The 54,463-nt window shown below is 61.1% G+C and carries 58 protein-coding genes and 1 pseudogene (1 of these 59 cut by a window edge); 24 read left to right on the top strand and 35 right to left on the bottom strand.

The genetic code is table 11. The annotated features are described in order from the left end of the window. A protein-coding gene (locus E3Z29_RS19615; RefSeq protein WP_007966907.1) for a hypothetical protein crosses the window boundary here: on the top strand, positions 1-83 show its end. The gene continues 118 nt to the left of window position 1, outside the view; the window shows 83 of its 201 coding nt (coding positions 119-201); its start codon lies off the left edge, out of view; its stop codon occupies positions 81-83. Between the two features lie 6 nt (positions 84-89). Here the strand turns inward: E3Z29_RS19615 and E3Z29_RS19610 are convergent, their stop codons facing one another. After that, positions 90-326 carry a DUF2789 family protein gene (locus E3Z29_RS19610; RefSeq protein WP_098964389.1) on the bottom strand — a complete coding sequence of 79 codons (237 nt, stop codon included), beginning with the start codon at positions 324-326 and terminating at the stop codon, positions 90-92. Between the two features lie 46 nt (positions 327-372). Next, positions 373-648 carry a hypothetical protein gene (locus E3Z29_RS19605; protein WP_098964388.1) on the bottom strand — a complete coding sequence of 92 codons (276 nt, stop codon included), beginning with the start codon at positions 646-648 and terminating at the stop codon, positions 373-375. Between the two features lie 401 nt (positions 649-1,049). Here E3Z29_RS19605 and E3Z29_RS19600 point away from each other — a divergent pair, with 401 nt between their 5' ends. The 3 genes from E3Z29_RS19600 (at position 1,050) to E3Z29_RS19590 (ending at position 2,870) form a co-directional block, all read left to right on the top strand. Next, positions 1,050-1,520: a hypothetical protein gene (locus E3Z29_RS19600; protein WP_007966910.1), complete on the top strand. Its 471-nt coding sequence runs from the start codon at positions 1,050-1,052 to the stop codon at positions 1,518-1,520. An 8-nt stretch (positions 1,521-1,528) separates the two neighbouring features. Next, complete coding sequence (locus tag E3Z29_RS19595) at positions 1,529-1,726, top strand: hypothetical protein (protein WP_098968428.1); 198 nt, start codon at positions 1,529-1,531, stop codon at positions 1,724-1,726. A gap of 127 nt (positions 1,727-1,853) precedes the next feature. Then, entirely contained in the window at positions 1,854-2,870 is a 1,017-nt protein-coding gene (locus E3Z29_RS19590) for an ABC transporter substrate-binding protein (RefSeq protein WP_097090304.1), read from the top strand. A 139-nt stretch (positions 2,871-3,009) separates the two neighbouring features. On the opposite strand, the gene E3Z29_RS19585 is transcribed toward E3Z29_RS19590, so the two are convergent. Together E3Z29_RS19585 and E3Z29_RS19580 are read right to left on the bottom strand one after the other, a co-directional pair. After that, positions 3,010-5,142 (bottom strand): TonB-dependent siderophore receptor, encoded by a 2,133-nt coding sequence (locus E3Z29_RS19585; RefSeq protein ID WP_134786679.1) that lies wholly within the window; start codon positions 5,140-5,142, stop codon positions 3,010-3,012. A gap of 92 nt (positions 5,143-5,234) precedes the next feature. After that, entirely contained in the window at positions 5,235-5,624 is a 390-nt protein-coding gene (locus E3Z29_RS19580; RefSeq protein ID WP_097090306.1) for a DUF2946 domain-containing protein, read from the bottom strand. A gap of 94 nt (positions 5,625-5,718) precedes the next feature. Here E3Z29_RS19580 and E3Z29_RS19575 point away from each other — a divergent pair, with 94 nt between their 5' ends. After that, positions 5,719-6,159: a DUF3995 domain-containing protein gene (locus E3Z29_RS19575; RefSeq protein ID WP_098964385.1), complete on the top strand. Its 441-nt coding sequence runs from the start codon at positions 5,719-5,721 to the stop codon at positions 6,157-6,159. A gap of 127 nt (positions 6,160-6,286) precedes the next feature. Here E3Z29_RS19575 and E3Z29_RS19570 read toward each other — a convergent pair whose 3' ends face one another. The 7 genes from E3Z29_RS19570 to E3Z29_RS19540 form a co-directional block, all read right to left on the bottom strand. Further along, positions 6,287-6,649 (bottom strand): Na+/H+ antiporter subunit G, encoded by a 363-nt coding sequence (locus E3Z29_RS19570; RefSeq protein ID WP_027612967.1) that lies wholly within the window; start codon positions 6,647-6,649, stop codon positions 6,287-6,289. Then, on the bottom strand, positions 6,646-6,924 hold the full coding sequence (locus E3Z29_RS19565) for a K+/H+ antiporter subunit F (protein WP_003225959.1): 279 nt from the start codon (positions 6,922-6,924) through the stop codon (positions 6,646-6,648). Before E3Z29_RS19565 ends, E3Z29_RS19570 begins: the two co-directional genes overlap by 4 nt. After that, positions 6,921-7,409, bottom strand: a complete 489-nt coding sequence (locus E3Z29_RS19560; RefSeq protein ID WP_134786678.1) for a Na+/H+ antiporter subunit E — start codon at positions 7,407-7,409, stop codon at positions 6,921-6,923. The genes E3Z29_RS19565 and E3Z29_RS19560 overlap by 4 nt, the downstream gene beginning before the upstream one ends. Continuing rightward, entirely contained in the window at positions 7,406-9,085 is a 1,680-nt protein-coding gene (locus E3Z29_RS19555) for a monovalent cation/H+ antiporter subunit D (RefSeq protein WP_098964383.1), read from the bottom strand. The genes E3Z29_RS19560 and E3Z29_RS19555 overlap by 4 nt, the downstream gene beginning before the upstream one ends. After that, the gene (locus E3Z29_RS19550) at positions 9,082-9,426 is read right to left on the bottom strand and encodes a Na+/H+ antiporter subunit C (RefSeq protein WP_003225953.1); all 345 of its coding nucleotides are present in this window, start codon (positions 9,424-9,426) and stop codon (positions 9,082-9,084) included. The genes E3Z29_RS19555 and E3Z29_RS19550 overlap by 4 nt, the downstream gene beginning before the upstream one ends. Then, entirely contained in the window at positions 9,426-12,344 is a 2,919-nt protein-coding gene (locus E3Z29_RS19545; protein ID WP_134786677.1) for a monovalent cation/H+ antiporter subunit A, read from the bottom strand. The genes E3Z29_RS19550 and E3Z29_RS19545 overlap by 1 nt, the downstream gene beginning before the upstream one ends. A gap of 246 nt (positions 12,345-12,590) precedes the next feature. Continuing rightward, positions 12,591-13,526, bottom strand: coding sequence for a DMT family transporter (locus E3Z29_RS19540; protein ID WP_134786676.1), 936 nt, complete (start codon positions 13,524-13,526; stop codon positions 12,591-12,593). Between the two features lie 85 nt (positions 13,527-13,611). Between E3Z29_RS19540 and E3Z29_RS19535 the strand changes: the two genes are divergently transcribed. Beyond that, a complete protein-coding gene (locus E3Z29_RS19535; RefSeq protein WP_003225948.1) occupies positions 13,612-14,175 on the top strand; it encodes a helix-turn-helix domain-containing protein in 564 nt (187 codons plus the stop codon). A 1-nt stretch (position 14,176) separates the two neighbouring features. Beyond that, positions 14,177-15,571: an FAD/NAD(P)-binding protein gene (locus E3Z29_RS19530; protein ID WP_134786675.1), complete on the top strand. Its 1,395-nt coding sequence runs from the start codon at positions 14,177-14,179 to the stop codon at positions 15,569-15,571. 133 nt (positions 15,572-15,704) lie between these two features. Here E3Z29_RS19530 and E3Z29_RS19525 read toward each other — a convergent pair whose 3' ends face one another. Next, positions 15,705-16,439: an ABC transporter substrate-binding protein gene (locus E3Z29_RS19525; RefSeq protein WP_134786674.1), complete on the bottom strand. Its 735-nt coding sequence runs from the start codon at positions 16,437-16,439 to the stop codon at positions 15,705-15,707. A gap of 308 nt (positions 16,440-16,747) precedes the next feature. Continuing rightward, entirely contained in the window at positions 16,748-18,121 is a 1,374-nt protein-coding gene (ppnN, locus tag E3Z29_RS19515; protein ID WP_027612974.1) for a nucleotide 5'-monophosphate nucleosidase PpnN, read from the bottom strand. A gap of 223 nt (positions 18,122-18,344) precedes the next feature. Between ppnN and E3Z29_RS19510 the strand changes: the two genes are divergently transcribed. Beyond that, positions 18,345-18,872: a DUF3087 domain-containing protein gene (locus E3Z29_RS19510; protein WP_134786673.1), complete on the top strand. Its 528-nt coding sequence runs from the start codon at positions 18,345-18,347 to the stop codon at positions 18,870-18,872. Here E3Z29_RS19510 and E3Z29_RS19505 read toward each other — a convergent pair. Next, positions 18,869-19,255 carry a DUF2784 domain-containing protein gene (locus E3Z29_RS19505; protein ID WP_027612976.1) on the bottom strand — a complete coding sequence of 129 codons (387 nt, stop codon included), beginning with the start codon at positions 19,253-19,255 and terminating at the stop codon, positions 18,869-18,871. The genes E3Z29_RS19510 and E3Z29_RS19505 overlap by 4 nt on opposite strands. Positions 19,256-19,407: 152 nt before the next feature. On the opposite strand from E3Z29_RS19505, the gene E3Z29_RS19500 reads away from it, so the two are divergent. The 3 genes from E3Z29_RS19500 to E3Z29_RS29475 all read left to right on the top strand — a co-directional run bounded on the left by E3Z29_RS19500 (position 19,408) and on the right by E3Z29_RS29475 (position 20,636). Then, a complete protein-coding gene (locus tag E3Z29_RS19500; RefSeq protein ID WP_098964376.1) occupies positions 19,408-20,106 on the top strand; it encodes an AzlC family ABC transporter permease in 699 nt (232 codons plus the stop codon). After that, positions 20,106-20,417 carry an AzlD domain-containing protein gene (locus tag E3Z29_RS19495; RefSeq protein WP_166497451.1) on the top strand — a complete coding sequence of 104 codons (312 nt, stop codon included), beginning with the start codon at positions 20,106-20,108 and terminating at the stop codon, positions 20,415-20,417. Before E3Z29_RS19500 ends, E3Z29_RS19495 begins: the two co-directional genes overlap by 1 nt. A gap of 63 nt (positions 20,418-20,480) precedes the next feature. After that, positions 20,481-20,636 carry a hypothetical protein gene (locus E3Z29_RS29475; protein WP_167734154.1) on the top strand — a complete coding sequence of 52 codons (156 nt, stop codon included), beginning with the start codon at positions 20,481-20,483 and terminating at the stop codon, positions 20,634-20,636. 40 nt (positions 20,637-20,676) lie between these two features. Here the strand turns inward: E3Z29_RS29475 and E3Z29_RS19490 are convergent, their stop codons facing one another. The 4 genes from E3Z29_RS19490 to E3Z29_RS19475 all read right to left on the bottom strand — a co-directional run bounded on the left by E3Z29_RS19490 (position 20,677) and on the right by E3Z29_RS19475 (position 23,849). After that, on the bottom strand, positions 20,677-20,949 hold the full coding sequence (locus E3Z29_RS19490) for a hypothetical protein (protein ID WP_097090314.1): 273 nt from the start codon (positions 20,947-20,949) through the stop codon (positions 20,677-20,679). Positions 20,950-21,227: 278 nt separating this feature from the next. After that, the gene (locus E3Z29_RS19485) at positions 21,228-21,908 is read right to left on the bottom strand and encodes an SOS response-associated peptidase (RefSeq protein ID WP_134786672.1); all 681 of its coding nucleotides are present in this window, start codon (positions 21,906-21,908) and stop codon (positions 21,228-21,230) included. A gap of 48 nt (positions 21,909-21,956) precedes the next feature. Beyond that, positions 21,957-22,802: an ABC transporter permease gene (locus tag E3Z29_RS19480; protein WP_134786671.1), complete on the bottom strand. Its 846-nt coding sequence runs from the start codon at positions 22,800-22,802 to the stop codon at positions 21,957-21,959. Positions 22,803-22,862: 60 nt separating this feature from the next. Next, complete coding sequence (locus E3Z29_RS19475) at positions 22,863-23,849, bottom strand: aliphatic sulfonate ABC transporter substrate-binding protein (protein WP_098964372.1); 987 nt, start codon at positions 23,847-23,849, stop codon at positions 22,863-22,865. Positions 23,850-24,141: 292 nt separating this feature from the next. On the opposite strand from E3Z29_RS19475, the gene E3Z29_RS19470 reads away from it, so the two are divergent. The 3 genes from E3Z29_RS19470 to E3Z29_RS19460 all read left to right on the top strand — a co-directional run bounded on the left by E3Z29_RS19470 (position 24,142) and on the right by E3Z29_RS19460 (position 26,472). Next, positions 24,142-25,089 (top strand): ABC transporter substrate-binding protein, encoded by a 948-nt coding sequence (locus E3Z29_RS19470; protein WP_098964371.1) that lies wholly within the window; start codon positions 24,142-24,144, stop codon positions 25,087-25,089. A gap of 131 nt (positions 25,090-25,220) precedes the next feature. Beyond that, entirely contained in the window at positions 25,221-26,120 is a 900-nt protein-coding gene (locus E3Z29_RS19465) for a polysaccharide deacetylase family protein (RefSeq protein ID WP_098964370.1), read from the top strand. Positions 26,121-26,229: 109 nt separating this feature from the next. Next, entirely contained in the window at positions 26,230-26,472 is a 243-nt protein-coding gene (locus E3Z29_RS19460; protein WP_003225919.1) for a DUF1652 domain-containing protein, read from the top strand. Between the two features lie 4 nt (positions 26,473-26,476). Here the strand turns inward: E3Z29_RS19460 and E3Z29_RS19455 are convergent, their stop codons facing one another. Beyond that, positions 26,477-26,839 (bottom strand): NUDIX hydrolase, encoded by a 363-nt coding sequence (locus E3Z29_RS19455; protein WP_098964369.1) that lies wholly within the window; start codon positions 26,837-26,839, stop codon positions 26,477-26,479. 222 nt (positions 26,840-27,061) lie between these two features. Between E3Z29_RS19455 and E3Z29_RS19450 the strand changes: the two genes are divergently transcribed. Beyond that, on the top strand, positions 27,062-27,259 hold the full coding sequence (locus E3Z29_RS19450) for a DUF2188 domain-containing protein (protein ID WP_096796397.1): 198 nt from the start codon (positions 27,062-27,064) through the stop codon (positions 27,257-27,259). A gap of 61 nt (positions 27,260-27,320) precedes the next feature. On the opposite strand, the gene E3Z29_RS19445 is transcribed toward E3Z29_RS19450, so the two are convergent. Continuing rightward, the gene (locus tag E3Z29_RS19445) at positions 27,321-27,560 is read right to left on the bottom strand and encodes a hypothetical protein (RefSeq protein WP_098964368.1); all 240 of its coding nucleotides are present in this window, start codon (positions 27,558-27,560) and stop codon (positions 27,321-27,323) included. A 186-nt stretch (positions 27,561-27,746) separates the two neighbouring features. On the opposite strand from E3Z29_RS19445, the gene E3Z29_RS19440 reads away from it, so the two are divergent. Then, entirely contained in the window at positions 27,747-28,082 is a 336-nt protein-coding gene (locus E3Z29_RS19440) for a hypothetical protein (protein WP_003225912.1), read from the top strand. A gap of 183 nt (positions 28,083-28,265) precedes the next feature. Then, a complete protein-coding gene (locus tag E3Z29_RS19435; protein ID WP_134786670.1) occupies positions 28,266-28,865 on the top strand; it encodes a DUF6338 family protein in 600 nt (199 codons plus the stop codon). Positions 28,866-29,002: 137 nt separating this feature from the next. Here E3Z29_RS19435 and E3Z29_RS19430 read toward each other — a convergent pair whose 3' ends face one another. Continuing rightward, positions 29,003-29,887, bottom strand: coding sequence for a LysR substrate-binding domain-containing protein (locus E3Z29_RS19430; RefSeq protein WP_098964366.1), 885 nt, complete (start codon positions 29,885-29,887; stop codon positions 29,003-29,005). Positions 29,888-30,046: 159 nt separating this feature from the next. Here E3Z29_RS19430 and E3Z29_RS19425 point away from each other — a divergent pair, with 159 nt between their 5' ends. Beyond that, a complete protein-coding gene (locus E3Z29_RS19425) occupies positions 30,047-33,073 on the top strand; it encodes an FAD-binding and (Fe-S)-binding domain-containing protein (RefSeq protein WP_134786669.1) in 3,027 nt (1,008 codons plus the stop codon). Here E3Z29_RS19425 and E3Z29_RS19420 read toward each other — a convergent pair. Further along, on the bottom strand, positions 33,006-33,695 hold the full coding sequence (locus E3Z29_RS19420) for a paraquat-inducible protein A (protein ID WP_027612991.1): 690 nt from the start codon (positions 33,693-33,695) through the stop codon (positions 33,006-33,008). The two genes, E3Z29_RS19425 and E3Z29_RS19420, sit on opposite strands and share 68 nt — an antisense overlap. Beyond that, on the bottom strand, positions 33,692-34,288 hold the full coding sequence (locus tag E3Z29_RS19415; protein WP_003225887.1) for a paraquat-inducible protein A: 597 nt from the start codon (positions 34,286-34,288) through the stop codon (positions 33,692-33,694). Before E3Z29_RS19415 ends, E3Z29_RS19420 begins: the two co-directional genes overlap by 4 nt. A 182-nt stretch (positions 34,289-34,470) precedes the next feature. Between E3Z29_RS19415 and E3Z29_RS19410 the strand changes: the two genes are divergently transcribed. Beyond that, positions 34,471-35,640, top strand: coding sequence for a DUF1624 domain-containing protein (locus E3Z29_RS19410; RefSeq protein WP_134786668.1), 1,170 nt, complete (start codon positions 34,471-34,473; stop codon positions 35,638-35,640). Between the two features lie 3 nt (positions 35,641-35,643). Here E3Z29_RS19410 and E3Z29_RS19405 read toward each other — a convergent pair whose 3' ends face one another. Then, positions 35,644-36,540, bottom strand: a complete 897-nt coding sequence (locus E3Z29_RS19405) for a LysR family transcriptional regulator (RefSeq protein ID WP_134786667.1) — start codon at positions 36,538-36,540, stop codon at positions 35,644-35,646. A gap of 102 nt (positions 36,541-36,642) precedes the next feature. Here E3Z29_RS19405 and E3Z29_RS19400 point away from each other — a divergent pair, with 102 nt between their 5' ends. Beyond that, entirely contained in the window at positions 36,643-38,187 is a 1,545-nt protein-coding gene (locus tag E3Z29_RS19400; RefSeq protein ID WP_134786666.1) for an MFS transporter, read from the top strand. A 132-nt stretch (positions 38,188-38,319) separates the two neighbouring features. Here the strand turns inward: E3Z29_RS19400 and E3Z29_RS19395 are convergent, their stop codons facing one another. Next, on the bottom strand, positions 38,320-39,711 hold the full coding sequence (locus E3Z29_RS19395; RefSeq protein WP_134786665.1) for an aldehyde dehydrogenase family protein: 1,392 nt from the start codon (positions 39,709-39,711) through the stop codon (positions 38,320-38,322). A 103-nt stretch (positions 39,712-39,814) separates the two neighbouring features. On the opposite strand from E3Z29_RS19395, the gene E3Z29_RS19390 reads away from it, so the two are divergent. Next, positions 39,815-40,693 (top strand): LysR family transcriptional regulator, encoded by an 879-nt coding sequence (locus tag E3Z29_RS19390; protein WP_134787600.1) that lies wholly within the window; start codon positions 39,815-39,817, stop codon positions 40,691-40,693. A gap of 83 nt (positions 40,694-40,776) precedes the next feature. Continuing rightward, positions 40,777-41,439, top strand: a complete 663-nt coding sequence (locus E3Z29_RS19385; protein ID WP_115989532.1) for a M24 family metallopeptidase — start codon at positions 40,777-40,779, stop codon at positions 41,437-41,439. Positions 41,440-41,442: 3 nt separating this feature from the next. On the opposite strand, the gene E3Z29_RS19380 is transcribed toward E3Z29_RS19385, so the two are convergent. Together E3Z29_RS19380 and E3Z29_RS19375 are read right to left on the bottom strand one after the other, a co-directional pair. Beyond that, on the bottom strand, positions 41,443-42,066 hold the full coding sequence (locus E3Z29_RS19380; RefSeq protein ID WP_098964358.1) for a glutathione S-transferase family protein: 624 nt from the start codon (positions 42,064-42,066) through the stop codon (positions 41,443-41,445). 104 nt (positions 42,067-42,170) lie between these two features. Further along, positions 42,171-43,586 (bottom strand): cytosine permease, encoded by a 1,416-nt coding sequence (locus E3Z29_RS19375; protein WP_096796404.1) that lies wholly within the window; start codon positions 43,584-43,586, stop codon positions 42,171-42,173. Positions 43,587-44,003: 417 nt separating this feature from the next. On the opposite strand from E3Z29_RS19375, the gene E3Z29_RS19370 reads away from it, so the two are divergent. Then, positions 44,004-44,915, top strand: a complete 912-nt coding sequence (locus E3Z29_RS19370; protein ID WP_134786664.1) for a LysR family transcriptional regulator — start codon at positions 44,004-44,006, stop codon at positions 44,913-44,915. Between the two features lie 24 nt (positions 44,916-44,939). Here E3Z29_RS19370 and argE read toward each other — a convergent pair whose 3' ends face one another. The 5 genes and pseudogenes from argE to E3Z29_RS19345 form a co-directional block, all read right to left on the bottom strand. Further along, the gene (argE, locus tag E3Z29_RS19365; RefSeq protein ID WP_134786663.1) at positions 44,940-46,088 is read right to left on the bottom strand and encodes an acetylornithine deacetylase; all 1,149 of its coding nucleotides are present in this window, start codon (positions 46,086-46,088) and stop codon (positions 44,940-44,942) included. Continuing rightward, a complete protein-coding gene (locus tag E3Z29_RS19360; protein WP_134786662.1) occupies positions 46,085-46,762 on the bottom strand; it encodes a DUF1028 domain-containing protein in 678 nt (225 codons plus the stop codon). Before E3Z29_RS19360 ends, argE begins: the two co-directional genes overlap by 4 nt. Positions 46,763-46,880: 118 nt before the next feature. Further along, entirely contained in the window at positions 46,881-47,297 is a 417-nt protein-coding gene (locus E3Z29_RS19355; protein ID WP_003225869.1) for a RidA family protein, read from the bottom strand. A gap of 58 nt (positions 47,298-47,355) precedes the next feature. Next, positions 47,356-48,678: pseudogene (locus tag E3Z29_RS19350) on the bottom strand (flavin-containing monooxygenase). Between the two features lie 250 nt (positions 48,679-48,928). Next, complete coding sequence (locus E3Z29_RS19345; RefSeq protein ID WP_096796409.1) at positions 48,929-49,159, bottom strand: hypothetical protein; 231 nt, start codon at positions 49,157-49,159, stop codon at positions 48,929-48,931. A gap of 41 nt (positions 49,160-49,200) precedes the next feature. On the opposite strand from E3Z29_RS19345, the gene E3Z29_RS19340 reads away from it, so the two are divergent. Beyond that, positions 49,201-49,569, top strand: coding sequence for a lysozyme inhibitor LprI family protein (locus E3Z29_RS19340; RefSeq protein WP_134786661.1), 369 nt, complete (start codon positions 49,201-49,203; stop codon positions 49,567-49,569). 31 nt (positions 49,570-49,600) lie between these two features. On the opposite strand, the gene E3Z29_RS19335 is transcribed toward E3Z29_RS19340, so the two are convergent. The 3 genes from E3Z29_RS19335 to E3Z29_RS19325 all read right to left on the bottom strand — a co-directional run bounded on the left by E3Z29_RS19335 (position 49,601) and on the right by E3Z29_RS19325 (position 54,436). Continuing rightward, positions 49,601-51,730: a TonB-dependent receptor domain-containing protein gene (locus tag E3Z29_RS19335; RefSeq protein WP_134786660.1), complete on the bottom strand. Its 2,130-nt coding sequence runs from the start codon at positions 51,728-51,730 to the stop codon at positions 49,601-49,603. 203 nt (positions 51,731-51,933) lie between these two features. Beyond that, positions 51,934-53,478, bottom strand: a complete 1,545-nt coding sequence (locus E3Z29_RS19330; RefSeq protein ID WP_134786659.1) for a class I SAM-dependent methyltransferase — start codon at positions 53,476-53,478, stop codon at positions 51,934-51,936. A gap of 85 nt (positions 53,479-53,563) precedes the next feature. Then, a complete protein-coding gene (locus E3Z29_RS19325) occupies positions 53,564-54,436 on the bottom strand; it encodes a GyrI-like domain-containing protein (RefSeq protein ID WP_134786658.1) in 873 nt (290 codons plus the stop codon). Positions 54,437-54,463: the final 27 nt, after the last annotated feature.

The following is a 54,463-nucleotide window of genomic DNA, read 5'->3' as shown; positions in this document are numbered from 1 at the left end:
TCGCCAGTCGCGACGAGGCGGAGGAGTGCAAGGCTGCCTGGCTCGCGCAACTGATGGCCGAGCCTGGCGACAGCCTGCACTGACATTTATTAACGTCCGTCGTGCAGGCGTACGTTCAATTCATCGACCATCACCGCTTCTTCGCCGTCGGCGCGCAGCCACTCCTTCAGCAGTTGCGCCTGTTGCGCTGTCCAGAACTCGGCATCGATCAACTTGGTTTTGGCATCCAGCGGATGCGCTTCGATGAAATCGTCGATTGCCCCGTTTTCCGATGGCAGGCCCAGTTGGTCGAACAGGGTTTTCAGATCATATGCAGGCAGTTCCATCGTGTACTCCTTTTGCGTGTGCCGAAATGGCGCTGTCGCTCGCTCTTTATCTGAGGCAGCCGTTGGGCAAGAGTTCGATCCGTGATTCAAGCAAGCGGGCGAGGGCGCACGCTTCGTTATGGTCTTCGCGGAAACCTCTTACACGGCCGGTGGAAGATTCCTTGATATGAAAGAACGCATTACCTGCCGGGACCACCTGAAATCGCGGGGTCTGGACGCTTTGTGCGTATTGCGCAAGTTCCGGCAAATCAGTGCCGTGCAGCACGAAAGGCGTATCCATGACTGGTTTGGAGGGCTGGGCAAAGTGAGTCAGAGTGCACATATGAAGTCCTTTTCATGAGATAGCCGACGGTTACAGGTCGGTTCGGGTAGTCGGAAGCAGCATCGCTGCTCTAGAATCGCCAGTGTCTGCTGGCGACAGGTGCCTATCTAAAGCAATTTTTTACCGGCGATATGTCGGAAAAGGGCTTTTTTTCGTCAGTTTTTTCCCTAAAGTTTGTAGTCCGTCTTCGTTGCGCTTCAATGAAGATTTTTCCTTCAAGGCCTGGCGAACATCGAGGCAAGTTTCTCGCCTGACTTTCCAGTAGTCTTGCGAACTTGTGATGTATGGGCGCTCCGCTTGTTTCAGGTGTACTGAAGTCATTCGGTAACAGCATCGGCCTGGCCGTTTTTTTGCCGTGCGCGTTTTGGCGCGGGTACTTTTCCAGATGTGGGGATGTTTCTTTGGCAGTCAGTAACCTCGATATGCATGCTTTGTTCGTGTTGGGTGATTTGCGTGCAAAGCTGGTCAAGCTGTTCCAGTCGCGTTTTGTTTACATCACCGAACAGAACGCCGAAGGCATTTACGTGGCCGAGATCGACACCGAAAGTGCGTTGGTGGTTGATGACAAACCGGGGCTCAAGCTCAAGGTCGGCGATCATTTCAGCGCGGCCGTGCTGCCCAGCCGTGAAGGCGGCAAGATGGACATTCGCTTTCGCGAAATCAAGCTGACGGTCTACGGCCTGGGCGATTACGCCTTTGTCGATACAGCGGACGGCCACGCGATCCTGTTCAAGGAAGGCCACAGCGTGGTGACGGTGTTTGCCGCACACCAGCAACTGCAGGAAGGCCTGACCAAGACCCTGAAAGCCGTTACCGGTAAAGCGGCGAAGTGGCGCAAGGGCGAACTGATCACGTTCAAGGCCAGCGAGTGATCGGTGGTGTGAGTCGCGCCGACTTCCATTCGCAGAACCTCGACCGCGCACGTGAAGAGGCATTGCGCCTGTTCAACGCCAAAGCCGAATTGCAGGGCGCGTGGCTGAGCTGGGTGGCAGCGCAGATCTACACCTTGCGGCCTGCGGAATACGCCAGCATGGTCAGACGCGAGCTGCAAAGCTTGCAGGAAAAGTCTGAAACATAACCTCGCCGGGATTGGCCCCGGAAAAAGCAGGAACCTCGGCTACAGTCAGTTGACTGAGTATTCAGAGGCTTGCGGTCTTCTGCCAGGCCATCCTGCTATTGCTGTGAACAGCACGAGGTGCAAAAGCATGAAAGGAATTCGACGGCTATTGGCCGCCAGCGTGGTTTCGTTCGGTGTACTGACGGCCGCGCAGCCGGCAGCGGCGGCACAGGCACCGATTCATTTTGCCGACCTGAACTGGGAAAGCGGCAGCCTGATCACCGATGTCCTGCGGATCATCGTCGAGAAGGGCTATGGCCTGCCGACCGATACGCTGCCGGGCACCACCATCACCCTGGAAACCGCGCTGGCCAATAATGACATTCAGGTCATTGGCGAAGAGTGGGCCGGGCGCAGTCCGGTGTGGGTCAAGGCGGAGGCGGAGGGCAAAGTCGTCAGTCTTGGCGATACGGTCAAAGGCGCCACTGAAGGCTGGTGGGTGCCGGAATATGTGATCAAGGGTGACCCGGCCAAGGGCATCAAGCCGCTGGCACCGGACCTGCGCAGTGTCAGTGATCTGAAGAAATACAAGGACGTGTTCAAGGACCCGGAAAATCCGAGCAAGGGTCGGTTCCTCAACAGCCCGATCGGCTGGACCTCGGAAGTGGTGAACAAGCAGAAGCTGACCGCTTACGGCCTGCAGGACGATTACACCAATTTCCGCAGTGGATCGGGCGCGGCGCTGGATGCCGAGATCAGCTCTTCGATCCGTCGGGGCAAACCGGTGCTGTTCTATTACTGGTCGCCGACGCCATTGCTGGGCAAATTCAAACTGGTGCAGTTGGAAGAGCCACCGTTCGATGCCGAGGCGTGGAAGACCCTGACCGATGCCGATAACCCCAATCCGAAACCGACCCGTTCGCTGGCATCGAAGCTGTCGATTGGCGTGTCTACGCCGTTCCAGAAGCAGTATCCGCAGATCGCGGATTTCTTCAGCAAGGTGGATTTCCCGATCGAGCCGCTGAACAAGGCGTTGGCCGAGATGAGCGAGAAACACACCGCACCACGGCAGGCGGCTGAGGCCTTCATGAAGGCGCATCCGGAGGTGTGGCAGGCTTGGGTGCCGAAGGATGTGGCGGAGAAGGTGGCGGCTGATCTGAAATAGATAGTTGAGACTGCTGGCCTCTTCGCGAGCAAGCCCGCTCCCACAATTGGAGCGCTCTGTCCTGTGGGAGCAGTCTCACTCCCACAATTGGAACGCGTTCTCCTGTGGGAGCGGGCTTGCTCGCGAAGCTTTCATGCTTTTAGAACTTCGTTTGCACCGCCAATTCAAAGGTACGCGGCGTACCCAGATAGTAAGCCGGCGATACATGCGCAAACTCGGCATACACCTCGTTGGTCAGGTTACGCACTCGCCCGGTAACGGTGGTGTGCGAGTCGACCTTGTAGCTGAGGAAGCTGCCGAACAGTGTGTACGACGGCACGGTCATGGTGTTCGCCGTGTCCGCATATACTGACGCCACATACCGCGCATCGACCCCACCTTGCCATTGCGGCGAAAAATCATAAGTCAGCCATAGATTGCCGACCCGATCCGGGACGTTGGTCGGTGTGTTGCCCTTGCGCGACACCACTACGCCGGCGGCATTCTTTTCGGTGAAGTCGTCGTATTGCGCATCGACCCAGGCGAAGTTGCCTTCGGCCAACAGCTTGTCGGTAATCCGCAGGGAGCTGGCAATCTCGATGCCTGTCGAAGTTTGCTGTCCTACCGGGATGCTGCTGGTAGGGTCCAGCGGGTCAGTCACAGCAAAGTCTTTGCGCTCGATGGTGTAGGCGGCAACCGTCGCCGAGCCACGGCCGCTGAGGTAGTCGAACTTGCTGCCGATTTCCCACTGCTTGCCGGTGGAAACATCGAAGTCCTGCGTGCCGTTCGGTTGCTCGGCGGCGGTGCTGTATTGCACGTAGACGTTGGCGGATGGAATGAACTGGTAGGTAAGGCCGACACGCCCGGTGACCGGCTCCCAGCTGCGTTTGAGATGCTTCGGATTGGCGGCCGTCACGGTGCGATGGTTGGTCACGTCGAGGTCGATGTCGTCGTAACGCAGGCCGGTGAGCAACGCCAGTTTGTCGGTCAGTGCCAGGCGGTTTTCCACGAACAGCGCCTTGGTGGTGACCTCGTTGGTCTTGTCGCTGATCAGTGTCGGGTTGGTGCCGGGAATATCGTAGAAATGCCCCGGACGGTAGTTGTTCGGATCGACCGTGCTTGGGCCTTTGATATTCAGCGGCGAGTTGGTGGTCTGGTTGACCTTGTACTCGAAACCACCGGACCAAGTGGTGTCGAGGCCGAGCAGGGTATTGTCGTGGCGCAGTTCGAACTGGTTGCCGTTCTGCTCACCCTGATGCCGCACTTGATAGGCGGTGGAGCGATTCACCGCCGTGTTGTCAGCGTTGTACTGATAGGTCTCGAGGTTGCGGTAGTCTCGCTGGCTGTCGAGGTGATACAGCGTATTGCGCAGAGTGGTGCTGTCGTTGATCCGGTAGTCGATGATCGAGCGCACCCAGATCGTGCGCTGTTCGTAGCGCCCGTCCTCGACGTTGTAGTTGTTGAAGCGATTGTGTTTGTCGATCTTCAACTCGCCGGCTTTGGGGTTGAGCACCGGCGTGCCCCAGTACGGGCTGTCTTCGTGTTCGTCCTGATATTCCAGGGCCAGGGTGTGCGACAGATTCGGCGTGAGGTCGCTGAGCAACGAGAACGCCACGCTCCAGGCATCGCGCTCCTGACGGTCGATGTAGCCGTTGCTGGTGTTGTGGCTGACATCGAGCCGCGCGTAGTGCTGCACGTCGGCGCTCGGGTCGGTCAGCGCGTGGTTGAGGCCGAACGCGGTTTCGGTGGTGTCGTAACTGCCGTAGCTGACGCGACCTTCAGCGGCTTGTTCGTCGCGAGTTGCCAGTTTGGTCACGTAGTTCAGCGACCCCCCCACCGAGCCTGCGCCGTTGATCAGTGACGAAGGCCCGCCCACCAGCTCGACCCGATCATAGATCCATGAATCCACCGGTCGGGCGAGGCCGCCGGAGACGGTGACGCCGTTGAACATCTGAGTGATCTGGCTACTGGTGAAACCGCGATAGGAGACGAATCCGCCAAAGCCCGGTGGTGCGCTGGCATTGACCCCGGTCAGGGTGTTGGCGGCGTCTTGAAAGTTCTGTGCGCCGTGGCGTTCGATGTCGTTGCGGTTGGCGACGGCCACTGACGCAGGTGTGTCGCGCACGCTGAGACCGAGGCGCGAGGCCATGCCGCTGGATTGATCGAGGCTCAGGCCTGGTTCGCTGGTGGATTCGCCGTCGATGGTGATCGGCGCCAGGTCTACAGTGGATTGCGCCCAGGCGTTAAGGGACAGGCAGCCGCACAGGCTCGCCAGCAGAGGAATATGTTTCATCGTTGAATCCTGAATGCTTGTCTAGGAATCAGCGCACAGGCGAACGCCGCGCGTTGGCGCAGTGGGCTGAAAAATCAAAAAGGCAAAGACACTCAGGCGAGCGGTGGGGCGCGAGGATTGGCCGAGGGCCAGGTGAAGCGGGCAGGGAGGTCAGCACTGACGATGGGCGCCAGCGGCGGGCTGTGCTGTTCGGGCAGCACCGCGAGGGTCAGGCTGGAGTTGAACGCCGGGCCCATGCCGCCGCCGACCGAGCACAGCGGACAGCCGAACGCCTTCGACAGGGTCGGCAATTGTTCTTCGCCGGGATTGCTGGTCAGTGGCGCTTGGGTGGCCGGGTCGACCGTACAGAACTGCCCGCCGATGCCGTTGAGCTGCATCCCGACCATTTGCCCGTGACCGATGCTGCAGGCGAACACGTTGAACAGGACGCAGCAATAAAGCATCCAGGCCAGCAGTGAGCGATCGGAACGGGTGAATTTCATGGTGCGGCACTTTACCGTACCGCTGATCGGTCGTGCACTTCAAAAAATGCCGACTAGGATGTTTTGTTCAAATCCCTTGAAAGGATTCTCGACCATGACCTTTGTGTTGGCTCAATGGCTGGTGACGATATTTGCAGCAATCGCCCTGGTACACGTGTATTGGGCGCTGGGTGGGCAATGGGCGGCGGTGGCGGCGGTACCGCAAGTGCCGGTGCGAGGACTGGTGGCGACGGTGCGACCGGCGTTCAAACCGTCAGGCTGGATTACCTTGCTGGTAGCGGCAGCATTGTTGGTGATTGCCGCACTGGTGTGCATGCGCGTCGGCTGGGGCATGCCGGCGGTGCATCACAAAGCGTTGCAATGGGTGATCAGTGCGATTGCGTTATTGATGTTCGCCCGGGCGATCGGCGATTCGAATCTGGTGGGGTTTTTCAAGGAAGTGAAGGGGTCGCGGTTTGCGCGGCTGGATACCTGGGTGTATTCGCCGCTGTGTCTGGTGTTGGGGGCGGGGTTGTTGGCGGTGGCTTGGGTCTGACCCGGTTCATGTGTTGGCAATACCGGCCTCTTCGCGAGCAAGCCCGCTCCCACAGGGGAAATGCATTCCAAATGTGGGAGCGGGCTTGCTCGCGAAGAGGCCAGTTCAGACACCCTAGATGTAGAAACTAACTACCACTCTCGGTGCGGCGACTACTCACCTCAGCCGGCACATCATCCCCGGCCATGCGCTTGCGGAACAAAGCCGCCCGCGCCAGCAGCAACGTAGTCACCGGCACGGTAATCGCCAGCAGAATCGGAATCAGCCAGGCATGCATCACCGGCCCGGACTTGAGTGCAGAAAAACAGATGATCGAAGCCAGCGCCACGCACCACGCGCCCAGTGTCGAGGCCAGCGCCGGCGGGTGCATGCGCTGAAAATAATCCTTCATGCGCAGCAATCCGGTCGCGCCAATCAGTGCAAACACCCCGCTGAGCACCAGCAGGATCGCCACCGGAATCTCCACCCACAATGACAATTCAGCATTCATTCGATCACCTCGCCACGCAGCAGGAATTTCGCCAGGGCAAACGAGCCGACGAAGCCGAACAGCGCGATCAGCAGCGCCGCCTCGAAATAAGTGTCACTGGAATAACGAATGCCCAGGGTCAGCATCATCAGCATGGCGACGATGTACAGGTAATCCAGCGCGAGTACCCGATCCTGTGCCGACGGCCCCTTGAACAGGCGAATCAAGGTCAGGACCATTGCCAGCGAGAACAGGAACAGCGTCAGCAGAATCGCGTTCGACAGCAGCGGGCTCATTCGAAAATCTCCATCAACGGCTGCTCGTAGGCAGTCTTGAAGTGGTGGATGAAGTGCGCCTCGTCATCCAGATCCCAAACATGCAGCAGCAGAATGCTGCGATCCAGCGCCAGCTCCGACCACACGGTGCCGGGCACCACGGTGCAAATCATCGCCAGAGCGGCCAGACCGTGGGCGTCGCGCAGGTCCAGCGGGACTTTGACGAAGCGCGATCGCGGCGGGCGGCGACCGGCGTTGATCACGCCCCAGGCGACGATCAGGTTGGAGAGGATCACGTCACGACCGACCATCACGAACAGGCGCAAAATCGTCAGCGGACGGCGGATGCGCACCTGTTTCGGGCGCAGCTTGCGCATCATCAACGGTGCGGCGAACCCGAGGATTGCACCGAGCAGCAGGTTGCCCTGGCTGACGGAGAGGTTCAGCGTCAACCACAAAACCCACAACGCCAGTGACAGCAACGGTGCCGGAAATACGCGCTTCATGGCTGCACCTCCAGCATCGCCGCTTTGGCTTCAGGGCTGGGAACGGCGCGGGTGCCGAGCACCGCCATCACGTATTGCTGCGGGTTGTTCAGCGCGTCGGCGGTGGCCTGGGTGTAACGCAGCAGCGGTTCGGCCTTGAAGGTCAGCGCGATGCTCAGCCCCAGCAACAGGAAGATCGGTGCGCATTCAAGCTTGCGCAGCAGCGGCGAAGGGCGCTCCTCGGGCGTCCAGAAACGCTGGATGCCCATGCGCGCGAATGCCATCAACGAGGCCAGTCCGGAGAGGATCAGCAGCGCCAGCAACGCCCATGCAGCGTTCGAGATCGGTGCCTCGCCGCCCAGCCCCAGCGGATTGAGCAGCGCACCGATCAGGTTGAGCTTGCCGATGAATCCGGACAGCGGCGGCATGCCGATGATCAGCAGCGCGCAGGCAATGAAACTCAAGCCGAGAAACGCCATGGTCCACGGGATGACCTGACCGACCACGGCTTTCTGCTCGTCATCGAGGTTGATGCCCTTGGGCGGTTGCAGCGATTCCTGCGGACGCGGCAGCAACTCGCTTTCATCCTCCAGCGGGATTTCGTTGGCCGAACGCGAACGCTCGATCAACTCCGCCAGCAGGAACAGCGCACTCAGTGCCAGGGTCGAGCTGACCAGATAGAACAGCGCCGCGCCGATCAGGTTTGGCTGGGCGAAACCCACCGCCGACAACAGAATCCCGGCCGACACCAGAATGCTCAGGCTGGCCATGCGCTCCAGACGTTGCGCGGCGAGAATCGCCAGCGCTGCGCAGGCGATGGTCGCCATGCCGCCGTAGATCAGCCAGTCGCCACCGAAGAAGGCCGAGGCCCCGGCCTGACTGGAAAACAGCAGCGTCCACAGGCGCAGCAGGGTGTAGACGCCGACCTTGGTCATGATCGCGAACATCGCCGCCACCGGCGCGCTGGCCGAGGAGTAGGCCGGCACCAGCCAGAAGTTCAGCGGCCACATGCCGGCCTTCGCCAGAAACGCCACCGCAAGAATCCCCGCGCCAGCATGCAGCAAGCCACGGTCGGCTTCCGGCACCAGCGGAATCTTCAGCGCCAGATCGGCCATGTTCAGCGTACCGGTGACGCCATAGATCAGCGCCGCGCCAATCAGAAACAGCGACGAGGCCAGCAGGTTGATCGAGATGTAATGTAGGCCCGACGACACCCGCGCCCGACCCGAGCCGTGCAGCAACAGGCCATACGAGGCGGCGAGCAGCACCTCGAAGAACACGAACAGGTTGAACAGGTCGGCGGTGAGGAAGGCCCCATACAGGCCCATCAGCTGAATCTGGAACAAAGCGTGGAAGCTCGATCCCGCGCCGTCCCAACGCGCCATGGCGAACAACAGGGCGCTGACGCCGATGATCCCGGTCAACACCAGCATCAAGGCCGAGAGGCGATCAACCACCAGCACGATGCCGAACGGCGCCTGCCAGTTGCCCGGCAGGTACACGCCGATGGAACCGGGCACGCCGGTGGTTTGCGTCCACTGCAGCAGCATCACCGAAATGAACAAGCCGACGAGGCTGGAGAACAGATTGATTTTCGCCTTCAGCGGCCGATGCTTCTCGCCGAGCATCAACATGATGGCGGCGGTCAGCAGCGGCAGCAGGATCGGTGCGGCGATCAGGTGAGTCATCGCCATCATTCCTTGGGCTCCCGGCCGTCGACGTGGTCGGTGCCGGTCAGGCCCCGCGACGCCAGCAGCACCACCAGGAACAGCGCGGTCATGGCGAAGCTGATGACGATCGCGGTCAGCACCAGGGCCTGTGGCAGCGGATCGGTGTAGTGCAGCAGGTCCTGGGTCACGCCGTCCTTGATCACCGGCTCTTTACCGATGAACAGGCTGCCCATGCTGAAGATGAACAGGTTGACCGCGTAGGACAACAGGCACAGGCCCATGACCACCTGAAATGTCCGTGGCCGCAGCACCAGCCAGACCCCGGAGGCGGCGAGCACGCCGATGGCGATTGCGATGACTTCTTCCATCAGACGGCTCCTTTGCTGGCGACGGACTTGGGCAGCGACGCGGTTTTGTGACCACGCACCGATTGGTGGGCGAGGGCGGTGAGGATCAGCAGCGTCGAGCCCACGACCACGGCGTACACGCCGATATCGAAGAACAGCGCGCTGGCGATATGGATCTCACCCAGCAGCGGCAAGGCGAAATGCCAGGTGTGGGTGGTCAGGAACGGATAACCGACCGCCATGGCGCCGAGGCCGGTGGCGGTGGCGAACAGCAGCCCGGTGCCCATCCAGCGCAGCGGTCGCAGGCTCATTTGCGCTTCGACCCACTGCGTCCCGGCGACCATGTATTGCAGGATGAACGCCACCGACATCACCAGTCCGGCGACGAAACCACCGCCCGGCTGGTTGTGGCCGCGCATGAACAGGTAGCACGACACCACCAGCGCAATCGGCAGCAACAGGCGCACCAGCACCGCCGGCACCATCATGAAGCCGAGCGCGGTGTCGCTGGCGCTGCGCGGGTTGACCAGATCGGTGACCACGTCCGGCGCGAGCAGGCGTTGCTGGGCTGGCAGTTGCAGGCTTTCTTTCGGCGGGCGGAAGCGTCGCAGCAGGGCGAACACGGTGAGCGCCACGGCCACCAGCACGGTGATTTCACCGAGGGTGTCGAAGCCGCGGAAGTCCACCAGCATCACGTTGACCACGTTGCTGCCACCGCCCTCGGGCATGGCCCGGCTGAGGTAGAACGAGGAAATGTCGTTGGGCGTCTGCCGGGTCAGCATCGCGTAGGACAACAGCGCCATGCCGGCGCCGACGGCAATCGACAGCAGCAAGTCGCGCAAGCGCCGCACGCGGGCCTTGCGCAGGCTCGAAGGCAGTGGCGAGACTTCTTCAATCCGCCGGGGCAGCCAGCGCAGGCCGAGCAGGATCAGCACCGTGGTCACCACTTCCACCGCCAGTTGCGTCAGGGCCAGATCCGGCGCCGAGAACCAGACGAAGGTCACGCAGGTCATCAACCCGCAGACGCTGACCATGGTCAGGGCGGCGAGACGGTGATACTTGGCCTGCCATGCGGCGCCGAGGGCGCAAGCGATTGCCAGCAGCCACAGGGTGACGAACACGATCGAACCCGGAATCTTCGGCCGGTCGCCCCAGCTCAGGCTGCTGTGCAACATCGGGATCAGGCCGGCGAGCACTGCCGCCAGGACCATCAGGAACAGTTGCATTTGCAGGCGGCGGGTGCCGAGTCGGCGTTCTACCCGACGGGCCATTCGCATCATCAGCACCAGACTGCGCTCGAACAGGCGCTTGCCGTTGAAGCGACCCACCAACGGTGGGTATTTGAAGCGACCACGCTTGAGCTGGTTGCGCAGCAGCAGATAGACCACGATGCCGCCGGACATGGCGATCAGGCTCATGATCATCGGCGCGTTGAGACCATGCCAGATCGCCAGGCTGTATTCCGGCAGCGTCCCGCCCACCACCGGCAGCGCGGCAGCCGCGAGCAGCGGGCCGACCACTTGCGCCGGGAAGATCCCGACGACCAGACAGGTAAACACCAGCAGCTCGACTGGCGCGCGCATCCAGCGCGGCGGTTCGTGCGGGGTGTGCGGTAGGTCGGTGGCGGTAGGGCCGAAAAACACGTCGACGGTAAAGCGCAGCGAGTAGGCGACGCTGAAGGTACCGGCAACGGTCGCGACAATCGGCAACGCTGCTTCGACCCACGCGGTGGCGTTGATGAACACGGTTTCGGCGAAGAACATTTCTTTCGACAGGAAGCCGTTGAGCAGCGGTACGCCGGCCATCGACGCGCTGGCAACCATCGCCAACGTGGCGGTGAACGGAATCAGTTTGATCAGGCCGCTGAGTTTGCGGATGTCACGGGTGCCGCTTTCGTGGTCGATGATCCCGGCGGCCATGAACAGCGACGCCTTGAAGGTCGCGTGGTTGAGAATGTGGAACACCGCGGCAACCGCCGCCAGCGGGCTGTTCAGACCCAGCAGCAAGGTGATCAGGCCCAGATGGCTGATGGTCGAGTAGGCCAGCAGGCCCTTGAGATCGTTCTGGAACATCGCGCAGTAGGCGCCGAGCAACAACGTACACGCACCGGCGCCGCTGACGATGTAGAACCATTCTTCACTGCCGGACAATGACGGCCACAGACGCGCAAGCAGAAACACTCCAGCCTTGACCATGGTCGCCGAGTGCAGATAGGCCGAAACCGGAGTGGGCGCCGCCATGGCGTGCGGTAGCCAGAAATGGAAGGGGAACTGGGCGCTTTTGCTTAGGGCGCCAATGAGCATGAGGGGAAGCAGGATAGGGTAGAGGGCATGTGCGCGAATCTGATCGCCGGCGGCCAAGACCTTGTCCAGGTCATAGCTGCCGACGACATGGCCGAGGATCATGACCCCCGCCAGCAGGCACAATCCTCCCGCACCGGTGACCATCAGCGCCATGTAGGCGCCACGCCGGGCATCGGAGCGGTGGTGCCAGTAGCCGATCAACAGGAACGAGAAGAGGCTGGTCAGCTCCCAGAAGAACACGATCTGGATCAGGTTGCCGGAGATCACCAGCCCGAGCATGGCGCCCATGAACGCCAGGAAAAAGGCGAAGAAGCGCGGCACCGGGTCGTCCGGCGACATGTAATAACGCGCATATAAAGAGACCAGAGCGCCGATGCCCAGCACCAGCAACGAGAACAACCAGGCGAAGCCGTCCATGCGCAGGACGAAATTCAAACCGAGGCTGGGCAGCCACATGAATTCTTCGCGGATCACCCCGCCGTGGGCGATTTGCGGATACAACAGCGCGACCTGCACGGTGCCGATCAGAGCGACCAGACCTGCCAACAGGGATTCAGTATTGCGCGCGTTGTGTGGCAGCACCGCTGCCAGACAGCTGCCAATGAATGGCAGAAGCAGTAGAACTATCAGGGACATAGGCTTCTAATCTGCGGAAGTTTGTGAAGCATCATACGTGCCAGCTCCCTGATTACCAAACGCCAGGATGTCTCAGAATCCTACAAAGTAGTCTGAAAAATTTGGTTTGGCATTGTTTCAGGGGGAGGGATGTTGTGACGGATGGCCCTTTCGCGAGCAAGCCCGCTCCCACATTTGAAATACATTCCAATGTAGGAGCGGGCTTGCTCGCGAAGGCGATGGGTCAGGCACTAAAGATATTGCGGATTAACCTTGGGTCTCCCGCTCCAGCTCCGCGTCTTCTTCGACAACCTTACCCTTGGTCTTCAGCTCGCTGACAATCACCGCCGCCACAATCAACCCCGCACCCACCAGCGCAATCGCCGGCAAGCGCTCGCCGGCGATTCGCCCGACGATCCCGGCCCACACCGGTTCACCGGCGTAGATCAATGTTGCCCGGGTCGGCGAAACGCTTTTCTGCGCCCAGTTCATCGCCACCTGAATCGCCGCACTCGCCGCGCCGAGTCCCAGCGCGGTCACCAGCAAGGTCCAGGAAAAATCCGGAAGCGCTTCACCGGTTGGCACCACCAACAGAAACGACAGCACCGAGGTCGCCGCCAGTTGCACCACGGTCACCCGGCGTACATCGACTTGACCGGCATAGGTGCTGATCAGAATGATCTCGGCGGCAATCGCGATGGCACTGATCAGGGTGGCAATTTCGCCGGGGCTGAAATTCAACGACGCCCCGGACGGCCCGGACAACAGCATCAGACCGGTAAACGCCAGCATGATGCCAATGCTTGGCATCAACCCCGGACGACGGCCCAGCACCAGCCATTGCAACAACGGCACGAAGGGCACGTACAGCGCGGTGATGAATGCCGACTGACTGCTCGGGATCGTTTGCAGACCAACCGTCTGCAAGCCGTAACCGAGCATGATCGCCACGCCGATGAACGATCCGGCCTTGAGCTCGAACAGGGTCAGTTCACGCAAGTGGCGCCAGGAGAACAGCGCGACGATGCAAGCCGCCGCAGCAAAGCGCAGGCCGACAAAGAACATCGGCCCACTGACGGTCATGGCGTGTTGCACCAGCAGGAACGTGCCGCCCCAGACCATGGTGATCAGCACCAGCACGCACTCGGCCTTGCTGAAACGGGAGAAGCGAAGAGGCGTGGGGGAGCTGTTCACTGGCGTCATGTCCTTGCGCACTATAAAAGGCAGGACGCACAATGCGCCCAACGTTGCGCAGTATACTGCCCAACCCCACCGAGTGAGCAATATAGTGCACAAAGATTCCAGCCAACGGGCGTCCGTCCTGCAACACGTCAGTCACAACGTTCGGCGCCTGCGCCACGCTGCCGACATGAGCCAGACCGCGCTGGCGGAAAAGTCCGGCGTCAGTCGGCGCATGCTGGTGGCGATCGAGGCCGGGGAAAAGAATGTCAGCCTGACCACCCTCGATCGCGTTGCCGAAGCGCTCGACGTGGCCTTCAGCGACCTGATCCAGGCCCCAGACGCACGCGATACCAGCCGCATCAACGAGGTGGCGTGGGCCGGAGTGATTCCCGGGAGCAAAGCGGTGTTGTTGTCCAAGGCGACCGCTACCCGTGAAGTCGAACAGTGGGAATGGTGCCTGCAACCGGGTGAGGTCTATCCCTCGCAACCGGATGCCGATGGCTGGAGCGAACAGATTTACGTGTTCGAAGGTTGCTTGACGTTAACGGTTGGCGACGTGGCCAACACCATTTCCGCCGGGGAGTTTTTCATGTTTGCCAGCAACCAGCCGCACGGCTATCGCAATGACGGAGCGGTCGCGGTACGGTTTGTGCGCAATGTGGTGATTTGAAATGAATCAGAACGCAGACATCCTGATCATCGGCGGTGGCCTCAGCGGCACGATGCTGGCCGTGCAATTGCTGCGACTGCCCGGCCAGCGTCGGATCCTGATCATCGAACCGCGCGCCGAACTCGGTCGCGGTGAAGCTTACAGCGCCGTCGAACTGGGCCACACGCTCAACGGCAATGCGGCGCGCATGAGTGTCGACCCCGATAACCCCGATGATCTGACTCAATGGCTGACCGCGCACATCGCTGCCGGTGGCTGGCCGGAATCTGCCGAGCAGAATGTGCCAATCAGTGAGCTGTTCCCTCCACGCGGGCTGTTTGGCGTGTATGTGCAGCAGCGTCTGGCCGAGGCGCGCGTCGTTGGTGCGCAGCATGGTTCGACCGTCGAGCACGTTCGCGCTGAAGTCGTCGATCTGCAAACTGATGCGGATTCGGTGCAAATGAGCTTGAGCAATGGGCAGACTCTGCGCGGCGCCTATGCCGTGCTCGCTACGGGCATGTTCCCCGCCGCGCGCACGCCGCAGAAAGAGTCCAGCGGCCTGAACGCCGCAGCGCTTGATCCGTGGGATGTCGCCGCCATGCGTCAGCTCGATCCGCAGTCGACTGTGCTGATCATCGGCTCCGGCCTGACCATGGTCGATGCCGTGGTTTCACTGGAGCAGGCCGGGCATCGCGGGCCGATCGAAGTGTTTTCCCGTCACGGACTGTTGCCCCATGTGCGGCGGCAACCGCCGGCGTGGGTGGATTTTCTTGCCGCAGATCAGAGCATTCGCACACCTCGACAGTTGTTGCGCGAGCTGCGCAGGCATTGCCGCGAGGCGATCGCTCAGGGCATCGATTGGCAGGCGCCGCTGGACACGGTGCGGGCCCATATCGGACGGCTGTGGAGTCAGGCGACTGACGTGCAGCGTCGACAATTCGTACGCCATGTGCGGCCGTGGTGGGAGAGTCATCATCACCGGTCGCCGCCGCTGAGTGCAGCATTGGTTGAGCGCTTGCACAACGAAGGACGGTTGCGGATTCAGGCGGCGTTGTTCAAAGGGCTTGAGCCGATGACGGGCGAGGGTGTGAGCATTCGAATTCGGCGTCGGGGCGAGGTAGAAACCTGTGTGGTACAGGGGGCAGCGCTGATCAATTCCAGCGGCATCGAGTACGACTGGCGCCGCGTCGCGCGACCGCTGCCGCAGCAGTTGCTGGCGCGTGGGCTGGTGCGTCCGGGGCCGTTGGCGTTGGGGATTGCAGCGGCGGTGGACGGGGCGGTGCTGGATGCTGAAGGGCAGGCCGGCAGCCGATTGTTCGCGATGGGGCCACCGTTGCGCGGGATGTGGTGGGAGAGCACTGCGGTGACGGATGTGGCGTTGCAGGCGAAGGCGCTGGCGGCGCGGCTGGTGGAATGAAAGCAGACCGGCTTGCACAGATCCCTGTAGGAGTGAGCCTGCTCGCGATAGCGGTGGGTCTTTCACCTCATTGCTGAAGGGGCTGACGCTATCGCGAGCAGGCTCACTCCTACAGTTGAACGGGGCAGCTCAGTCATCTCGGAAGTGCATTCATCAGCCAGCGCTGGCGAATCTGCTCCAGACGCCCGTCGGCGCGCAAGGTTTCCAGCGCCTGTTGCCAGCGTTTGACCTGACCCGGATCGGTCTGCAGCGAAAAGGCGATGTAGGTGTCCTGTTTCATCAGCGACATCTGATATTGCAAGCGTCCCGGTTCCATGCCCTGGGTGCGGGCGAGCGCGGCGGTGGACAGGGTGTCGGAGACCACGAAATCGGTCCGGCCCAGGCTGAACAGACGCATCATCTGTTCCGGGGTTTCGACACCGTCGAGGTTCTTCAGGTTTTGCTGCTTAAGGTAGCTGTAGACCAGCCATTTGCGCGGCACGCTGATGCGCCCGGCCTGATCCGCCTGCTGCAGGGTTTTTACCGGCGGCTGGTTGTTGGCATGGGCATACAGCGCGGTTTCGACTTCAATCAGCGGCCCGACCCATTGATAGCGGTCATCGCGCTCGTCGGTACGCAGGACGGTGAAGACGCCGGTGTTGGGTGTTTCGCTGGCGGTGCGCAGGGCGCGCAGCAACGGCACTTGTTGCAGATCGATCCGGTCGTCGGTCTGTTCGGCCAGCGCGCGCACCACGTCGACGCCGTAACCCTCCAGGTGATCGCCTTGCTGAAAGTGCAGGGGGCGATGGTTGTCGGTGAGCAGTTGCAGATCTGCTGCATCGGCTGCCAGGGCCAGGAGTGACAGCAGACACGCGGCAATCCGTTTCATGAATCGTCCCTGAAAAATTGAGCGCGAAGCTTAGTACGGGCCGGGGATGGCTGTCGTGCGGAATGTACGGGGCTTTTGCGTCAGAAATAAAGGCTGATTGGCAGCATCGGCGCACGCAGAAACATTGTGGTGTGCCTGGCATTTGTGGCTGGCACACAACCTGTGGGAGCGAGCCTGCTCGCGAAAACGGTGGATCAGTCAACATCTGAAGTGGCTGATCTGGCCTATTCGCGAGCAGGCTCGCTCCCACTTTGGTTTTGTTGTGCCTGCATGGGGGGCAGGCACAGGGGGATGCGGTGGCGGGAGAGTTACGCCACCACGCGATAGCACGGCACATACGCCGCGCCGCCCGGCAGTTTCATCCGGTGCTGGGCGACGAAGGCTTTGAGCAGCGCGTCGAGCGGTTGCATGATCGCCGCGTCACCACGGATCTGGTACGGCCCGTGTTCTTCGATCAAACGGATGCCCTTGTCCTTGACGTTGCCGGCGACGATCCCGGAGAACGCGCGGCGCAGGTTGGCGGCCAGTTCGTGGGGCGGCTGGTCGCGGTGCAGCTTGAGGTTGGCCATGTTCTCGTGGGTCGGATCGAACGGACGCTGGAAGCTTTCGTCGATCTTCAGCAGCCAGTTGAAGTGGAACGCGTCGTTGCGCTCGCGGCGGAACTGCTTCACCGCTTTGAGGCCGGCAGTCATCTGCCGCGCGACTTCGGCCGGGTCGTCGATGATGATCTCGTAGTGCTGCTTCGCCGCATCGCCGAGGGTGGCGGTGACGAAGGCATCGAGTTGCTCCAGATACGGCGCGGCATGTTTCGGCCCGGTCAGGATCACCGGGAACGGCAGGCCGGCGTTGTCCGGGTGCATCAGGATGCCCAGCAGGTAAAGGAACTCTTCGGCGGTGCCTGCGCCGCCCGGGAAGATGATGATGCCGTGGCCGACACGCACGAACGCTTCCAGACGTTTTTCGATGTCCGGCAGGATCACCAGTTCGTTGACGATCGGGTTCGGCGCTTCGGCGGCGATGATCCCCGGCTCGGTCAGGCCAAGGTAGCGCCCGCCATGGATGCGCTGCTTGGCGTGGGCGATGGTCGCGCCCTTCATCGGGCCTTTCATCACGCCGGGGCCGCAACCGGTGCAGATGTCGAGGCTGCGCAAGCCCAGTTCGTGGCCGACTTTCTTGGTGTATTTGTATTCTTCGGTGTTGATCGAGTGGCCGCCCCAGCACACGACGATTTTCGGCTCCACACCCGGCCGCAGGGTGCGCGCGTTGCGCAGCAGGTGGAACACGTAGTCGCTGATGCCTTGCGAGGTGCTGAGGTCGATGCGTTGGCTGTCGAGTTCGTTTTCGGTGTAGACGATGTCACGCAGGGCGCTGAACAGCATTTCCCGGGTGCTGGCGATCATTTCGCCGTCGACGAACGCGTCGGCCGGGGCGTTCAGCAGTTCGAGGCGCACGCCGCGATCCTGCTGGTGAATGCGGATTTCGAAGTCCTTGTAGGCTTCGAGGATGGTCTTGGCGTTGTCGACATGCGCGCCGGTATTAAGGATGGCCAGGGCGCACTGGCGGAAGAGGGTGTAGGTGCTGCCGGATCCGGCTTCGCTCAGTTGCTGAACTTCACGTTGAGAAAGGGTTTCCAGGCTGCCTTTCGGGCTGACCGAGGCGTTGATTACGTGTCGTTGGGTCATGCAATGATCCTTAAAACGATGTCATTCCAATGGCAGGCAAATGGCATCCGAATAGTGTGTATCCATGAATGAAGATGGCACGATCTGCGCTGTACCGCCATGTCCCCGTTGGACGCTGAAAAGTTGAAAAGGGCCCCCAGCATAGCTAAATCCCCGAGAGAGGCGATAATGCGCAGCGAGTTTTTTCCGTTGCCCTTTTTATCGCTCAAGGAAGTCATGCCTGATGTTCGAGATCCAGCCGATGGACCCAGCAACGTTTCGCCAGCAGACCCGCCGCAGCACGTTGATCATTGCCGTGCTGTTCCTGGTGCTGGCGATGGTGCTTTCGACGGCCGCGGTGGCACTGTTCGGCGAGCCTGGCGGCGATAACCTGCGGTTCAATGTCGGCGGGGTGTTCGTGGCTTTCCTGCTGACAGCGGCGCTGATGCGCGGGCAGTTCTGGCAGCAGGCGTGGATGGCCCCGGCGGTCTATAGCTGGCGGCTCAAGCGCAGCCTGATGAGCGTGACCAATGTGATGCATCAGGTGACCGCTGCGGTGGAACAGAACGATCCGACCGCGATGAAGGTGCTGCGCTTCTATCATCTGGGGCTGACCCAGATGCACGAACTGGACGGTAACTCCAGCGATCATGCGCAGTTGCGCCGGGAAGTCGAAGCGCACAAAGAGCGGATGCAGGCGCTGGGTCTGGAGATCGACCAGAAGCGCCTGGATCCGGCCTGGCTGCAAGCCTTGAAACCCGCCGCTCGTTAAAACGGAATACGGCTGGCGCGGCGCAGTTTCCACGCGCGGGCCAGACGCCCGTAGACCAGCAGGTTGATCACCAGCACCACGCTGCCCAGCGCCAACTGGATCTGCGGCGTCAGCCCGGCGGGGTAGATGATCGGCCAAATGTAGTGCTCGATGAAGCCGCCGGCGTATTCGGTCTGCCCGGCGGCGTGGCGCATCAGGTTTTCCCAGTAGGTCAGCGGACAGGTCAGGTGCAACACCTCGACCGCCACGCCCCATGCAGCCGCCGGCAGATGCAGCCACATCAGGCGTGGCCACTTGAGCACCAGCAGCCCGCCGAACAGCACAAACAGAATGAATGACAGATGGAACAGCACCAGCCCGTCGGCTGCGATTCGGTACAGCATGTCGTCTCCCTGACGTGGTTGTGAAGGCCTCCATGGTACGCCGACAGCGACGCTGGGGCGCTGCGATTTAGCGCAAGTGCGCAAGATTGTTCAAGCCACGAAGGGGCATTTGCTGGCAGAGTCTGCGACCGTTTCCTCGGTTGAAGAGCGTTATGTCTGACTCACTTATGCCGCGCCGTGCGTTTCTTCGCGGCGCTGCGGCGATCATGCCGTTATCACTGGCGACGGCGCCTTGGGGGCTGCTGGCCGGCTCCATGGCGATCGAAGCCAACCTCACGCCGTTACAGGGGCAGGGCCTGTCGAGCATCGTGTTTGCAGGGGCGGCGCAACTGGTGGCGATCGGCATGCTCAAGGGTGGTGCCGGGATTTTCTCGATCCTGCTGACCACGCTGCTGCTGACCTCGCAGCATTTGTTGTACGGGATGAGCATGCGCTCAGTGATTTCGCCGCTGCCCGGGCGCTGGCGCATCGGCCTGGGCTTTTTGCTCACCGATGAACTGTTCGCCCTGACCAGCCAGCATGACCGTCAGCAGTTCAATCGCTGGTACGCCTTGGGCGTCGGCCTGACGTTCTATATCGCCTGGAACCTGTTCACCCTGGCCGGCATCGTCCTGGGCAGCAGCATTCCGGGGCTTGAGCACTTGGGGCTGGATTTCTCGATTGCCGCCACTTTCATCGCATTGATCACCCCGGTGGTGCGTAACGTGCCGACCATGGTGTGCGTGGCGGTGTCGCTGTTCTGCTCGGTGCTGTTCAGTTATTGGCAGTGGGGCTCGGCATTGGTGCTGTCGGGGCTGGCCGGGATGACCGCAGGGTTTGTCTGCAACAAGTTGTATCGGGGGCGCACATGATGGTCTGGGCAGTGATTTTCGGCATGGGGATTCTGGTGTTCCTCAACCGTTACGTGTTTCTTGAACCGCGCCTGCCGCTGCGCTTGAGCAGCAATGCTCGGCAGTTTCTCGGGTTTGCCGTACCGGGCATGCTCACGGCGATCTGCGGGCCGATCGTGTTCATGCCGGACAAACAGTTGAATTTACAGTGGGATAATCCGTATTTGCTGAGTTCGCTCGTAGCGATCGGGCTGGTGCTGTACACCCGCAATACCTTGCTCAGCATGCTCTTGAGCATGGCGTTTTTCTTTTTGCTGCGCTGGTGGTTGTAAGTTACCGGTAAAAAAACTGTTCTAAGCTGGTTGGATGACTATTTTTGACAAGGCGAGGTGCACATGACGACCGAGCAAAAGCGTCCGGATGAAGACGAACATGTAGACGATGAAGTAGACGAGCCCAGCGAAGAAGAAATCGAGCGTGAGAAACGCAAGGAACAGACGTGGAAGCACGACGATGGCAAGGAACTCACCGGGCCTGACGTGAAACTCTGACAACATGCAAGAAGCCCCGCAGCAGCGGGGCTTCTTTTTTTCAGAGGTCTTCCAGGTGCGGGAAGTCCGGGTGTGACGCCCGATAGCCCAGAGTCTTGTCGATCCATGCATTGAGCTCGTTGACCATCACCGGCGGGTGACCGGGATAGCTTTCGAGCGTGGTGCGCAGGATGCGTTCGATGTCCGGCACTGAACGCAGGTTTCGGGTCTTGATGTAGTGGCCGATAAAACAGTCGAGTTGAAAGCGTTCTGTCATGGACAGATAAATACACTCCAGGCCGTTGGCCTGTTTGATTGCAAAATCGTCGCGCAACTTAGTTCTCTGCAAGGCTTGTTAAAGTTGTAGGGGATTCCTGGTTTTGCTGACTCTTTGGTCAACTGGTATGCCAAATGGAAATGCGGCGCGCATGCTATCCGTAGTGCATGTAAATGTATGTATGACGGTTGAAATGTCAGACAGGCGGTTAGTTCGCTCAAACGACTGTTTTTTCCGGGCTGTCTCAGCGATGAAACACTCACTGTAAAGATCGAGTGTCACCTGTTATCACCTGCGGCAGCTCCTACAGGGTAAACGCGTGAGATCACGAATCTTTAAGCCACTTCGTCAATCAGTCCGGCACCCTGATTGCGTGAATTGCCGACGGCTTTGCCAACCTTGTGCCAGGCGAAGGCATCACTGGGTTCGCCTTCAAACAGCAGCATCTGTTCGGCGCGTTCAACAGGCGTGGCGCTGTCGAGCCACTCGGCAGCCATGTCAGCGCGAAAGACCACGGGTCTTCGATCATGGATATCGAGCAGGCCGCCGACGCTGTCGGCGGTGATGATCACAAAACCGTCGTCGTCCCGGCCATCGCTGCCGGGTGTTGGAAATTGTCCTATGGCGGCACAGAAAACCGGCCCGCGATCGGCACGACGGATCAGCCACGGCTGTCGGGTTTTATCCGGGCCGTCGACCCATTCGAACCAGTTGTCGATGGGCACGATCAGCCGATGACGCCAGATCGCCCGGAAGAACGGCCCATGGGCGACTTTCTCCACGCGGGCGTTGATCGGCGCCGCGCGGTCCTTGGCCCAGTGCGGGCGCCAGCCCCAGCAAAGGTTGTCGGCATACAGACGTTGATCATGTTGATGGAGCACCGCGAGTGACGTGGTCGGCGCCGCGTTGTAGCGCTCCAGCGCAGCGTCGCCGACGTGATTGATCAGCGCATCGGGAATGCTCAGCACCGCGACAAAGTCGTGAATGCCGCGGTACTGCGAGAGTCTTCCGCACATGCGCCGAATCTCTGGATGGACGCTTTCAGCATAGTTGGCTCTGGCCAATCAATCCTGCGCCTCCTGACCGGTGAACGTGTCGCGCCAGACCAGCCAGCGGCGTTCCAGCACTGCGAGCAAACCGTCGCTGAGTTTGCCGAGCAAGGCGAGCACGATAATCGCCGCCAGCACGATGTCTGGTCGCGAGGTTTCGCGGCCGTCGCTGAGCAGATAACCGAGGCCCTTGGTCGCGGCGATCAGCTCGGCGGCCACCAGAAACATCCACGCCAGACTCATGCCGCTGCGCAGTCCGGTGAACAGGCCGGGCAGGGCGGCGGGCAGCAGAATCCGCCGCACCAGTTGCCAGCGGCTGAAGCCATAGATGTGCCCGACCTCGACCAGTTTGCGATCGATGTTGCGAATCGCCGCGACCACGTTGACGTACACCGGAAAAAACGCGCCGATGGCGATCAGCACGATCTTCGAGGTTTCATCGATGCCCAGCCACAGCAGCAACAGCGGCACCCAGGCCAGACTCGGAATCGAACGCAGCGCGGCGAATGTCGGTTCCAGATAAGCCTCGGCCTCACGGCTCAGGCCGACCCAAGCGGCGAACACCAGCGCCAGGCTGGCGCCAATTGCAAAACCGAGCAACACCCGCAACAGGCTGGCGCTGATGTGTTTCCACAGGGCGCCTTCGGCGAGGTCGGTGAGGGTCAGGGCGATCTCGCTGGGCGCCGGCATCTGATAGGACGGCAGCCAGCCGAGACGCACGATGAACTCCAGTGCGATTACGATCAGCAGCGGCAGGGCCAGGCCTTTCAGGCGCCGTCGCCATGTCGGGTTGAGAGATGAAGGACGCGGCCTCGACAAGCTGCGAGGCGGCGCGGGCAGTTCGTTACTGCGAGTGCTCATACGTGGGCTCCGCTCACAGCGAATCCGCGTCGGGCGCGGATGGGCTGTGAGTCTGGTCGATTACTGGCGGGCGACGGCTTGCTGCACTCCGCTGTCGAGCAACTGATCGATGACTTGATCGACATTCACCCCACGCCGCACCAGTTCCTCGGACACAAGAATCGGTGCCGCCGCCTTCGAGGCCTGCACATCGTTGGCGGTCAGTTGCGGACTGCTCAGGTCGGTGCGCGACAACTGTAGTTTGGCCACGTCCAGCGGCAGACCGGATTCCTTGGCGAGCAGCGCGGCGAACTCGTCGGGATTTTTCAGCGCCCAGTCCCGCGCCTGCTCGTAGGCTTTGATCACGGTGTCGATGGTTTGCGGATGCTCCTTGGCGTACTGCTCGGTGACGCTGACCACGCCGTAGCTGTTGAATGCCGGGTTGCGATACAGCAGACGTGAACCGGCCTGCACCTGGCTGGCGGCCATGTGCGGATCGAGTCCGGCCCAGGCGTCGACATCGCCTTTTTCCAGTGCGGTGCGACCGTCCGGATGTTGCAGGTGCACCAGTTCCACGTCGTCTTTCTTCAGCCCGGCCTGTTGCAGGCTGCGCAGGGTGAACAGGTACGGATCGGTGCCTTTGGTGGCGGCGATTTTCTTGCCCTTGAGGTCGGCGACGCTCTGGTACGGCGAATCCTTGCGCACTACCAGCGCGGTCCATTCGGCACGGCTGTAAACGTATACCGATTTGATCGGGCTGCCGTTGGCCCGGCTCAGCACTGCAGCGAGGCTGGCGCTGGAGGCGAAATCGACGCCACCGCTGTTCAGGTATTCCAGCGAACGGTTACTGCCTTGGCTCAGCACCCAACTGACTTTGGTCTGTGGCAGGGCCTTTTCGAGAAAACCGAAATGTTTGAGCACCAGACTCACAGGTGAGTAGTAGGCGTAATCCAGATGGACTTCCGCGGGCGGCGCTTCGGCGGCTTCGGCCAGCGGTTGCAGGCTCAATGCCATGGCGCTGGCGACCAGCAGCGTTTTGAGGCGGATAAACGGTAAGAACGATGTCATGGGGCGCTCCGGCAAAGGCACTGGTTGTTATGTCCAAAAATATATTTTTATCGGCTGCGTCCTGCATGAATGGAATATTGCAGGCTCTGTGCCATGTGCGTTTCGACCCATGTTTACGGGGTTTTCCCCGGTTTTAGCGCCTTTCAACTGTTGCTTGGGAAACATTGTGGCAATGCACTGTTGCGCAACGGACAGTGAGCATTCCGGGCGCTGAGCTTATGCCTTAATCGAATTTAAAATCGGTTTATCAACAGCGTTATGGTCTATGCAAAATCCCGTCGCAGGACCTCCCATGAAGCTCTCTCGTTTGCTCCGCAGCACACTGATGACCGCGTTATTCACCGCACCGCTTGCCCACGCCGCCGAGCCGTTGGTCCTGCATGTTGGTGACCAGAACTACTACAACATCCGCGCTTCGGTCGAAGCCTCCGGCGTGTTGAAAGACGCGCCTTACAGCGTCGACTGGAAGCACTTCCAGGCCGCCGCGCCACTGGCCGAGGCGCTGCAGACCGGCTCGCTGGATCTGGGCTTTCTTGGCGATTCGGGTTTTCTGTTTCTCGCCGCCAAACAGGCGCCGGTGAAACTGATCGGTGTGTCGCGGCAGAACCCGGACACTATCGCCTTGCTGGTGCCGAAAGATTCGCCGGTGAAAACCATCGCGGATCTGAAGGGCAAGAAAGTCGCCTACTGGCCCGGCGCCTGGAGCCAGCAGCTGACCTTGCGCGCCCTGGAGCAGGGCGGTCTGCCGGAAAATTACGTCGACTTCGTCAAACTGATGCCGATTGATGCGGCGGCGGCATTGCCACAGGGCAGCATCGACGCGTTCCCGGTGTGGGAACCGTACATCTCCCAGCAAATCGTGTTCTCCGGTGCGCGGCCGATTCTCACCGCGAGAAACCTGATGCCGGGCCTCAGCGCGATTGCCGCGTCGGCACCGTCGATCGACAGCAAGCGTGCCGCGATTGCCGATTTTCTCGGGCGTTTGAAACAGGCGCGGGCCTGGGTCGACAGCCACACCGACGAATACGCGGACCTGTGGGCGAAGAAAGCCAATCTCGATCAGCAGGTTTCACGGCACTGGTTGCGTCAGGCGCACATGACTGTCGGGCCGGTGGATCAGCAGGCGGCGGTCGACCTGCAAGGCACCGCGGACTTCCTGTTCAAGGTCAAGGCACTGCCGGCGCCGCTGGCCACCGCCGGAATCATCGATACTTCATTTCAACAGGCACTGGCTGACTGAGCGAGCGCCGGAACCAAAGCCTGTGTACCCTATCCAAGCCTGGCTCGCGAAACCGGGCGCAGGGATGGATCAGGGCGAGGGAGTTTTGCCAGTCGACAACAGGGCCGCAACGGTCAGGCGCAAGGCAAAACATGAAATACGCGTTCAATCTTCTCTGTGCAGCGGCCATCGCGTTCGGGCTGGCCGGCTGCATTGCCGCGCCGATCGAGATGACTGCGCAAACCGAAACTCGGCTCAAGTCCCAGGCCCCGGTGCGCTTTCTGCTGACCTTCGATGATGGCCCCAGCGCCTCGAGTTTCTGGAATCCGTCGGCGACCGTGCTCGATAGCCTCAAGGTCAACCCGGTGCAACCGGACATCAAAGCGGTGTTCTTCGTCCAGACCCGCGCGCCTCGCGCCGGTAACAGTGACATTGGTCGCGGCATCATGCGGCGCGAGCACGCCGAAGGGCACATCCTCGGATTCCATACCGCCACCCATTGGCACACCAATCATCGCTCGCTCGATCCGCAAGAACTGGAGCAGTCGTTGCGCAACGGCACGGCGGATATCGCCGCGATCACCGGAGCAGCACCGATCCTGCTGCGTCCGCCATTCTGGAATTACGACAAGCGCACCTTCGCCGCGTATCAGCAGCATGGCTTGCACGTGTTGTTGACCGATTTGAGCGCCAATGACGGCAAGATCTGGGGCTTCAACGCCAGTCCCCGACGTCGGGCGAATATGCTGCGCCAGCTATCGGAAGTCCGCGAGCGCATTGCCCTCGGCGAATTTCCGACCGTAGACGGGGTGATTCCGGTGGTGGTGACCTTTCATGACCTCAACCGCTACACCGCGCGGCATACCCGCGAATACCTGCAAATCCTGCTCGACAGCGCCGCCGCCACTGGCGTGAAACTGGCGGACAAACCGTTCTACGATGATCACGCGGCGCTGTTGAAGGCGGCCCTGGCGCGTACGGTTCAGCAGAGTTCGCAGCCGGTGCAGTTGCCGGGGATGTGGAACTGGATCTGGGATCATGACGCCCACTAAGGCTGCGCGAAAAATGTGATCGGGTTGGCACTTCTCGGGGCGGCGGGTTGCTGAGGGCTCATCTATGCTCAACGGGTCGATCGACTCATCGCCTGCGAGGCGTGCGCCCATGCTAGCCATTGCCGACATCTGCCGGATTGTCGAATCCGGCTTTCCGTCGCTTGAATGCGAATGCACACAAGTGGAGCAGGGACTGTTGCGGATCAAGGTTTATGAGCCTGACTCCGGGCGAGTCGAGTTGTTGCTCAATGGCGTCTCACCGGAACATCTGGTGACGATCCGCGACATTTCCAACTTCATTGGCGAATTGCGCACGGAAATGAGCGCCGGACGCCGGGCATTCGCCGGCTGATCTCTCACAAGCGCCGTTGAAACGCCTGCACGATACGTAACGTCGCGTCGCTGGTGGGCAGATTCTGCACCGCGTCCAGCGGATGCCAGATGCATTCGGTGATCTCGTTTTGCGGGCGCAACTGCTCAAGATCGAGCACTGACGCCTCGTAGACATGATGCTGGGTGCTGCCGCTGTGCAGTTCCATCAGATACAACATCTGCTCGGCATCCAGTGCTGTTTCTTCCTGCAGCTCGCGCGTCGCCGCCCCGGCTTTGGTTTCCCCAGGCTCGACCTTGCCGCCGGGCAGTGTCCAGCGACAGCGGGGTTTGCGCACCAGGAGAACGTGTCGATCCTGCTCGCAAATAACGGTTGCGCGTACTTTCATCTGTTACCTGTTTACTGCGTGTCACATAAATGAAATAAAACTGCAATATTCGAGCCGGGCCCGGATTCAAAGGTTCCCTCGGGGTTTTGAGTGTTTGGCCTGGCGGAAAGTGCCAGAGCCTTGGCGCATCGCGATGGCGACACCCGGTCGGCACAAATGCGGCATCCGGGTGTAAGTTAAAAAGGCAGAGCTGAATCCACCGTCGGCAAAAAGGAGGTACCCATGAGCATTCCGGTCTTGAACAAAATGCACATGAACGGCTACGACGTACTCAGCGTGAACAACGGCCCGTGGCGTGTTTGTACTCAAGGCGATCGGCTTGCGTCGTTCGGTAGCAGAGAGGAAGCACTGGCCTATGCCGCTGCGTTGCCGGGTTACAGAAAACGCTCGGTGCGAGCGCGAAGTCACACTGCAAGTTGAAGCAAATGTAACGAAAGAGCCCCGGTGATTGCCGGGGCTTTTGTTGAGGTAAAGGGGGGGATCAGTGGACTTTGATCCGGCTGATGGAGCGCGTTTTCACTTCCTTGGCATACAGCTGCAAGCGTTCTTCATCACTTTGCAGCACCTCGCAGGACCTGAGTACCGCCTGGGCATCCGCTTCATTGCCGCTCTTGCGCAGCTGTTCGGCGATGCGTTTGAGGTCGACCGCCGACCATCTCAGATCCGATGCGACGGCTTGCAGGTCGCGCTGAAGTTCGTGTTCGTATTCATTGAGCCGCATGATCACCTCCGGAACATTCTCGGTAGAACAGAGTAGTCGCATTTTTCTTCGATGATGCGCAGCTCGTCTGCCACCGGGCTGCATGCATGTAAATATTTGTCCAATCTCCCTTGTGGGCGACGTGCCGCGCTGGATGTACACCCGGTTACACGTTACATTCGCGTTTTTCAAGATCAGGGAAACACCATGCGGATATGGATCGGGAGTTTGGCGTTGGCATTGCTGGCGGGTTGCTCATTGCCAGCATCGCTGGTGCCGGGCGAGCCAAATCTCAGCAAAACCACCACCAAAGCGCCTAAAGACTATGCCGCGTGCTTGTTGCCGTTGTGGCAGCAGGACATTCCTAAGACCACGCAGACGTCCATTTCCAACGGCTACCGGATCAAGGCGCCGAGCCTCGTCACCGCCGACGAGATTCTCGACATCATCAAATACAAGGACGGTAGTCGCGTTTCCCTGTATCAGGGACCGCCATGGGCCAAGTCCGGGTCGTTGCGCAAATCGGTGCGTGACTGCCTGTAAAGCCCAGCCTCCGCTGCAAAAGCCAGCCCCACAAAAAGCAGAAACCGGATCAATGGTTTCTGCTTTTTTTTGCTTTGCGAAATGCGCTGTGACAGATCGGCACGAGGCGTATCCCAGTGTGCGCTAGGCTTCTGAGTGCCGCCCGGTAACCGGAGGGGCATGCCTTTCAAGGAGCCACGGATCATGGATGATCTGGTCAAAGAAGTTATTCCGTTGTTGCAGTATCTGATTCCCGGATTTGTTTCTACCTGGATTTTTTACACGCTCACTTCGTTCAAGCGGCCTGACACCTTTGGGCAGATTGTGCAGGCGTTGATTTTTACGTTTGTGATTCATGGGGTGGTAACAGGTATTGGCGTGATCTTTTTGTATGTGGGGACGAAGGGTTTTTCTCTAGGAATATGGGATGGCAAGGCGCAGACGTCATGGGCATTCTTTTGTTCGCTGGTACTTGGATTGCTGTCCTGTAGTCTGGCGACCAATGACAAGCTACATGGTTGGCTGCGTCGCAGAAACGTAACGAAACAATCTTCTTACCCAAGCGAATGGTTCTGCGCATTCGCGCAATTTGATCGGCTCATCACCCTGCATTTGCATGACGAAAGGCGCGTTCTTGGCTGGCCGGCCGAGTGGCCGCCGGAATCAGCCAACGGCCAGTTCGTGATCCATAAGCCACATTGGCTGCATGAAGATGGCAAAGTGGCGCCTTTTGGCGCCGAATATTTGTTGATAGATTCCGCGAAGGTTAAATGGGTTGAGTTCAGCCCGGCATCAGAGGATTGATTATGAGCGCCCGAGCACCACAACCAATGCCCAAGAAATATGAACACCTGTTCTTTGGGCCAGACGGAAAACCGTTGGATAGTCCACTGTTGAGAGGGCCGAGTGCGCCTCCACCTTTGAAAAAGCAGTGCTGCTGTTCAGAGCGTATGCACCAACCAGTCCCTGAACGCTTTCAGTGACGGCAACGCCTCATTACGCGGCGGATACACCAGGTAATAGCTGCGCCGGCTGGTGATCGGCTCCCCCAGTTGCAGCAGCTCGCCGTTAAGCAATTCATCCTCCACCAGAATCCGTGGCACCAGCCCCACGCCAATATTCGCCCGGACCGCCTGAATCAGGTGCGAAGTCATTTCAAAGCTCGGCCCGATGCGCATGCTGCGGTGGGGCAAACCATGATGCGTGAACCATTCCGCCCAGGCCTGGGCATTGCTGCTGACATTGAGCAGTAACTGCCCGGCGATGTGCTGTTCCGCATCATCGCGTTCGGCCAACGACAACTGCGCACTGGCAATCACCACCAGTTCTTCAGTGTGCAGGGGCAGGGCGCTCAGCCCGGGCCAATCCCCCGCACCGACGCAGATCGCCGCATCGATCTCGCTGGTGTCGAAGTCGATCGCTTCGATGCGTGAATGCAAGTGCACGGTCATGCCGGGGTGTGCGGTGTAGAAGTCCTTGAGTCGCGGCAGCAGCCATTTCGAGCCGAAGGTCGGCAGCGTCGCCAGCCGTAAGCTGTGGATGCCGGAACCGAACGCCATGGCCTGCAACGTCGCGCTGCGGATCTGCCCGAGGGCTTCGGCCAGTTCGCGCTGATACATGCGCCCGACATCGGTCAGCACCACTTGCCGGCCCTCGCGACTGAACAGGCGCATGCCGAGCATCTTTTCCAGAATCTGCACCTGACGGCTGACCGCGCTTTGCGTCAGCGACAGTTCATGGGCGGCGCGGGTGTAACTTTCATGGCGTGCGGCGGCCTCGAAGGCCAGCAACAGCGACATGGAAGGGGTGAGGGTTCGCGGATTCATTCGTTTTAGTCATGGATTGCGGGTCGATTTTACGTTTGTCCCGACGGCGCCAAGCAATGAACATAAGCGCCATGAGATGGCGGGAGCGTGACGCAATCATTCATTGCGCACAACTGTTCACCGCCACACGGCCCGATTTTGACCGAGATTTCCTCACCGATGATTGCCCAGCTGAAGCCCGCCACTGCATTGATCGCCGATTATCAGAAGTTCCTCAAAGCCCTGAAAGCCTGTGGTTTTCGTGGCGAGATCAGTGCCGATTACGCCAGTCGCGTGGTGCTCGCCACCGACAATTCGATCTATCAGCGTCTGCCGCAAGCGGCGGTGTTTCCGATGGATGCGGAGGATGTGGCGCGGGTCGCACGGCTGATCGCCGAGCCGGCTTATCAGCAAGTGGTGATCACGCCGCGTGGCGGCGGCACCGGCACCAACGGCCAGTCGCTGACCGATGGCATCGTCGTCGACCTGTCGCGGCACATGAACCGTATTCTGGAAATCAACGTCGAGCAGCGCTGGGTGCGGGTGCAGGCCGGGGTGGTCAAGGATCAGCTCAACGCCGCGCTGAAATCAGCCGGGCTGTTTTTCGCCCCGGAGCTGTCGACCTCCAACCGCGCCACCGTTGGCGGCATGATCAACACCGACGCCAGTGGCCAGGGCAGTTGCACCTACGGCAAGACCCGCGACCATGTGCTGGAACTCGACATGGTCCTGCGCGGTGGTGAGCGTCTGCACGGCGCAGCGCTGGCGGAAGACGACCTGACAGCGCTGTGTGCCCGTGAAGATCGGGTGGGTGAAGTTTATCGCTGTGCGCGGCAGATCATTGATGAGCAGGGCGAGCTGATCAAACAACGGTTCCCTGACCTCAACCGTTGCCTGACCGGCTACGACCTGGCGCACCTGCGCGAGGCCGACAAGCGTTTCAACCTCAACAGCGTGCTGTGCGGCGCCGAAGGCTCGCTGGGGTTTGTGGTGGAGGCGAAGCTCAACGTACTGCCGATCCCCAAACACACGATGCTGGTGAACATTCGCTACGCCGGGTTCATGGATGCGTTGCGCGATGCCCGGGCGCTGATGGCGCTCAAGCCGCTGTCGATTGAAACCGTGGATTCCAAGGTGTTGCTGCTGGCGATGCAGGACATCGTCTGGCACGGCGTCGCCGAATACTTCCCGGAAAGCGCCGAGCGCCCGACACTGGGGATCAACCTGGTGGAGTTCTGCGGTGACGATCCCGAGGATCTGCAGCGCCGGGTCGAAGCCTTCCTCGAACACTTGAGCAGCGACACCACCGTCGAACGCCTCGGCCATACCCTGGCGGTCGGCCAGGCGGCAGTGAACAAGGTTTATGGCATGCGCAAACGCGCGGTCGGCCTTCTCGGTAACGTTGCCGGCGAAGCGCGGCCGCAGCCGTTTGTTGAAGACACCGCGGTGCCGCCGCAGCACCTGGCCGAGTACATCGCCGAGTTGCGCGAGCTGCTCGACAGCCACGGTTTGCAGTACGGCATGTTCGGCCACGTTGATGCCGGGGTGCTGCACGTACGTCCGATTCTCGACATGAAGGATCCGCAGCAAGCGGCGCTGGTGCGCCCGGTGTCCGACGGCGTCGCGGCGCTGACCCAGCGTTACGGCGGCCTGTTGTGGGGTGAGCACGGCAAAGGCCTGCGCTCGGAATACGCGCCGGCGTTTTTCGGTGAGCTGTACCCGGCGTTGCAAGCGTTGAAAGCCGCGTTCGACCCGTTCAACCAGTTCAACCCGGGCAAGATCGCCACCCCGGCCAATACCGGTGCGGCGTTGCTGAAAATCGACGAAGTGACCCTGCGCGGCGAACTCGACCGACAGATCGACGAAAAGGTCTGGCAGAGCTACGGCGCAGCCATGCATTGCAACGGCAACGGCGCCTGCTACAACTTCGATCCCGACGACGCCATGTGCCCATCGTGGAAAGCCACCCGCGAGCGTGCGCAATCGCCCAAGGGGCGCGCATCGCTGATCCGCGAATGGCTGCGTTTGCAGGGCGAGGCAGGGGTGGATGTGCTGTCGGAGGCGATCCGTCATCCGGCATTTTTCCGCAACCTGTGGACACGCTGGCGCAACAGCCGCGCGCAGGATGCAGACTTTTCCCATGAGGTGTATGACGCCATGGCCGGTTGCCTGGCGTGCAAATCCTGCGCGGGACAGTGCCCGGTCAAGGTCAACGTGCCGGAATTCCGTTCGCGTTTCCTTGAGCTGTATCACAGCCGTTATCTGCGCCCGGCGCGGGACTATCTGATTGCTTCGCTGGAGTACAGCATTCCGTACATGGCGCGGATTCCGGCACTGTACAACGGTTTGATGGGCGCAACCTTTGTGCGCAAACAGTTGGAGCGTCTTGGCGGCATGGTCGATGTGCCGTTGCTCAGTCGCTTTGATTTCCACGCTGCGCTGCGCCGCTGGAAGGTGCAGCCGGCGACGGTTTCCACGCTGTCGGTGCTGACCCCGGCCCAGCGCGAGCGCAGTGTGGTGTTGGTGCAGGACGCCTTCACTCGTTACTTCGAGGCGCCGCTGCTGGCGGATCTGCTGGAGTTGATTTCACGACTTGGCTATCAGGTGTATCTGGCACCGTTCAGTGCCAATGGCAAGCCGCTGCATGTGCAGGGTTTCCTGTCAGCGTTCAACCGCGCGGCGTTGCGCAATGCGCAGCAACTTCGTGAGCTGGCGGACGTTGGCGTACCGCTGCTGGGGCTGGATCCGGCGATGACGCTGGTCTATCGCCAGGAATACCTGAAAGTGCCCGGCATGGACCACTGCCCGGAAGTCGCGCTGGTACAGGAATGGCTGCTCGAGGTGATGCCGGAGCAGGCCGCTGCCGATGCGGCCCGGTCATTCCGTCTGCTGGCACACTGCACCGAGAAAACCAACGCGCCGGCCGCCACTCGCCAGTGGGAGCAAGTGTTCGAGCGAGCCGGATTGAAACTGGCGACGCAGGCCACCGGCTGCTGCGGCATGTCCGGCACCTACGGCCATGAAGCGCGCAACCGCGAAACCTCGGCGGTGATCTACGAGCAATCGTGGGCGCGGCAGGTTGAGGCGCCGGCGGAGCGGGGCGAAGCGCTGGCCACCGGTTACTCATGCCGCAGTCAGGTCAAGCGCCAGTCGGATCGGGCGCTGCGCCATCCGTTGCAGGTGCTGCTTGAGGTGGTGCGTCGCTGAGCGGTTCGTCGTCCGGGGCATTGTCCCATATCAGCCGTGGGTCGAAACTCATCGCCGAGAGCATGGTGAACACCACCACCATGCCGAAAAACAGGATGCCCGGGCGTGGTTCGATATCGCCCAGCGCCTGGAACTTCACCAGCGCCGCGACCAGTGCGACCACCAGCACGTCGAGCATCGACCAGTAGCCGATCAGCTCGACGAAACGGTACAGCTTCGAGCGCTCACGGCGCGCCCAGTCGCTGCCCCGCTGCACGGTGATCAGCAGCAGCGACAGGGCGACGAATTTAATCCCCGGCACCGCGATGCTGGCGATGAAAATGATCAGCGCAATGTCCCACGCGCCGCCCTCCCAGAACTCCAGCACGCCGCTCATGATCGTGCTGTCGGCGCCGTTGCCGAGCATCACCGTGTTCATCACCGGCAGTAGATTGGCCGGCACGTAAAACGCCAACGCGGCGAACAGATAGGCCCAGGTGCGCGTCAGGGAGTTGGTCTTGCGCCGATGCAGCGGCGCATCGCAGCGCGGGCACTCGTGCGGCTCGTCGGTCATGTCACAGGCCAGCCCACAGCTGTGGCACAGGCACAGATTCAGTTCGCTGGCGGTCGCGGGTCGCTTCATAGAATGTCCCACAGATCACGAATGTCGCGGCCGGCAATGCGGATCATCATCAAGCTCAGCACCGCCAAAGCGAACAGGCCGATACCCGGCAGCACATCGAGCAGCCCGGCCAGTTTGAATACCGCCACCATCGCCCCCAGCAGACACACTTCGAGCATGCTCCAAGGGCGCAGGGTTTCCAGCCAGCGCATGCACAGCTTGAAGCCCGGTGCCCGGCGCGATGATAAGGCGAAACTCAGCACCCAGATCAGCAGCACCAGTTGAAACGCCGGGGCGATGATGATCGAAATCGCCGCGACCATCGCCATGAACGTGATCGGCCCCTGACTCAGCGCCAGTACCGAATCCCACAGCGTCGCGCTGTTCTTCAGGCCCTTCATGCTGATGCTCATCACCGGATAGAAATTGGCGAACAGCCACAGCATCGCCGCAGTGAAACTCAGGGCCAGCCGCTGCTCGACGGTCAAGCCGTTGTAGCGCTGCAGCACGCCGCCGCACCGCACGCAGAGGGTTTTCTGGTGTTTGCCGAGCACGACCTTTTCGTACACGCAGTCGCAATGCTCGCAGATGATCAGGTGTTCGGTTGAGGTCATGGGCAACGCTCGACAGCAGGCGCAAAGGGCAGGGGGGCGCCTGATCACTATAGAAGCCTGACGTGATTGGGCAAATGGCGTTTGGCTTGGGAATCGACTTTTAATGTTATAGAGTAACGCCAATTTTTGGCGGGACGTGTAGTTATGCGCCCCCGATTCATTGACTCGATGGCGAAATGTCCATGACGATTGCGTGTGCCCGTTCCAACCCGCCGCCGACCGGCCGCTTGCTGTCCATTGATGCGTTACGCGGTCTGGTCATCCTGTTCATGCTGCTGGATCACGTGCGTGAAACGTTTCTGTTGCACCGTCAGGTGTCCGACCCGATGGACATCGCCAACACCGAGCCGGCGTTGTTTTTCAGTCGCACGTTGGCGCATCTGTGCGCACCGGTGTTCGTGTTGCTGACTGGATTGTCTGCGTGGTTGTTCGGCGAGAAGTACGCGGGCAAGGCCGATGTCAGTGCCTTCCTGTTCAAGCGTGGGCTGTTTCTGGTGGTGCTGGAATTCACCTTGGTGAATTTTGCATGGACGTTTCAGTTGCCGCCGAGCGTGATCTATCTGCAGGTGATCTGGGCGATTGGCTTGAGCATGATCGCGTTGTCGCTGCTGGTCTGGCTGCCGCGCTGGCTGCTGCTGACGCTGAGTCTGGCGATCATTGCCGGGCATAACCTGCTGGATGGGCTGCATTTCGCGCCGGAGTCGGCACTGCATGTGCCATGGGCGATCCTCCATGATCGGGGCTGGATCGAGGTCGGTGACAGTCTGCGCTTGCGCACTTCGTATCCGCTGTTGCCGTGGATCGGCGTGATCGGTCTGGGTTATGCGCTGGGCCCGTGGTTTGCCCGTGCGGCCGACGCCGGAGTTCGTCAGCAGTGCCTGTTGCTGGCTGGTATCGCCGGACTGCTGGGTTTCGTCGGGCTGCGGTTGCTCAACGGATACGGCGAAAAGTCTTGGGCGGTCGAAGACACGACCGTGCAAACGCTGATGGCGTTTTTCAACATCACCAAGTACCCGCCATCGCTGCTGTTCATCACCCTGACGGTGAGCGTCGGATTGCTGTTGTTGCTGCTGTTCGAACGGCTGCAGACGCGTCGCTGGATTCGCTGGCTGACGGTTTTCGGTTCCGCACCGATGTTCTTCTATCTGCTGCATCTGTACGTGCTGAAGGTGCTGTACCTGATGGCGCTGGCGCTGTTCGGACTGAATCAGGGCAGCCATTTCGGATTCGACTCGGTACCGGCAATCTGGCTGGTGTCGGTGCTGCTGGCGGTTGCGCTGTACCCGGCGGTGCGCTGGTTTTCCGCGCTGAAATCGCGGCGCCGCGATATTGCCTGGCTGAAATATCTGTAAGCCCTAGTGACCACTGCGCTCGCGCGCGAAGTCGATAAAAGCCTTGAGCGGCGCCGGTACGTGGCGCCTGCTCGGGTAGTACAGATGCAGGCCCGGATAGTAGGGGCACCAGTCCGCCAACAGCTGAATCAGACGCCCCGATGCCAAGTGTTCGCTGACCATGTCATCGAACACATACGCCAATCCCAGGCCTTGCAGTGCAGGGCCGACCATCAAGCTGACGTCGCCCAGGGTCAGCGGGCCGTTGACCTCGATTTCCTGGGCAATGCCATCGCGTTCGAATTCCCAGCGATACAGGGCGCCACTGGGGTAGCGGTGGCGCAGGCACGGCAAGTCGTGCAGATCTTCGGGTTTTTGCGGCGCAGGATAGCGTTCAAGGAATGCCGGCGAAGCCACCACCACCGAACGCATCGCCGAGCCAATCGGCAGCGAGACCATGTCGGCCTGCAGTCGATCGCCAAAGCGCACGCCCGCATCAAATCCGCCAGCGACGATATCGAGCAATGCTTCGCTTTCGACCACCTCCATGCGAATGTCCGGATACGTCTGCAAGAACTCGCTGGCAATCGGCAGCAATACCAGTTCGCACGCCTGGCGTCCGCAGGTGATACGCAGGTTGCCGGTGGGTTTGTCGCGAAAATGGTTGAGGTCTTCCAGTGCATCGTCAATGTCGCGGAACGCCGGTTTCAGGCGCGCGTAAAAGCGCTCACCGGCCTCGGTCAACGCCACGCTGCGGGTGGTGCGATTGAACAGACGCACACCGAGGCGATTCTCCAAAGCCTTTACCGAATGGCTCAGGGCTGACGGGGTGAGCCCGAGTTCGACGGCGGCCTTGCTGAAATTCAAGTGCTGCGCCGTACAGAGAAATACGCAAAGGTCTGCCGCTGAGGGTGATTTCATCTGTGAATGCCTTTCACAAAGTCATGCAAAATTGCTGGGATTATCGCATCAATCTCACGGCCTTAAAGTCGCTGCCTGGCAATTTCTTTAAAGGATGAATGCATGACAACGGTCTCTCATCAACCAGGCGCGCGTAACAAGCTGCTGATCCTCGCGGCCGTGTGCCTGTCGGCATTGGTACTGCCCTTGAGTTTTACCGGTGGCGCGGTGGCGACGCCCGCCATTGGCCGTGATCTGGGCGGAAGTCCCGTTGCCCTGACCTGGATCACCAATGCGTTCATGTTGTCGTTCGGCAGTTTGCTGATGGCGGCGGGAGCGTTGGCCGACGTCTATGGGCGTAAACGCCTGTTCAGCTTCGGCATGTTGCTGTTCACCGCAGCATCGATTGCGCAGAGCCTGGCACCGTCGGTGTACTGGCTGGATGGGCTGCGTGCAGTGCAGGGCGTGGCCGGTGCTGCGGCGTTGGCCAGCGGTTCAGCGTCGCTGGCGCAGGAATTCGAAGGCCATGCGCGGACCCGCGCGTACAGCGTACTCGGTACCACATTCGGCATTGGTCTGGCTTTCGGGCCGCTGCTGGCCGGTGCGTTGATCGAAGCGTTCAACTGGCGGGTGATTTTCGTATTCACCGCGCTGATCGGCGTGATCGCCATGGTCTTCGGCCTGCCTCGCATGCGCGAAAGCCGCAACCCGGATGCCACGGGACTGGATTGGCCGGGCACGATCACCTTCAGCACGATGCTGGCGCTGTTCACCTTCGGCGTGATTCAGGCGCCGGAAAGCGGTTGGGGCAGCCCGCTGGTGGTCGGTCTGCTGAGTGCTTCGGCATTGTTGCTGGGGTTGTTCGTGATGATCGAAAAGCGCGTCAAACATCCGATGCTCGATCTGACCCTGTTGCGTTTTCCGCGCTTCATCGGCGTGCAGATGCTGCCGATCGGCACCTGTTTTTGCTACATCGTGCTGGTGGTGATCTTGCCATTGCGCTTTATCGGCGTGGAAGGCTTGAGCGAAATCGATGCCGGCCTGCTGTTGCTGGCGCTGTCGGCGCCCATGCTGGTGGTACCGATGCTGGCGGCGTCGCTGACCCGGTTTGTCTCGGCGGGAATCCTGTCGGGGATCGGTTTTCTGATCGCTGCGGTGGGCTTGCACGGGTTGAGCCTGTACAACGTCGGCGAGCCAAAATCCGCCTTGGTCATTGCGATGCTGTTGATCGGGATTGGCACCGGTTTGCCGTGGGGGTTGATGGATGGTCTGTCGGTCAGCGTTGTACCGAAGGAGCGCGCGGGGATGGCGGCGGGGATCTTCAATACCGTGCGCGTGGCGGGTGAGGGTATTGCGCTGGCGGTGGTGGGCGCTGTGCTGACTTCGCTGCTGCATACCGATCTGACGGGGGCAGTGGCAGGCAGTGTCGATGCGGCGTTGATTGCCGAGACCGCGCACCGGGTCACCACGGGGGACATGGCGCATGCGCTCGACACCGTTCCGGGGCTGGCCAAAGAACGTCTGGTGCAAGGTTATGCCACGGCGTTTCAGTACCTCCTGCACATCCTTACGCTGATTACCCTGGCTTCGGCGGCAGTGGTGCTTGGGCTGTTGAGCAAGGGGCCGGCGGTTGCGCAGCCGCAAAAAACAGCGCCCGACTTGCTATAGCGGTGTGTGCGGAATTTTCGAGTGTGGGAGCGGGCTTGCTCGCGAAGGCGTCAGGTCAGTCACGATCAATGCTGAACATGCCGGCCCCTTCGTGAGCAAGCCCACTCCCACCTGTGCGTGTTGGAGTCCTGATTATTTACGATCCAGCCACACGGTCTGCGCATTGCAGAACTCACGCACGCCGAAGTGCGACAGTTCGCGACCGAAACCGCTTTTCTTCACGCCACCGAAGGTCACACGCGGGTCGCTGGCGGAGTAACCGTTGATGAACACACCACCGGTTTCCAGTTCACTGGTCAGTTGCTGGGCCAGTTGCACGTTGGCGGTGTAGATCGTCGCGGTCAGGCCGAAGTCGCTGTCGTTGGCCAGGGCCACGGCGTGGGCGCAATCGCGGGCAGTGATGATCGATGCCACCGGGCCGAACAGTTCCTGTTTGAACGAGGTCATGCGGTCCGTGACATCGGCCAGCACGGTCGGCTCGTAGTAGTTGCCCGGGCCTTGGGCCTTGCCGCCGCCGAGCAACAGGGTGGCGCCTTCTTCGAGGGTGTCGCGCACTTGCTGGTCGAGTTCGTCACGCAGATCGAAACGCGCCATCGGCCCGATGTAGGTGTCGGCGGACAGCGGATCGCCGACTTTCAATTGACGCGTGGCCTCGACGAATTTGCGGGTGAACTCTTCGACCACGCCTTCTTCGATGATCAGGCGCTTGGCCGCGGCGCAGACCTGGCCGGAGTTCTGGTAGCGACCGATGACGGCAGCCTGCACGGCCTCATCAAGATCCGCATCATTGAGCACGATGAACGGGTCGGAACCACCCAGTTCCAGCACGCATTTCTTCAGCGCGGCACCGGCCTGAGCGCCGATGGCCATACCGGCACGGACGCTGCCGGTCAGGGTGACAGCGGCGATGCGCGGGTCGGCGATGGCGGTGGAAACGCCTTCCGGGGTGACGTTGATCACTTCAAATACGCCATCGGCGAAACCGGCGCGCTTGAACGCGTCGCGCAGCAGGTAGGCGCTGCCCATCACGTTCGGCGCATGCTTGAGCACGTAGGTGTTGCCGGCGATCAGCGCCGGAACGGCACCGCGCAGCACTTGCCAGATCGGGAAGTTCCACGGCATCACCGCGAGGATCGGGCCGAGTGGTCGGTACTCGATGCGCGCCTTGCCGCCTTCAACCTGAGTCGGTTCGGCGTCGAGCATCGCCGGACCGTTTTCGGCGTACCACTCACAGAGCTTGGCGCATTTTTCAATTTCGCCACGGGCTTGGGCGATCGGCTTGCCCATTTCCAGGGTGATCATGGTCGCCATGGCTTCGGCGCTGTCACGCAGGGCGCCGGCGAGGGCGGTCAGGGCGCGGGAGCGATCCTGCAGCGGCTTGCGTTTCCATTTCGAGAATCCGAACGCGGCGCGGGTCAGCGCAGCGTCGAGGGCCTCGGCGGATTCAAAGGCGTAGTGACCGATCTGCTCGCCGGTGGCGGGGTTGATCGAGATGGCGTGGGTCTGGCTGGAAATCTGGTTCATGGCTGGCTCCTGCGTGTTCAGTGGATGGGCCTAGAGTAGGGTGGCGTTTGTTTTCTGGAAACTGAATAATAAAGATCGTTTCTTTCACGATTGGAGAATGACTGTGGATCTGGTGCAGCTGGAAATCTTCAAGGCCGTTGCCGAGCACGGCAGCATCAGCGCCGCCGCGGCGCAGATTCATCGCGTGCCATCGAACCTGACCACGCGGATCAAACAGCTGGAGCAGGACTTGGGCGTCGACCTGTTCATTCGCGAGAAAAGTCGTCTGCGTCTGTCGCCCGCCGGCTGGAGTTTTCTCGAATACGCGCGGCGCATTCTCGATCTGGTGCAGGAAGCGCGGGCCACGGTCGCTGGTGAAGAGCCGCAGGGTGCGTTTCCCCTCGGTTCGCTGGAAAGTACCGCCGCCGTGCGCATCCCCGAACTGCTCGCGGCGTACAACCAGTTGCATCCCAAGGTCGATCTGGATCTGTCGACCGGCCCGTCCGGGACAATGATCGACGGCGTACTCTCCGGACGATTGGCGGCGGCCTTCGTCGATGGCCCGGTGCTGCACCCGGCGCTGGAAGGCGTGCCGGCGTTCGAGGAGGAGATGGTCATCATCGCGCCACTCAATCACCCCCCGGTGCAACGCGCGGCGGATGTGAACGGCGAGAACATCTACGCGTTCCGCTCCAACTGCTCCTATCGTCATCACTTCGAAAAATGGTTTAGCACCGACGCTGCCGTGCCGGGCAAGATTTTCGAGATGGAGTCTTACCACGGCATGCTCGCCTGCGTCAGCGCCGGGGCCGGGCTGGCGCTGATGCCGCGCAAAATGCTGCAAAGCATGCCTGGCAGCGCGACGGTCAGCGTGTGGCCGCTGGCGGCGGACTTTCGCTATCTGACCACGTGGCTGGTGTGGCGCCGGGGCACGGTGTCGCGCAGCTTGGGCATGTTCGTGCGTTTGCTGGAAGAACGCGGTGTGGTGCGTGCGGAAGAGTAATTGACACGTTGTGTCATGGCTGTATCTTGATCGGCGTTTCGCAATATAAAAAACTACACAGCGTAGCCATGAGGAACAAGCAAATGAGTGCAGCCCTGAGCGGTAAAGAAGCAGTCGGTGAGCGGTTTGTGCTGGAGACGATGCGCCACGCGCAGAATCTGACCTGGAACGCCGTTGACGCCATCGCCCAGGTGATCAAGCCCGGCATGCGTGAGTCCGAAGCCCAGGAGCGGGGCAAGCAGATTCTCGCCGAACTGGGCATGGACCGCATCTGGCATCCGCTGCTGATTCGCTTCGGCGCCAATACGCTGAAGGCGTTCAAGGAGCGTTCCGAAGGCGATCCGGTGCTCGGTGACAACGATATTTTCTTCATTGACATGGGCGTGGTCTGGCAGGGGCACGAAGGCGATGCCGGCGCAACCTTCACCACCGGCTCCGATCCGGAAATGATCGCCTGCGCGGCGGCGTCCAAGGAGCTGTTCAAGCGTGTCGAGGCACTGTGGCGCCAAGGCGTGAGCGGTGTCGAACTGTACCGCTATGCCAGCGATCAGGCTGAAGCCATGGGCTGGAAACTCAATCTCGATATCAAGGGCCACCGCGTCAGCGATTTCCCTCACGCGATCCATCGAGGCGGCAATCTCGGCGATTTCGACCAGACGCCAAATGCCGGTGTATGGATTCTGGAAATCCAGATCGCCCACCCGCAGCGACCGTTCGGCGCGTTTTATGAAGATCTGTTGATCTGATTGTCACGGCGTACCGTTTCTGCCGTACAGGCGAAAGCCTTCGCGTTGGCTCAGACGCTGGTAATACGCGCTGACGGCGGGATAGTCCGGATGCGCGAGCGGCGTTTCGAACCAGCGGTTGACTGACAGCCCGATGGGGATATCGGCGAGGGAAAACCGGTCGCCACTGACGTAGGCGCCAGTCTTCTGCAACTGTTGATCGAGGATGCCCATGGTCTGCGACCACTGCTCGATGCCGTTGAGCAACGCGGCGCTGTCCTGATGATCTGGTGACTGACGCGCCAGCGACATGAACGCATACGACCACGACCGGTTCAACTCCGAGGCCTGCCAGTCGATCCACTGATCGACCCGCGCACGAACTCGCGGCTCGGCGGGGTAGAGGTCTGCGCCGCCATAGTTGCCCGCCAGATAACGAATGATCGTATTGGATTCCCACAGGGTGAAATCGCCGTCCTGAATCACCGGCACCATGGCGCAGGGGTTGAGGGCGAGAAACTCCGGGGTGTCGGTGGGTTTGAAGCCCGAGCCCCAATCCTCACGCTCGAACGGGATCTGCAGTTCAGCGCAGGTCCACAGCACTTTGCGCACGTTGATCGAAGACGCCTTGCCCAGAATTCGCAGCATGAGTTTTCCCTGTCTCGTGGGTGCCTGTCGGGGCATCAAGAAATACCACACCACAACGCAGAAGGCCCGCGCATGGCGGGCCTTCTTTTTACATCGAATCAATCTCAGTGACTGCCCACCAGTTTCCCGCCCATCATCCGCCGCCGATAGGCGCTGTCACGACTGGCCAGCCAGAAGTACAGCGGCGAAGTCACCAGCAGGCCCACCAGCCACGACAGGTCGGCGCCGTTGATGTGCGCCGACACCGGGCCGACGTACAGCGGGGTGTTCATGAACGGGATCTGCACCGCGATGCCGATCGCGTAGGCCAGCAGCGCCTGTGGGTTGTAGCGTCCATAGATGCCGCCATCGACCTGGAAGATCGACTGGATGTCGTACTGGCCCTTGTGAATGGCGTAGAAGTCGATCAGGTTGATCGCCGTCCACGGCACCAGCACCACCAGCAGCACCAGCACCATGTCGACGAAGTGGCCGATGAAGTCCTTCGACGCGCCGACGGCGGCGAAGCAGCAGGCCAGCAGCACGATGATCGAGATCACCGCACGGCTCTTGGCGGTCGGAATCCAGCGATAGGCAAAGGTCTGCACCAGAGTGATCAGCGACAGCACCGCGCCGTACAGGTTGAGGGCGTTGTGGCTGATCACGCTGAGCAGGAACAGCACCAGCATCAGCGGGCCGATCGAGCCAGTGGCGAGCTTGACCGCATCCATGGTGTCCATGCCCACCGGGGTCGCGAGCACGGCGACGGCACCGAAGATGAACGCCAGACTCGAGCCCAGCGCCGAACCCAGATACGTGGTCCAGAACGTCGACGAGACTTTGACGTCGGCCGGCAAATAACGCGAATAGTCTGACACGTAAGGCGCAAACGCGATCTGCCACAGCGCGGCGAGCGACACGGTGGCGAGCCAGCCGGAGAGGTTGAAGCTGCCGCGAGTGAGGAAGTCATCGGTTTGAATGTGGGTGAAGATGTAGCCGAAACCGACGACGATGCCGATCCCCAGCACCCAGGTGCCGATGCGGTTGAGCACGTGGATGAAGCGGTAGCCGATGATGCCGATGATCCCCGAACCGAGGGCACCGATGACGATGCCGACCGGCACCGGCACGCTGTCGACCACGCCGTGCAGCGACTTGCCGGCCAGCACGATGTTGGAGGCAAAGAAGCCGATGTACATGACCCCGGCAATCAGCACCACCAGCAGAGCACCGAGCGAGCCGAACTGCGCGCGGCTCTGGATCATCTGCGGAATGCCCATCTGCGGGCCTTGCGCCGAGTGCAGCGCCATCAGCACGCCGCCGACCAGATGACCGACCAGAATCGCGACGATGCCCCAGACCAGATTCAAGTGGAACAACTGCACGCCCAGCGCGCCGGTGACGATCGGCAACGGCGCGATGTTGCCGCCGAACCACAGCGTGAACAGATCCCTGACCTTTCCGTGGCGATCTTCGGGGGGCACGTATCCTATTGTGTGTTTTTCAATGAGCGGCGCGGATGTTGTTGCAGAGGTGGACATGACGAACTCCAAGGCAAGGATGAGTACGTGGACGTACTTCGGTAAGCGCCGACACGGACGGCGCATTTCTTGTTGAAGCGATCATGTGCAAAGGCCCGGGATAGATAAATTAGTAAGTTTGTTGCTTCAGACCTTAAAAAATATATGCCGCGTGTAATGCGTAGCTCCGGTATGTTCAGGCTTCACTCTGTCCTGGATTTACACAGTTTTGTGGTGAGGGGATTTATCCCCGATGGGCTGCGAAGCGGCCCCTCTTTTGACTTTAGAAACAGGGGCCGCTTCGCGCCCCCTCGGGGATAAATCCCCTCACCACAGACCCCCTGACTACAGACGAATGCCCTAACTACAGACAAATGCCCTGACAACAGATAAATCTCCTCACCACAAAAGCGTTGTCTCACTTGCAGAGGTTTTTATATGGCCGCCTACAACCTGCGCCAGCTCAAATACTTCGTCACCACCGCCGATTGCGGCAGCGTCGCCGAAGCCTCGCGCAAGCTCTATATCGCCCAGCCGTCGGTCTCCACCGCGATCAAGCATCTGGAAGAAAGCTTCGGCGTGCAGCTGTTCATCCGCCATCACGCCCAGGGCGTGTCGCTGACGCCCAGTGGTTCGCGTTTCTATCGCAAGGCGCTGGAATTGCTGCGAGTGGCGCATGAGTTCGAGCAGAACGCGCTGGCGGACAACGATGTGGTCTCGGGGCAGATCGATATCGGCTGTTTCGAAACCGTAGCGCCGTTGTACCTGCCGCGTCTGATCGCCGGTTTCAAGCAGCGTTGGCCGGGGGTGGAAATCCGTATTCGCGATGGCGAACAACAGGAACTGGTGCAGGCGCTGACCGCCGGCAGCATCGATCTGGCGATGCTGTTCGAGCACGACCTCGACAGCACCATCGAAACCACTTCGCTGATGCCGCCGCAGCAGCCTTACGCCTTGCTACCCGCCGATCATCGTTTTGCGCAACAGGCGAAAGTCTCGTTGCACGATCTGGTGCTGGAACCGATGATCCTGCTCGACGTAGTGCCCAGCCGCACCTACTTCGTGAGCATCTTCGAAGAACGCGGACTGACCCCGCATATCGTCTTCAGCTCGCCGTCGATCGAGATGGTGCGCGGCATGGTCGGGCGTGGGTTCGGCTTTTCGATTCTGGTGACCCGGCCGTTCGGCGAGTACACCTACGACGGGCAGAAAGTGGTGTGCGTGCCGCTGGCGGAAACCGTGACCGGCTCGGGCTTGTCGGCAGCCTGGCTGCGCCGGGTGCAACTGACCAAACCGGTGCAGTTGTTCGTTGATCATTGCCGCGAGGAATTGGCCCGACTGCACGCCTGAAGGCAGGCAGTCAGGCCGAAAGGATCAGGCGCGAATCGAGGCCAACATCCGTTGCAGCATCGCATCGCAGGCATCGAGTTGTGCGCGGCTGACAAACTCGTCCGGTTTGTGCCCCTGATCCATGCTGCCAGGGCCGCAGACCACGGTGGGAATGCCCGCCGCATCGAACAGCCCACCCTCGGTGCCGAACGCCACGGTGCCGAATTCCCGTGAACCGCAAAACGCCGCAATCAGCTCCGCCGCCTGACTCTGCGCATCGGTAGCCAGGCCGGGATAAGCCGACAGCTCACTGAAACGAATCGCACTGTGCTCGCTGACCGCACGCATGCGCGGCAGCACTTGCTGCTCGGCATAAGCCTGCAACTGCTGCGCTACCAGGGTCGGATCCTGCGAGGGCAGGGCGCGGATTTCGAAGTCGAAGCGGCAATCGGCGGGCACGATATTCAAGGCCTTGCCGCCGCTGATCACCCCGGTCTGCACCGTGCTGAAGGGCGGGTCGAAACGCGCGTCGTGATGCTCGGGCGCCTTCAGTTGCTGGCCGATGCGCCCCAGCTCGCCGATCAGCTCGGCGGCGTACTCGATGGCGTTGACCCCCAGCGGCGCGTAGGCCGAATGGCACGGATGACCGTGCACGTCGCAGCGCATCGCCAGTTTGCCTTTGTGGCCGAGCACCGGTTTCAACTCGGTCGGTTCACCGATGATGCACAGCAGCGGTTTGACCGGCCGCTGCTCCAGCTCGGCGAGCAACGAGCGCACCCCGAGGCAGCCGACTTCTTCGTCATAGGACAGGGCGATGTGCACCGGCATGCGCAGGTCTGCAGCGACCAGCGCCGGCACCAAGGCCAGCACGCAGGCGATGTAGCCCTTCATGTCGGCGGTGCCGCGCCCGAACAGCTTGCCGTCGTGCTCGCTGAGTTCAAACGGCGCTACTGTCCATGGTTGACCATCGACCGGCACCACATCGGTGTGCCCTGAGAGCACGATGCCTGGTTGCTCGGCCGGGCCAATGGTCGCGAACAGATTGGCCTTGCTGCGCTCGGCGTTGTAGATCAGCTCGCACGGCACATCGAAGCCAGCGAGGTAGTCGCGCACGAACTCGATCAGTTGCAGGTTGGATTCGCGGCTGGTGGTGTCGAAGCCCACCAGCGTCCTGAGCAACCCGACGCTGTTCATCGATCATCACCGGCAACGCCATAGCCCGGTGCCTTGGCCGGGTCGAGTGCGCGGTCGATGTAGTCCTGCAACTGCGGCTGATAGGCGTCCCAGAGTTTTTGCAACTGGCCGATCGGGTCTTCGTCGGCCCAATCGATGCGCAAATTGACGATCGGCCAGGTCTGTTCGCCGACCACGACCACGGCTGCCGAATGCACGGGACCTGCCTCGCCACCAAGGGCCTGGCCGGCGTGCAAGGCCTTGAGCAGGCGATCGGCCAATTGGCCTTCGCCGTCTTCAAAGGCGCGGACCATCGCCTCGATTACCGCACGCCCGGCGAGCATGTTGCCGGCGGCCACGCATTGTTCGCCGGAGACCGCGTTGTGCACGCCGAGGGTTTGCGCGCCGCTGAAATGCGCGGTCTGGCCGAGGTGGTTGATCGCGGTGATTTGCCGGTATTGGCTGTAGCCGTTGCGAGTCAGCACCTGGTCCAGCGCAGCGTCGGGCGCCTGACCTTGTTCCATCAATGCGAGGACTTCCGGGCCGAGGGAGGGCAGAGTGATGTTCTGGCTCGACACCGCGCCGACACCCGGCAACAGCCACGGACAACGCGCGCCGACGGCGATGCTGGAGGAACTGATGGCGACACCGAACTGGCCGGTTTCGGGGCAACGGGCTGCGATTGAAAAGGTCATCTGTTTACTCCTTGTGTGTCTTGACTGGCCTCATCGCGAGCAGGCTCACTCCTACCTTGAAATGCGTTCCCTTGTAGGAGTGAGCCTGCTCGCGAAGGCCGCGACTCGGTCTTCCGACTTACTCGGGAATCACCGCCACCACATCAATCTCCATCAGCCACTGCGGCTGCCCCAGTGCCGACACCACCAGCCCGGTGGAGATCGGGAACACGCCTTTGAGCCACTTGCCGACTTCCTGATACACCGGCTCGCGATAGCGCGGGTCGATCAGGTAGGTGGTGGTCTTGACGATGTGGCTCATGTCGCTGCCGGCTTCTTCCAGCAGTTGCTTGACGTTGCGCATCGCCTGTTCGGCCTGCGCACGCGGATCACCGAGGCCCACCAGATTACCGTCGAAATCGGTGCCGACCTGACCTCGGACGTACACCGTGTTGCCGGCGCGTACGGCCTGGCACAGGTCGTTATCCAGCGTCTGATTCGGGTAGGTGTCCTTGGTGTTGAACATACGGATGCGGGTGTGGGTTGGCTTGCTCATGTACAGCTCCAGACTGAGTGTTCAGCGGCGCACCGGGCACCGCCGCGAAAGAGGGCAATCAAGCGTCGATGGTGCCGACGGCTTTGCTGTGAATCTGCGCATGCAGGGCGGCTTCACGCTGCTCGGCATCCTGGTAGTCGAGGTATTTGCGCTGGGTGGCGATGTGATCGGCCACGTGTTTGGCGTCGTGCCACACGCCCCAGATAAACGACGAGCCACGGCGCGACTGCCATGGCAGCCCAAGGAAATACACCCCCGGCTCACTGGACACGCCACGCTGATGCTGCGGTTTGCCCTTGTCGTCAAACGCTGCGACCTGCAGCCAGGAATAGTCCACGGCGAACCCGGTGGCCCAGATGATCGAAGTGATCCCGGCCTTGGCCAGATCCAGATCGAGCAGCGGATTTTTCACGCAATCGGGATCCGCATAGGTTTCGCGTGCTTCGGGTTCTTCCGGCAGGTCGAGACCGTTGCGCTCGATGTAGGCATCGGCGGCATCCAGCAGCGCCAGATAGTTCTCGTCACCGCGCTTGAGGTTGTCGCGCAGGTCCTGCTTGAAGGTCACCACGCCGTTATTGAACGACTCGGTGACGCCAACCAGGGTCATATGCCGCGATGGGCCAGACCACGGAAGTCGATGGTGCGCCCGCCATGCGCGCCGCTGACCGCGATGGTCACGTGCTCGCGGCCGGGTTTCATCGCTGCCTGATCCCACTCGCCGAGCACCCCCAGCCACCAGCAGAAATCACGGTTGCGATAGGCACGCGGTGGACGGTCATGCGCACCTACCGACAGGTACACCTGCTTGCCGGAGCGCTGCAGTTCATCGGCGATCTGCACGCCTGACGAACCAGCGCCAACCACCCAGCACTGCGCCTGCGGGCAGTTGCTGCGGATTGCGATAGTCGGCGGAGTGGATCTGCAACAGACGCGGGTCTTGCGGGGCGATCGGCGGGATCACCGGGCGCTGGAACGGGCCGGTTGCCGCGACCACGCGGCTGGCCTCGATCACGCCTTCGGAGGTCTCGACGGTGAAGCCCGGACGCCCGACATTGCGCACCACGCTTTTGACCTCGACCCCGGTGCGGATCGGCGCGTTGAATTTCTTCGCATAGGCTTCGAAGTAGTCCGCCACGCGCTCCTTATGGGCGAAACCGTCGGGATCGACATCATCGAATTCCAGCCCCGGGAAGCGGTCGTGCCACGCCGGACCGTTGGCTACCAACGAGTCCCAGCGCCCGGTGCGCCAGCGTTCGGCGATGCGGCTGCGCTCCAGCACCAGGTGCGGCACGCCGAGTTTGCTCAGGTGCTCGCTCATCGCCACACCGGCCTGTCCGGCCCCCACGACAAGCGTGTCTGTTTTTATTATTTCAGTGGTCATTTCTACATCCTTCCTGGCAAGGCAAGTGGATTCGGATCGCTTCAGGCTTGTCCGTTTTGCTTGCGGTCAGACTAGGCAGGAGGGGGGTATCGGTAAAATATTATTAAGCTGGGATGTGAATACAAATTGCTGAAGCAGAAGGGGCGAAGCCAGTAAAAACGCGGCTTGCAGGACAGGGGGAGGGTTGTCCCGGGCAGGAAAACCCGGGACAGGAAGGTGAAAATTCACTTTAAGGAGGGGGAGCGTCGCGTCAGTTACCGTCGGCGACCTTGCGTTCGATCGCATCAGTCTTACGCTTGAGCTCCTCGGTGTCCTGTTCCATGACGCGGGTGGAGGTGGGGGTAATCACCTCGTCCACGGCGCGGGTGTCGTCGTCGCTGTCCTGCAGATCGCGGTTCACCACATCCACCGGTTTGCCCGAGGAGTCGAGCGGTGGCGCGTTATGAGGTGTTGCAGGCTTGATATCGTCGGTGCTTTTCATTTTTCATACCTCCATTGACCTACAACGTTGGATACGAAGCCATGACGGGAGTTCGAGAAATTTCACGGGTGACCGCAGCCGCCCTCGGCTGTGCGTTGCTGATCGCTGCCAATTCAACTCAAGCCGCCAGTTTTGACTGCGGCAAGGCAAAATCCATGGACGAAAAAGCCGTTTGCGCCAACCGCGCCTTGAACGACCTGGACGTCACCATGGGCGAGCTGTTCAGCCTCGACAAACGCCTGCTGCCGATGGGCGGGCGCGATGCTTTGATCGGTGAGCAGCAAGCCTTCCTGAAAAACCGCAAGGCCTGTGGCGCAAAGGTCGGGTGTCTGACTGACCTGTATCAGAAGCGGGTCGTTGCGCTGCGCAGCATCATCGAGACGCGGGTGATGACGCAGGGGCCGTTTTGACCCGCTGCGTTTGTCTGGTCAGGGCATGCCGTCAGAGCAAACTCCACGACACCCCGACATAAACCCCGAGCCCTTCACCCGGCGTAGACCGCGCCGCATCCTGGCCTTTGTCGTCATACCCCGGTGTGACCGTCGCGGCGTAGTGTTTGTTGGTCAGGTTGCGCAGGTCGAGCCAGGTTTGCCAGTCGTTTTTCGGCGCGTTGTAGCCGACGGTGGCGCCGAACAGTGCGTAGGGATCGGCGTAGTAGCTGTTGGCGTAATCCACCGCGACTTTGGACACCAGTTGCGTGTTGACTGCCGCGAAGAAGCCTTGTGGCCAGTCGTGGCGCAGTTCGCCCTGGTAGTAGTGCATCGGCAGGCCCGGCAGGCGGTTGTCGCCGAAGCGCTGGTCGTCGCGGTAGTGGAAATCGCTGAAGGTGTAGGCCTGACGCAGGCTCAATTTACGTCCGTCGGCGGCCGACCACAGTGTGCTTTGCAGGCTGGCTTCCACGCCTTGGTGCACGGTGGGGCTGGCGTTGAGTTCGTACGGGGTGACGGCATTGGCGTCCGGCAGTACCGACAGCAATTCGTGGCGCACCTGGGCGTAGTACCACGCCAGGCTCCACTGGCCGAGCGCGCTGTCGCCGCGACCGCCGAGTTCGAGGGTGGTCGCGGTCTGGTTCTGCAGTTTGATCGGGTCGCTCTGGGTGCCGGTCGCCGCGCCGTTGCCGGCCGGGAAGCGGATGTTCGAGCTGTAGATCAGCGACCACGGGTGCGGTGCTTCGACCGAACGGCTGAGGTTGCCGAACAGTTGCAGGTCCGGCGTGACCTGATAGCGCAGGCCCAGACGTGGCGCGTAATCCCAGTCGTTCAGGCTGGTCTTGCCGCCGCTTTGCGGGTAGGTGACGGCGCTTTCGCGGCGGGTGTAAATGGCGGCGAGGCCGGTGGTCAGCCACAGGTCGTCGGCGATTTCCAGGTCGTTGCCCACGTGCAGAACGGTGTCCGAACCCTGATAGGTGAAGTTGCGCATGCGGGTACCCGGCGCATACGCGGCGGTGTTGCCGGACGGGATGCGCACGAATTCACTGGCGCCGTCGTTGGGCAGGTGTTTGGTGGTGCGCAGGCCCACGGTGCTGCGGCTTTCCATGCCGAACACGGTATCGCGGCGCTTGTAGTCGAAGGTGCCGCTGACATCGGTGTAGGCCACTTTCAGACGGTTCGGGCCTTCGCGCAGGTCCATCGGGTAATCGTGATAGACCAGGCCGGTCTGAATGCTCGAATCGTCGTCGACGTAGTAGGTGGTCTTGTTGCCGATGAAGGTGCTGCCCGGTTGTTTGCGGCTGTCGTCGCGCGACACATAAGCCGGGTTGGCCGCCCTTGGAGTGTGCTCGATCGAGTGTTTGGTCACGCGGCCGGCGAGATCGTTGTCGGTCTCGCGATAGCGGAAGTAGAAGCGGGTTTCCAGGTTCGGATTGAAGCGATAGCCGAAGTTGGCGATCACGCCTTTGCTCTCGCTGGCGGTGTGATCCTGATAGCCGTCGGCGTTCGCATCGGTCAGCGACACGTAGTAATCGAAGTCGCCCAGCACTTGCCCGGAACTCACCTGACGCTGCTGATAACCGTGGCTGCCGGTGGCATAGCGCACCTGCAATTTCGGCGCGTCATAGCCGGTGCGGCTTACGTAATCGACAGCGCCGCCCAGTGCCAGTGCACCGCGATCAAAGCCGTTGGCGCCGCGCAGCACCTCCACATGGTCGAGCCACAGCGGTTCGAGCAATTCGTAGGGCGTACCGCCGGGGCCGGTCAGCGGCAGGCCGTCGAGCATCGTGTACAACCCCGAGGCATGCGCGCCCGGTGCGCGGTTGATCCCCGAACCACGGATCGAGATTTTTACCCCTTCATTACCCGCCGACTGCGCGTAGACCCCGGGCTGATACGCCAGCACATCCTGATTGCTCGCCACACGGCCCTGCAACGGCTGGCGCATGTCGACCACATTGCTGCCGCCGGGCACCTGCGCCAGACGCGCTTGGGCCTCGGCGACGGAGGCATCGGCGCCGCTTTGTTCTTCAGCCGAAATCAGCACCTGTCCCAACTCCATGCTTTTGGGTTCCTCGGCCATGACCGGGCAGGCGAGGGCTAGGCCCAGCAGGGCAGAGGGCAGGGATTTGGGCGACGGCATCGAAGAAACTCCAGGCAGACAGGAACGGGCAATGAACAGTGCGACGCAAGAAGGAACGACGGAAACACATGGCAATTTTGCTTTTTTAACGGGGCGCTGCGTGGCAGGTGGGGGCAGGATGGCTCAGGAGGCGGCAGTCAGGACCATACACGCAGACGACTGGCCGCGTTTTATCGCGGCCAGTCGTCCGGCGTGTATCTGGTTCAAGCAATTTTCAGCGCCATGAGAATGTCCAGCGGTGTCTGGGCAAATGCCCGGGCCTGTTCGGTCATCTCGGCAAGGTTTTCTTCGGCCGTCAGCAGCGGCTGGTCACCCTTGTGCAGCACTTCGCCCTGCTCACCGATGACGGCCCACGCCAACTGCGCCCAGTCTTGCGGGTCGGTCATGCCTTGCTTGATCGAAATCAGGAACAGCTGCTGCACGCGGCTGATCGGTACGCCACCGCCGGTGACCGGACTGGCCAGCACCTGAATGTTGTTGTTGAACAGCGCGCGTTTGCACAGTTGCAGGTTGAGAGTGTCGCAACGTTCCTGCACCTGCCTTTCGGCGGCTTCGCTCTGGCACGGGGCGGCGACGCCCATGCCGATCAGCACGGTGACAGCCTGCACCAGGTCGTCGTAAGACACGGAGCCGACAGCCATCGACAACTGCTGCAGGGTTTTCGGTGCGTAGGCACTGGCGGCGAGCGCTTCGAGCACCGGGCTGTAAATCTCTGTTTGCAGCGCAGCCTCGCCGGCGGGACCAGTGACCGTGCCGGGAATGCTCTCAATCGCTTGCAGCAGGACAAAACGGCTTCTCAGCAGGCCATCGCGTTGCTCGGCGGCAGACAGCCGATTGGCGCCACGTACGTACAGATCCCGGCGGAAGTTCTGATTGATGAAGTAGTCGCGCGCCTGTTCGCGCATGATCGGGTGCTCGATACCTTCCAGAAAGTCCATGCCTTCTGCACTCAGATTCAGCGCAGCCACGGTGTCCAGCGGTACGGCCGTGGTGGCGTAGTCGAGTTTGGCTGCGGTCATGGCATCGACCACGTCGATGAAATACATGCAGTCCCAGTTGCGATTGAAATACTCGTGGGCCACGTACTGACGGTTCTGGCCCTTGATGCTCTGCAACTGGGCACCCAGGGCCGGCGCCGCTCTGGCGTACTTCGGATTGGCCGCCAGCAGCGTTTCCGAAAACTCCATCGCGGCATCGATGCGTTTGGCCGGGCTGGTCGAGGCCTGGCTGGCAAAGCGATTGTGCAGGCTGAACAGATTGCGCAGGGGCGCCGAAGGCGACCAGCCCGGGAAGCAGTTGTAGCTGACGTACAACATGCCGCCGGGCTTGAGGTGGCGACGGGCGAACTCGACGATCAGTTGCTGATTGTCGCGGCTGACCCAGGACCAGATGCCATGCAGGCTGATGCTGTCGAACGCCGGCAGATCATCGCGGGCCAGCAGTTGCTCGAAGCTGTCGTCATACAGACGGGCCTGGCTGTTCCAGTCGTTCGCCAATGCGATGGCATGCGCGGCCTGAGATGGCGTGAAGTCGGTGCCGACATAGTTGCCCGGGTTGGCGGCGGCGTGGATGTTGATTGAAACACCCTGGCCGAAGCCCAGTTCGCAGTGGTAACCGCCGGTGTCTTCGAGGGTGGCAAAACCGCGCAACAACAAACAATAACGCTGGAACACCGGGTTGATTTCCCGGCTATACGAGTAGGTGTAGCCCTCGTCGGTGAAATACCCTTCGTTCCAGGCATTGCTCATGTTTACATCCTTCAATTCGCGAGTGAGCCGCTCTTATAAAGGGTTGTCATTACGCACCACAAGCGGAAAAACATGTAAGTGAATCTTACGATTGCAAAGGCACATAGATGTCCGTCTGCCATTGCTCCTGCGGGGTCTCGGGATACACGCTCAGGTAATGGAAAAACAGCGGATGATCGCGCAATTCCTCACCGCTGGCAGGCAACCAGTCACGGTAGACCGGATAGATGGTTTCGCCGATATGATCCGGCGAACCGACGTGCCGCACCACCACGCAACGTCCACCGGGAATGACGAGTTCCCCCACGCCGAACGTGTTGGGAGCTACCGGCTCTTCAATCTCGCCACAGATGGCGAAGCGAAAATCCTGCGCCGCAGTGGTGTCGGGGTTGTTGTAGGGAATGCCGAAGGTGCGACTCGAGGCCACGGGCGACTGCCCGCTGTGCACGCGCCAGGCGATGAATGTCTGCACGCTTTGTTGAACCTCCCCCGGCGCGCCGCGATGTTCAAACGCAGCGACCCGTAGGGTTGGAAAATTGATGATTCTGGTTTGCATGATGACGCTCCTGGAAAAGTGGGGGATGGCGAATACCGCATTCCAGGTCTGCCAGTTCGGTTGCTTCCTGAAGGCACTTGGCGTCATGCCGAAGTCGCGCCGAAAGGCGCGGCTGAATGCTTCCGGACTCTCGAAACCGGCGTCAGACGCGGCGTCCAGTATCGAGTGTTGCGGCTGCGCGGCCAGCCGATGTGCAGCCCGGCGCAAACGCATCAGTTGCACGTAGCGCGAGACCGGCACGCCAACGAACGCGCTGAATTGCCGATGGAAGTGAAACACCGAAAAGTTCGCCAACTGACTCAACGTATTCACCGACAGGTCACCTTCGAGATGGGCATCGATGTAGGCGAGCACGCTGTTGAAGCGCCGGGTATAGGCGCGGTGGGTCGGCAGGTCGGACACGGGTTGGAAGCTCCTGGAAGTGCGGTC

The organism is Pseudomonas sp. S150 (assembly GCF_004526365.1).
GTDB classification, from domain to species: domain Bacteria; phylum Pseudomonadota; class Gammaproteobacteria; order Pseudomonadales; family Pseudomonadaceae; genus Aquipseudomonas; species Aquipseudomonas putida_A.
Note: the sequence above shows the minus strand (reverse complement) of the source record. Positions and strands in the feature narration are given on the sequence as shown.

Excerpts from the sequence above, each read along its gene's own strand:
- E3Z29_RS19330 (WP_134786659.1), bottom strand. The coding sequence starts at position 53,478 with ATGAGCAATGCCTGGAACGAAGGGTATTTCACCGACGAGGGCTACACC.
- E3Z29_RS19565 (WP_003225959.1), bottom strand. The coding sequence starts at position 6,924 with ATGAGCCCGCTGCTGTCGAACGCGATTCTGCTGACGCTGTTCCTGTTC.
- E3Z29_RS19435 (WP_134786670.1), top strand. The coding sequence starts at position 28,266 with ATGGATGATCTGGTCAAAGAAGTTATTCCGTTGTTGCAGTATCTGATT.
- E3Z29_RS19405 (WP_134786667.1), bottom strand. The coding sequence starts at position 36,540 with ATGAAATCACCCTCAGCGGCAGACCTTTGCGTATTTCTCTGTACGGCG.
- E3Z29_RS19470 (WP_098964371.1), top strand. The coding sequence starts at position 24,142 with ATGAAGCTCTCTCGTTTGCTCCGCAGCACACTGATGACCGCGTTATTC.
- E3Z29_RS19425 (WP_134786669.1), top strand. The coding sequence starts at position 30,047 with ATGATTGCCCAGCTGAAGCCCGCCACTGCATTGATCGCCGATTATCAG.
- ppnN (WP_027612974.1), bottom strand. The coding sequence starts at position 18,121 with ATGACCCAACGACACGTAATCAACGCCTCGGTCAGCCCGAAAGGCAGC.
- E3Z29_RS19530 (WP_134786675.1), top strand. The coding sequence starts at position 14,177 with ATGAATCAGAACGCAGACATCCTGATCATCGGCGGTGGCCTCAGCGGC.
- E3Z29_RS19445 (WP_098964368.1), bottom strand. The coding sequence starts at position 27,560 with ATGCGGCTCAATGAATACGAACACGAACTTCAGCGCGACCTGCAAGCC.
- E3Z29_RS19605 (WP_098964388.1), bottom strand. The coding sequence starts at position 648 with ATGTGCACTCTGACTCACTTTGCCCAGCCCTCCAAACCAGTCATGGAT.
- E3Z29_RS19505 (WP_027612976.1), bottom strand. The coding sequence starts at position 19,255 with ATGCTGTACCGAATCGCAGCCGACGGGCTGGTGCTGTTCCATCTGTCA.
- E3Z29_RS19415 (WP_003225887.1), bottom strand. The coding sequence starts at position 34,288 with ATGACCTCAACCGAACACCTGATCATCTGCGAGCATTGCGACTGCGTG.
- E3Z29_RS19575 (WP_098964385.1), top strand. The coding sequence starts at position 5,719 with ATGACCTTTGTGTTGGCTCAATGGCTGGTGACGATATTTGCAGCAATC.
- E3Z29_RS19375 (WP_096796404.1), bottom strand. The coding sequence starts at position 43,586 with ATGTCCACCTCTGCAACAACATCCGCGCCGCTCATTGAAAAACACACA.
- E3Z29_RS19355 (WP_003225869.1), bottom strand. The coding sequence starts at position 47,297 with ATGAGCAAGCCAACCCACACCCGCATCCGTATGTTCAACACCAAGGAC.
- E3Z29_RS19510 (WP_134786673.1), top strand. The coding sequence starts at position 18,345 with ATGTTCGAGATCCAGCCGATGGACCCAGCAACGTTTCGCCAGCAGACC.
- E3Z29_RS19400 (WP_134786666.1), top strand. The coding sequence starts at position 36,643 with ATGACAACGGTCTCTCATCAACCAGGCGCGCGTAACAAGCTGCTGATC.
- E3Z29_RS19550 (WP_003225953.1), bottom strand. The coding sequence starts at position 9,426 with ATGGAAGAAGTCATCGCAATCGCCATCGGCGTGCTCGCCGCCTCCGGG.
- E3Z29_RS19420 (WP_027612991.1), bottom strand. The coding sequence starts at position 33,695 with ATGAAGCGACCCGCGACCGCCAGCGAACTGAATCTGTGCCTGTGCCAC.
- E3Z29_RS19410 (WP_134786668.1), top strand. The coding sequence starts at position 34,471 with ATGACGATTGCGTGTGCCCGTTCCAACCCGCCGCCGACCGGCCGCTTG.
- E3Z29_RS19485 (WP_134786672.1), bottom strand. The coding sequence starts at position 21,908 with ATGTGCGGAAGACTCTCGCAGTACCGCGGCATTCACGACTTTGTCGCG.
- E3Z29_RS19345 (WP_096796409.1), bottom strand. The coding sequence starts at position 49,159 with ATGAAAAGCACCGACGATATCAAGCCTGCAACACCTCATAACGCGCCA.
- E3Z29_RS19585 (WP_134786679.1), bottom strand. The coding sequence starts at position 5,142 with ATGAAACATATTCCTCTGCTGGCGAGCCTGTGCGGCTGCCTGTCCCTT.
- E3Z29_RS19360 (WP_134786662.1), bottom strand. The coding sequence starts at position 46,762 with ATGACCTTTTCAATCGCAGCCCGTTGCCCCGAAACCGGCCAGTTCGGT.
- E3Z29_RS19500 (WP_098964376.1), top strand. The coding sequence starts at position 19,408 with ATGTCTGACTCACTTATGCCGCGCCGTGCGTTTCTTCGCGGCGCTGCG.
- E3Z29_RS19380 (WP_098964358.1), bottom strand. The coding sequence starts at position 42,066 with ATGCTGCGAATTCTGGGCAAGGCGTCTTCGATCAACGTGCGCAAAGTG.
- E3Z29_RS19525 (WP_134786674.1), bottom strand. The coding sequence starts at position 16,439 with ATGAAACGGATTGCCGCGTGTCTGCTGTCACTCCTGGCCCTGGCAGCC.
- E3Z29_RS19570 (WP_027612967.1), bottom strand. The coding sequence starts at position 6,649 with ATGAATGCTGAATTGTCATTGTGGGTGGAGATTCCGGTGGCGATCCTG.
- E3Z29_RS19610 (WP_098964389.1), bottom strand. The coding sequence starts at position 326 with ATGGAACTGCCTGCATATGATCTGAAAACCCTGTTCGACCAACTGGGC.
- E3Z29_RS19455 (WP_098964369.1), bottom strand. The coding sequence starts at position 26,839 with ATGAAAGTACGCGCAACCGTTATTTGCGAGCAGGATCGACACGTTCTC.
- E3Z29_RS19370 (WP_134786664.1), top strand. The coding sequence starts at position 44,004 with ATGGCCGCCTACAACCTGCGCCAGCTCAAATACTTCGTCACCACCGCC.
- E3Z29_RS19340 (WP_134786661.1), top strand. The coding sequence starts at position 49,201 with ATGACGGGAGTTCGAGAAATTTCACGGGTGACCGCAGCCGCCCTCGGC.
- E3Z29_RS19590 (WP_097090304.1), top strand. The coding sequence starts at position 1,854 with ATGAAAGGAATTCGACGGCTATTGGCCGCCAGCGTGGTTTCGTTCGGT.
- E3Z29_RS19430 (WP_098964366.1), bottom strand. The coding sequence starts at position 29,887 with ATGAATCCGCGAACCCTCACCCCTTCCATGTCGCTGTTGCTGGCCTTC.
- E3Z29_RS19580 (WP_097090306.1), bottom strand. The coding sequence starts at position 5,624 with ATGAAATTCACCCGTTCCGATCGCTCACTGCTGGCCTGGATGCTTTAT.
- E3Z29_RS19385 (WP_115989532.1), top strand. The coding sequence starts at position 40,777 with ATGAGTGCAGCCCTGAGCGGTAAAGAAGCAGTCGGTGAGCGGTTTGTG.
- E3Z29_RS19460 (WP_003225919.1), top strand. The coding sequence starts at position 26,230 with ATGCTAGCCATTGCCGACATCTGCCGGATTGTCGAATCCGGCTTTCCG.
- E3Z29_RS29475 (WP_167734154.1), top strand. The coding sequence starts at position 20,481 with ATGACGACCGAGCAAAAGCGTCCGGATGAAGACGAACATGTAGACGAT.
- E3Z29_RS19545 (WP_134786677.1), bottom strand. The coding sequence starts at position 12,344 with ATGTCCCTGATAGTTCTACTGCTTCTGCCATTCATTGGCAGCTGTCTG.
- E3Z29_RS19540 (WP_134786676.1), bottom strand. The coding sequence starts at position 13,526 with ATGACGCCAGTGAACAGCTCCCCCACGCCTCTTCGCTTCTCCCGTTTC.
- E3Z29_RS19555 (WP_098964383.1), bottom strand. The coding sequence starts at position 9,085 with ATGATGGCGATGACTCACCTGATCGCCGCACCGATCCTGCTGCCGCTG.
- argE (WP_134786663.1), bottom strand. The coding sequence starts at position 46,088 with ATGAACAGCGTCGGGTTGCTCAGGACGCTGGTGGGCTTCGACACCACC.
- E3Z29_RS19395 (WP_134786665.1), bottom strand. The coding sequence starts at position 39,711 with ATGAACCAGATTTCCAGCCAGACCCACGCCATCTCGATCAACCCCGCC.
- E3Z29_RS19465 (WP_098964370.1), top strand. The coding sequence starts at position 25,221 with ATGAAATACGCGTTCAATCTTCTCTGTGCAGCGGCCATCGCGTTCGGG.
- E3Z29_RS19335 (WP_134786660.1), bottom strand. The coding sequence starts at position 51,730 with ATGCCGTCGCCCAAATCCCTGCCCTCTGCCCTGCTGGGCCTAGCCCTC.
- E3Z29_RS19440 (WP_003225912.1), top strand. The coding sequence starts at position 27,747 with ATGCGGATATGGATCGGGAGTTTGGCGTTGGCATTGCTGGCGGGTTGC.
- E3Z29_RS19450 (WP_096796397.1), top strand. The coding sequence starts at position 27,062 with ATGAGCATTCCGGTCTTGAACAAAATGCACATGAACGGCTACGACGTA.
- E3Z29_RS19480 (WP_134786671.1), bottom strand. The coding sequence starts at position 22,802 with ATGAGCACTCGCAGTAACGAACTGCCCGCGCCGCCTCGCAGCTTGTCG.
- E3Z29_RS19560 (WP_134786678.1), bottom strand. The coding sequence starts at position 7,409 with ATGAAGCGCGTATTTCCGGCACCGTTGCTGTCACTGGCGTTGTGGGTT.
- E3Z29_RS19495 (WP_166497451.1), top strand. The coding sequence starts at position 20,106 with ATGGTCTGGGCAGTGATTTTCGGCATGGGGATTCTGGTGTTCCTCAAC.
- E3Z29_RS19475 (WP_098964372.1), bottom strand. The coding sequence starts at position 23,849 with ATGACATCGTTCTTACCGTTTATCCGCCTCAAAACGCTGCTGGTCGCC.